Raw genomic sequence first — 49,023 nt, forward strand, 5'->3', positions numbered from 1 at the left:
GAGCCACTTGGCTATCGGTGTAGGGTAAGGCTCTAAAAGTGGCTCAGTTTTCCTGCTAGACCCCTTAACGGGCATGTTGCGTTTTTGAGCAAGGCGGAGAAAAGCAGCCAGCGCAAGGGCTTTTAGAAAATATGTAGGCTCATACCCCGTAGGGGTATGAGCCTACATATTTTTTCACCGGCCTTTTATCGGTTCCAGGCTACGCAACGCTGTGATCTGGCTGCCCCTGGCAGTGCATATTTATTCATTCGTGAATAATTGTGGCCCATCTCGTACCTCATCGGCACAATACAAGCCGCCGAATCTAAGTGAAAGCAATCACTTCTTTATTTATCTTGTTGTCATTGCTTGTCATTGTGTTTTATGACATAGTATTGGCATACGCGCTTTTAACTCCGAAAGGCTTTATCAATGAAGCGTCTGTCTCGCAGCCTCATTGCCCTAGCAGCAATTGCTCTGTGTGCCTCATGTGGTTCTAATAACGCCGCCACAGACACCTCTGGCGATCAGGATGCGTCTGCGCCTGTCCAACAGGTTCAGAACGAGGGCATCAACAATACAGATCCACGTGTTGCATACACTCAAATCGTGGCTGACCTCATTGATAAAAACTACGATGAGGTTGGGAAAGTCATGCTTTCTGAAAACCCACCACTTCACATGCCAGATGATTACAAGCTTACTAAATGCGAATCGGGCTGCTCAGAGATTGCTGAAAAGGTTCTCGACTTCCACCGTGACGAATGTCTGAACGACAAATATATTGACCCTAATACTGTTGATGTCCAGAGGTTTACGGACAACGACGAGGTGCACGAAGATCCTAATGGTCGAGTCGCACTTGTTGGTCAAAACCCCTGTAAATTGAAAATGGTTCAAGAAGATGGACGTTGGTACGTCCAGCGTCCATAGGAGAAACAATGAAACGTTTAGCAACCACTGCTGTTGCTCTAGCAACAATTGCCCTATGTGCATCGTGCGGGGGTGGCGTAAGCCAGAGTAGCCCAGAAAATCTTTACAAAGATGTGGCTCAGGCTCGACACGACGGAGATTTTTCTAAAATCGCTTCCGTGACCATGATGAATGCCAGTTCCCTTGACGACGAGGGAGGCTCAAAGGTTGAAACGTGCAGCAGCGGGTGTGAGGACATCATTAAAAAGATCATCTCCGATGACTGCGCTCAAACCATGAACGATGCCAAAAACATCGCCTTTGAACCGAACGGCGAAAGTGACAAAACCGGATACGTTTCAGGTGACGATCAGTGCGATCTGCTCGTAACCCAGTATGACGGTAAATGGTGGATCGTTAACCAGTTCAACTGAAAAAATATCCGCTAGGTTCCAAATCACCTAGCGGATATTTTTAGTCAAACCACTGTTCCTCATTGGGGAGGGGCAGGTCTGCTAAATATGCGGGAGTTTCTGGAACAATGTCTGGATCAGGCATATAAGACTCTACCGGTGGTTCCATCTGGTTGATGACTTGCTGGGCCTGAGAGTTTTCGTATGACTGACGGTAATTGTTCAAGATGTTGCGAGCCAAAGCGTCGTCTGGCTCAGTCGAAACCGGCTCAACATCGAAACCGCCAATGTCGTAGTCAACCGGTTCCTCCATTGGAGGCAGATAATCGACGCTCGCGGCATTCTCCGGCATTACAGAGTCAATATCTTCGACATTTTCAGGCACGGAATCAAAGACTGTTGGCAGCGCACCTGTCTCGATTTCAGCGCCATCTGGATGAACATCAGCCGGGAAATCTGGTTCACTTGCGACAAGATCAGAAACCGGAGGAGCGAAGTCAGACATTGGGCCAAACTTTCTTGTTGCTTCCTCAATACTTATGCCGCCAACCGGAACTGGATTGATTCTCGGCCCGGTTTGTACCGGCTTGTTGGCTTCAATGATGCTCTTCTTCTGCCTCTCCCATGCTTTATCGCTCTTGAAAGCCATATCGCCCAGTTGCTTTGCAGCAGACAATGGTCGAGCAGCCTGTTTGCCCACATACATGCCTGTACGAGCAGTTAGTGTGGTTGCCCCAAGACCGATCTTGGCTCCAAGCGCTGCGGTCTTACCAGTGATTGCCACCGCGCGTCCTGCTGGCGTGGCCATTGCTGATGCAACCTTCGCACCAGCATAGGCTTTAGCAGACTGGACTTTAGCGGCTCCCGCTACCCCTGCTGCACCGATACGGCCAGCAGCACTTGCGCCAGCTGCACTGACGCGGCCAGCGGCACTAGCCACGCCTTGACCAACTCGGCTTGCCGCCACTGCTCCTGCACCGGCAGCAGCCATTGCGCCGACCTTGTGTGCAGCAGCAGAGTTTCTTGCCTTATTCAGACCGCCAATAGCCCGATCAATCTCAGGCACGGCGCGAACCTTGCCGTAGACCTCACGTGCTTTCAGACCAGCACCGCTTGCTGCTTGACCAACCTTGCTACCAGCAACAGCCTTCACCGCGCGCTGTTTGAGAACACCGAACTTGCCCACTTCTTCTTCAGATTCACTGCCAATATCATCGACAGAATTGTTATCTGCAAAACCAGTGTTTTGTAGTTCTTCTGTTGCTGAGCGTGGCTTTTCTCCACCGATACGGCCACCACCAGGAGCCGTACTAGGTGTAGAGTTTTGAGCCTTTTCGATGCCTTCCTTCAGGTCGCTTCGGCGGCTACGCAAATTGTCTAAAGCGTTAACTGCACCAGCACCTGCTGCGCCAATCAACCCGCCACGCAGTGCCGCCCCACCCCAGGACTTCATACCGCTGGGGGAGAAAGGACTTGGTGCACCAAGTGTCTTGAAAATCTTGTGAAGCATGTAGACAGCGATCAGCGGTCCGACAGATGTAAACAGCAGTGAGCCGATTTCACCAGGGCCGAATGTGGCCACACCGAGTTTAGAAATTAGCATGGTCACGCTCATGACAAACGACAAGATCATGCCTGCACCAGAGGCTAAAAATGATGCGCCAACAATCTGTATGCTCACTTTTTTAATAGGCTCAATATGGCTGCCTGGTGCTAGGGCTTTCATTCCTGCAACGAACAGTGACAAGATGCAGAACACCAGAATCAGTTTTGTACCTGCCTGGATTGCTGCCAGCAGGACAAAAACAGCCATGATGATCAGCGAGCCAATGGCAAAAAAGATGGTTGTTGCCATCGATGAAGAATTGCCCTTGCCATGCAGGGAAGTCACATAGTTGTAGGCGGCTGGATACTGGCCAGCACGTTCTTTCACCTTGTCAGCGTCGTCTTTCCACTCAAGGGTTGAACTGCCAATCTCTCCGCCGGTCCACCATGCCTTACAGTCATCATCGGAGATGCCAATATCACTCCACTGCGTTGTTCGCGCCAAAGCGTTTTCTGGCCCGGTTGGCACACATGCAGCCCAACCAACCAACGCACGGTCAGTGGTCTGTGTGTCGTCCATTTTCATTGCGTTGGTAGGCTTCGTTGAACATTCGCTTCCGTCAGCCTTCTTTGTGCAACCAACGATGAAATCACTGCTGTATTCGCCGCCGGTTGATTGGCCTAAAAACTGTGCAAAGTAGTTTCGACTAACAGAGTTGCCCATTTCTCCTGCTTCTGGATAGAAGCAGAAGATTTTGTCTGCGTAGGGGTTGTCAGATCCAAACTGTTCAGTTACCCATGCTGGTAGCGCAGAGCCTTCCCACAGTTTTGAGAGGGTCAAAGGCATTGTTGCTGAAGTTTTGGTAGCGCCAAACGCTGTGGTGTATTTGCCATGTAAAAACTCAATGTAGCCAGTATGGGCTTCATCGCCGCTACACATGACTTCAGTATCGAACAATGCTTTCCCATCATAAACATTAACGTAGCCTGAACTGTTGGGATCTCCGCCAGCGGTTGTGAGCATGGTTGTAGTGAATGAAGCTGAAGCGTCAACAACCGCATTTGTTTTTGTCACCCACCACCACGGAGAAAAACGGCCAGGTGTGGTATCTGTCGATGCCCCCGCACCGCTAATCATGAGCATGATGAAGGCCAGTACGACGATCCTGGAAAAAACACTTTTCACCACTGCTGCGGCCAACATGCCTCTGCGCATATCAAGTAAGGCAGAGATGATTGTCCATGCCATCAAAATGGCGATCAGACCTGAGCTTGAAAAAATCTCGCCCAGCGAGCCGACGAAAGAATCAATGGGATGTCCCATTGAGTCCATGGGGCAAAAACGGCCAGAAGCAAATAGTGCAGATGAGCCAATGCGCCACATGGAGTTGCCAAACCCCATGATGTTCGACTGGACGCTGTTGCGAGAAACTTTTTCGCTCACGTCAGATGTGGATTTAGCATCAAGACGAGAGTGGAACGAATCGACAGAATCTCCCCAGCGGTTAATAGGGAGAAGATTCGATGTTGAAGCGGCTGTTGAACCAATACACGGATTAGTCGATGTGGACAGAGCAGGATCTGGCGCACCAGGATCATCGTAAGGGTCAACTTCGTCCATTGGCAAAAACATCACTTGCGCTGCCTGGGCATGGTTAATGTTAGCCGAGGCAGGAGCGATCATCAGCCCTAAAAGACCTACGGAAATGATGATTCCAAGAACGATTTTTTCAAGCCGCTTCAGCATATTCTCATCGCTTAACAATCGGTGTGCACGAGGGCACGAGACGAACAAAACTCGTTGGATTCATGTCGAGTTTGACGTTAGAGCACAAAAACTGTTCGTTACGGCTTCGCGTTTTGAGTGCCATCTTTTTCCATGGGGCTTCAACGTCATCAACCATGAGAAAAATGGCTAAAGGCGGGCAAACAATCGTGAACAGCAAAGACATTGGGCCGAGAATGACAAGGGTAAGAGCAGTAAGAAAAATGCCCGTCAAACCGCCATACATAATCGGTCGAATCCAGGTTGCGGGAATCTGGGTGTAGCCGATCATGGTGGTACGTGCCTTATCTGCGCGAACCCCTGTCATCTCAGTGAGGTCGTACATCGCCATATCAGAGCGATTCGACCCCGTGGATGATGATGTTGATAGCACCACCCAGAATTTTGAGCAGAATCGGGATAATGCCCTTTGGCGCGACACAGATACCGCCAATGAGCAGGGGCCAGAAGAATGTCTTGGCATCTTGGCCATTGACGCTTCCGCCGCGACGCTTTTGGAACAACCATGTGACTAAAGTGGCAAGCAAAATTACAATGCCAACATAAGAAATAGCGGTCCACAAGCCTTGGGCGTTGATCGCGCCTTCAATAGCGTCGAGCAACTTGTTAAAAGGTTCGACGAAATCAACCTTTTCACTTGCCATGGGTAGCATTGTTTTTCCTTTGCAGGTGTGAATGTGCCTTACACCCATGACACATGTGGACATGGGGGTACATAATCACCTGTGCGGATATATACCGGATCGTAGAGCACGCACAGTTTGAACTACATCACGGTCTGTTGCCATGGAAACATCAAAATTATTGATCTTATCTAAAACCTCATTCATCCCAAGGCGCGCAACGGGTTTACCAGCATTTTTTGCTATGAATTTGCCGTTACGCGCCCTGGGGTGAGCTGAGATGTCAAAGTTGGTCATGATGTCATCTGTGCGGATCTGCGCGCGCGAAGCACAGCAGCGTTGGTTGTTGCCGCCTCCAGGAACGAGGGTGGCAAGACAATCTCAATGGGTACGAAACGACCGTCAAGGTCCATGTAAAACCCAATCGTGCCACGCAACAGTGCACCAGTGTCAGGGTCTTTCAAGTGGCGCATAGAAGACCAGTTGGGTTGGGTTGCTGTGCCTTCACCGCGTGTGGCTTTAGCACGTAAACGAGCAAGACGATCCTCATTACACAAAGTCTTGTCAAACAGGCGTAAAGCCGCTTCTGCTTCAATCTCTGAGTCCACCGGCAAAATCACGCCGCGAGAAAAGTAGCCCTCAATACCGGCGTTAATCGCTTCAGTGACCTTCTGGTTATACATAATGATGTCTACGCCAAACTCACGGCACAAACGACCAGCACGATCCAACTCGTCTGGACCTGCCATCATGAATGTCCATGCCTCATCGAGCTGCAATGTTCCGCCACGCTCTTGCAGAGCGAAAATGCAGGAGTTCACAACGCTACGCACCAGTGTCAAGGCAATACGGTTTGAAAGTGTTTCATTGCCTTTAACTACCGTGACTTCAGAGGGCAGGTCGAGCGGAGTGCGACCAACCTGTATATGAGTCCAGCCACGGAAGTTTGACAGTGTTGGTCCGTCATTGCTGAAACCGACGAAGGAGCGGAACTGGGGAGATGAGTTGGCCGCTTTAATAATCGGATCAACAAGTTCTGGTGTGGCGTAGCCGTTTTGTCGCGCCCACATGAGAGCACCGCCAGTAGAACGGAACCCGGCCATGGCTCCGGCGTAAAGCGCACTACCCAAATCAACTTCGTGCATGCCACGAGCCGCCTGAGTACCCCAGGGGTTAATGTTCAAAATGTTGGTGGCACATTGATGCACTGCTGCCTCAATAGATTGAGAGTAACGTAACGGATCAAAGATCCCCTCAGCACTCATCAAATCTGACAGGTCAATGAGTCGACCGCCAGTTGCGTTGACAATGTTTTCAGCACTAGACATTGGCTTTGGGCCGAAAGAAATTACGTCTAATCCGGCACGTGAAATCAACTGACTTACGCGATAAAGCAGCATGGTGTTGGATGTTGGCAAACATCCGTCGATTAGGTAAGTGTGGCTATCGTTGTCCACACTCAAGCAGCGTCCGGCAACAGTTGGAGCATGTGAAATATCGACGATGTGAATCCACTTGTCGGTGCGATCCACTCTGACTTGGTAAACATGGCCGTCATAAACCGGCTTATAAACCTTGTAGCCAAGAGTTTGTGCCAGTTGCACATACGATTGCGCGGTTTGCTTGTAAGCAGTGCGCAACACATCGCCACCATTTTCTTGTGCAATGGCATCGTAGACAGACTGCCGGATAGAGATGTTGGCACGCATGATTGAAGTAGCCACAGAGATACCGTTACCACCAAACCCGCATGTGTTGACGCAGCGTTTACCCAACCCTCGTTGAGCAATCATGCGCCCGTAACTGTGCGGGTCTTCAAGCACAAGGTGGTTGTCAACATCTAAAGGATCGGCCACACGGATAGCCCACTTGCGCTCGATTAGCGCTTCAATGTGTGAAGTGGTCAAACGCTGGTTAATACCAATAACACCGTTGTATCGCTCAATGAGTCGAGTTTCGAGGGCTTTAACGCTTTGATCGTCAACAAGGTTGAGTTCAATGTCAGCCATCGTCAAGCCGGTTGCTTGGCTGGCTTGCTCCAATGTCGTAATGGAACCGTCAGTGATTCCGTCATGAAGAATCTTTGCTGTATCAAGAAGAGGTTGGCGATCAAAAACACCACTTTCACGTGACTGGTGATCGCTAACGAGCCACTGATGATCGACGCATGAAACCTGCTTAAAACCTGTGTCAAAAAGCATGGTTCGCATCGACAGTTTTTCGTCAATATCAGACAGGCTTGTGACGCGGGTGGGCTTGCCGTCCATACCAAGTAGAGTCGTCCCAGGCTTGACTAGGCGTAAAGGAATCTTGCCGTGTGGTGTTTCCAGCAGCGTATTTAGTGGAAGTTTTTTACCAGATCCGGTTGCACCCACTACTGCGGTAAACGGCGCGGTGTCATCGTCACCAGCACGAGACGGTGTGAAACCTGCGGCCTGGCGGTCATTTTCTGTGAACCCAAGAATCACCGGACTAGATGGACCATCACCGACAATAGAAACATCTGCAATCCCAGAACATGACACCATTTGCATAGGCCAGTCTTTAACGTGCGGGTTTTCTAGCACATTGGAGCACAACTGAGTTTCTTCAAGCATGAAGTCTTGTCGGCCCACACGGGGAACCATTGATAGACCGATTTCTTTACCAATGGTTGTCGGATCAAGCCACTGTCCATCCATAGCAACAGTGACGCGTGTCTGGGTCAAGGTTGGGGGACCACCGACGGCGTAAGCATTTTCTGCTGCTGCCAGATTGGCTGCGGCCTGTTCAGCCTCAGCCTTATCCATTTTGCCTTTCGCTTGAGATTCACGAATGTCACCTTCGTACTGGCGGCGGTGACGACGCATTTCACTGCGTGTGACATCTGGCGGCTCGACACTTCCACGAATACTGATTGCCGCTGCACCACCGCGATGCAATCGTGAAGCCCAGGCAGCAAGATCGTCTGCGTTTTTTACTTGCCATCCCAGATTTGTGTCATCAAGACAGGCCAGGGTGTAGACACGATGGCCGGGCAGATCTTGCCCCCATGTGGTGCATTCGGTCTGGCGCTGCATGGCACGCTGAGCGATTTGTGCAGAAGAGAAAGAGGTAAAAATGTGCAGGTGATCGCCATGAGGGAGGTTGATAGTGTCAGGCCATTGACCTTGATTCCACCAACCCATAGCGGTTTTGATTTCGTCCACTGTCGGGATTTTCAGTCCTGAACGCTTCATGGCTTGGCCGACGTTGTATCGGTCTTTGGTGAAGTCGTCCATGGTGGTTCCACCTTCAACAAGCATCTCTGCGATGTCGTAGATGGCTTGTTTGAACGTGTCACGCCTTGCCGTAGGAATCAGTGGTACGCCAAAAAGAACTGTTCGCTTCGAAGTTGATAGCGAGCCAAACTCCGCATTGTATGAAGAAGCAGAGGGGGTAATAGCTGGATCTGCGTGAAAATGATCGTCTGTCACTGTGGAAAGAATGTGGAACTGACGGTAGTTGTTTTTCAACAAGGTTCGACGGCGAATTCTCCCACCCACCATGCGTGAAAGTTCCAAAAAAATGTTGTCCATAGCAACGGCACAGTTGAGACGGTCTTCGTCTGTTCGAGCATCTGTTACTGGCCCCATGGGGATTGAGCGATACAGCATGACACCGCCCGATGTGGACACCAAAAGACCAGGATCGTCACGGTCTGGCTGAGAGTAGACGAATGTGGGACGTGGCGTAACGTCTGCCATTAGTTGCGTCCTCCTGGTGTTGCACTTGCAGTTGGGTTCACAGTTGGCTCAGGTTCGGGAGCCGGAACATCGGAGACAGCGTTTTCAAAAGGCTGCAATGTCGGTCCACTTCCTGTTGGCCCCCAGGCAACGACGCGAGCAGAGCCAGTGTTTGCACTGTCAATAAGAAGGTCATAGCCCGAAACGGATGATTCTTTGACACCTGCACGATTCATTGCCAGATCCACATGCACCATGACAACGCTTTCATCTGGGTCTGCACCCTTATCTACAGCGCGCGTGGCAACCAAAGTGATGTTTTCTGTGTAGTCACCAATACCGGTAAGAGGGAAGTAGAGGTGATTTGAGTCTGGATCGCCAACGACGGTAGTCAATTCATCGACATTTCCCGAGGTGAACGCTTTAGACCATGCTGACACTGCACGTTTAATCGGTTCATTTGCCCCCAGAGATTTTGTGCCAGCCCAGTTCTCATCTGACCAGTCTTTCTGGCTTGGCTTGACGGGCATGAGCGTGGGGTTGCCAATGACATCAACACCGAACGCCGGGTCGTAATTGATATTCACACTCACCATGTAGGTTGAAACCTGGGAGGCTACGATCACATGTGCGTTGTAGGTGGTGTATGTGGGCAACTTGTTGTTGTTGACATCAGGCAGTGGCACAACGTCGGCTGAATCGAAACCTAGAACATGAGGGTCCGACAGTGGACAGCCAGGGTCGTTTACCCATCTGTCAACAGTGTCAAGTGCTGCGGCTCTCACTTGTACGGGTGGACCGTCTGTTTGAACAACGCTCGAAGAATTGTCACTTGTTACGTCAGATAAGACGTAGAGCATTGAGAAAGCGAGCACGGGGAAAGAGCAAAGGCAAGCAATGATGATCCACCGGTAACGAGCTGCCCTACGCCCACGAGCAGATAGGGCAACAGCATTGTCAGTCGGAGATGCTTGTGGCTGGTTCCACCAGTTGTTGTGCTCATTCTTTTTGCGACTTTTTCTCATCATCGGCGTTGTCCTAGAAGCGTCAAAATTGTTGTGCCTTCCTGCGGTGCTTTCGTTAGATTGTTTGCCCAACACATCACCAAAGGATTTCCACTACCCATGGCCGCATCGATGCACTCTTGACACCACGTAGTTCCAGGCAGCGCAGGGTTTTTGCACACGGCAAAACACTTCTTGCATTTGTCTGGTGTGTGAATGTTTTCGTGGTGTTTTTCGCGCAAACGATAGAGCGTGCATTTATCGGCCATGGGTAGTGACTCCTTGTTGTTTTTTACTCAGACAGTGCTTCGCGCATTACCTTGATGGACTCTGCGTTTTCTGTGATGGCGTTTGCGATCTGGCGTGCAGCCTCGACCGGGGAGGAACCCATCTTTTCGTTAATGAAACCGGCTTTGCTCATGGTGTCGAACAGAGACTTCATACGAGCCTTGCCGTTGGTTTCAACGCGGAGTGCAAGAACATGAAGGGCACGGTCAGCTTCGTCTTGATCAAAGATTATGAACATGTCACTCAGGTCGTTCTTCTTGTTTGAAGTGAGAACTTCGATAGTCAACGACTCAGTGTTGTCTGTTCCAAAGAGGGAACTGAATGCGTTTCGAGCCGCGCTGTCCATATTTTCGATGAACGAGTGGACGTACAGAACTTCAGTAACAACTTCGGCAGAAATCTTCTTACTGGAAGAACGTCTGGTTGTGGCAGTGCGCTTGCGACGTTTCGGCTTTGGCTTTTCCTCAACAACAGGTTCATCCACCACAGTTTCAGGCTGCATCTCGGTGTAGATGTTGTTGTTGGACATCCAGGTGTCAGTCATTGGCGTAAACCTTTCGTAGAAAATCGCCTATGCCCTACAAACATGTGGACAAAGAAGCGACTGGAAACCCAGTCGCTTCTTTGTCGCTTGCATGTCTTAGTCAGCAGGGCCAAGATCCACAAAGTCCGACAGCACTCGAACCTTATTGCCGTTGGGCATCTCTTCCATGTCCACGTAAAGCAGCAGCTTGTGATTGATCAAAGATTCACCAGGGCGGTTGCCATTTGCATCCTTGGGGCCACCCAAAAGACGGCTAACGATCTGCTTGCCTTCGAAGGTGTAAGCCGGAGCGGTACGCACTGTTTCAATGCCGTTTTCATTTCGAGGTGAAGGCTTCGTCTTGAGAGTAACGATTCCGCGACGGGAAGATTCTTCCTTTTCCAGACCAACAAACACGCCAGAAAAACGCTTACATGTCTTATCTGACTCAACGCCAGCATTGAAGACTACTTCAGCATTGCGTCGCACGTACTTGTTTTCAAACAACAGTGCCATTTGTCCGGCATGGTAGCGAACAGCCCCAATATAGTCGCGCGGGTCGTCGAAATCTTCGGGGCTTCCGGCTTCCATCTTTCCTAGAGCGATAGCCAGATTCATACTCAACTCGTCCATGAAAAATCCTTTACGTCAAAATGTTGTGGACACTTCATATATGGTCGTGAATGCGGTTCACTTTTCGTGTTCGTCGATCAGATCGAAGGCGATAGAACTCATCGCTCCGATAGCGCGCAGAGCCTTGGCTTCCCACTGATCCATGTCTTCTTCATTGCCAACAGGAGGGGTGTGGGTTTCCAAAAATGTGCGCAACGCTCCGCTAGAACGCGTGATCGCACCAGAGTTGTATCCAACCTTGTGCCCCACGTTGTTTTGGGCACTGGTGGTAATGATTCGATATAGCCGCTTTGACAGGGCCTCAACGTTGGTGGGAGTCAGTTGCATCTCTTCGCACTTGCTTATCAACTCCCATGCCAGGGACACCACGCCAAAGGCGGTTCCTGCGCCATAGGATGCGATGTTGATTGAAGCGTTAGAGGTGTAAGCGTTGAACGGCTTGTCTTCTCCCCATTGCATTGTTTGTTCTTCTTCCTTAATAACTTCTGCTTGTAGCGGTAAAGATGTGCGGTTTGGTGCAGGATCGCTAAAAATGTGTGAGCCAACTTTGCGACCGTTTGCGCCAGGACAGATTTCTGATAGTGGACACCATCGGCACAAAATCGAGGGCTTGTATTCAAACAACTTGCCATCAACCATCTGGCGGTACTTAACCCACGTCTTTTGAAGCAGGCTTTGTGTATCTGCCATTGCTTGCTCAGACAGGTCGATGATGCGCTGCTGCTTTGTTGCCAGGTAAAGCAGCTTGGATTCAGTAATCTCACCAATACCTGCTGCTTTCGCTGCCATAACATAGACGCGTTGCTGGTGTCCATACTCATCACCAAATCGAGCCAGTTCGCTCTTGGTTGGCATGCGTGCGATCTTGCCGTTTTTGATGCCGCGCAACTTGTAGTCGCGCATGACTAAACCGTTCTCGCCTTGATCGAGACGGTCAATCACCCCATAGACAGGAACGCCAAAAACGTTGACCGGATCTGTGAACGTTCCGAGTTTCAGTTCGGTTGCCTTGGTAAGCACATCAGGGGCGTATTCATACTTCTTGTCGAACACACTCTGAATGGCAGGAACGTACATGGCAAAGTGCTCATCAAACTCTTTGCGAGTGTACTGAACGTCTGCACTGTCAAACGCCTTCTGCTTTTCTTCCTCGAAGAACACTAAGGCGTTTGCCACGTTGCGCTCGCTAGGCTCCAAAGAGTACAGGCGCTCCATGGTGGCGTGAATGACGTTTCCAGTTTCATTCGCTGCCATGGGGTCTTTAAGATACGGACCCAACTTGCCAGCAGCCCACGATGCAGGGCAACCATGATCTAAAGCGTTCATGGCCGAAGGTGAAAGATAATTCTTGTCGAGTTTGTAGGCTGTGCGCTCACCACTGCCAGGCACTAAACCTTGGCCGGTGAGCGTGGCATCAATAACTGTATCCATGCCTTATACATGGTCGTAACGCACGTCTAAAAATGACAAACTTCAAACGCTTCGCAACGGTGGGTAAAAGACGAATGAGGGTCAACAATCTCTGGCCCGTCAAAAGTGATCGCCTGTAGCGCGTCACTCACTTCTTGTTCAGCCAAATTCTTGACCAACACATCGAATTTTACGGAGTGCGCTCGCACCGTATATCCGCTGCCCATATCGTGTTCATCGGAGATAACGATGAAGACGTTTTCGACGTTTTCACGTTCTTTTCCTCCGTTGTAGGGCTTGAAGTTGGCGCGCAGCGCGACAGTTTTATGCGCGGGTCGCACGTTGTACTGATCAACAAAATCAGTAACGTCGCTGTTGGTGGAGTTAAAAATGTTGGCGCAAATAGTTAAAGGTGTCTGACACATAAATGATCTATGGTCGTAAAAATGTCAGCCTGGAATAGCAGCAAACAACAGCCAGAAAACGCAGTACATGGAGTAGATTGCCATGAGCGCAAACAGAACATGTTCACGTGTAGAACCGGCATTACCCAAAATGGCGAAGCCAACCTTCTTGTTTCCAAACAGCGGCCATGTCACAGGTGGCACATGATCGGTGGTGATGAAATCACCGAGACGGTGAATCCACATGCCAAAAAAGACTGCTGCTGGCATGAACCACATTGCTGTGGCAGGAAGCATGGCCCCAAAAATGAATCCAAAGAGGGCCAACGGATAAATAATTACGTACCTCTTCGATTTCACCCCAACAGCACGTGCAAGCATGGCCACGCACAGTGCGGTGACAATGCCGTTGCCTGGGCGGATCAGAACGCCACCAACTTCGGCGGTCCATGATGCTGCGAGAAACACTAAAGACGCGAAAATGGCAAAGCCTAATGGAACGTGAGTCAGTTTACGGTGGCCAAATGGAGCAACCAGTTTGTGTATCCAATTGGTTAACGGTGGGATCGAATTGGTTGCCAAAGACTTACTTGTGTCAATATCAGGCCACAATGCCATGACAGACAAAATCAGACACATCAAGAAAATGTAGGGCGCGCTCATATCGCCCAGATGTGCACCAAGTTTCAACTCACCGGCTGGCAGTGGACCAATGGCCGGGTGGGGCAAAACCACTGGTGAAAATGCTGCGAAACCGATTGCTGTACCACTCAAAGCGTGGCTGCGACCCATCATGATTGTTAAAGCTCCTCAGTAGGTGGCTGATATGCCAACTACTAGGGAGTTCTTGCCCTAGTAGGTCGTTAACGACCTTCTAAGGCAGGACTCAATGGCTAACAATTCTCTTCATCGAGCAAAGAAAAACAGGAACGACGAGTTCTACACCACCTACCAATGCATCGAAAACGAGGTGGAACACTACTACTCCTACAACCCCAATGTTTTTGCAGGCCATCGGTTACTTTTGCCGTGTGATGACTGGGAGAAAAGTCAGTTTGTTGCCTATTTTTCTGACAATTTTGAGCGTTTCAATCTTCAGTCGTTAACTGCCACATGTTTTGGTGAGCGCGGGAAAATGTTTGTTAAAACCGCGAACAAAACAACGTGTGATCTGCTCAAAGGCAATGGCAGTTTTCTTAGCCACGAAGTCACCGCGATTGCTCAACAGTGCGACATGATCGTGACGAACCCGCCTTTTTCCATGTTCAGAGAGTTCTTGCCATGGGTGGGTGAAAAGAAGTTTTTGCTCATGTCCAACATGAACACCATCGGCTACAAAGACGTAAACCCGCTCATTTTGCAAGGAAAAATCTGGATGGGGGCAACCAATGACAGCCAGGTTATTTTTGCCACCCCACTGTCAACAGAAGTGAAACCTTCACACGCCCGATATTGTCAGCGTCGAGGCTATCGCGCTCAGGACGGACTTCATTACACCGTTTTGGGAAATACATGCTGGCTAACAAACATGGAGTATGACCGCTACAGCCGGTTTGTTAAAACTCAACCAATGGCTGACATTTTGACAAACACTAGACACAAGAAAATCGTTGAACATGGCTTCCCACGTTATCTAAACTTCGACGGAATAGACGTACCCTTTAGCGACTCAATTCCCAGCGACTTTGACGGAATCATGGGCGTACCAATCTCGTTTCTGTTCAAACACAATCCTGAGCAGTTTGAGATCGTGGGCTTCAGATACGGCGATGACGGTAAAGATCTGACGACCGCCGCATACGCGCCTTATGTGCGTCTGCTGATCAGAAGGAAAAACTAGGGAAGATAATCGCTTCGTTTTCTTCGGTGGTTTTCCAACTGTTTTCAACAGTGTTGAACACTTCCACCAGTTGTTTGCGCGGCATTTTGCCGTATGTTTTCACCACTTCTTCAATCGCATACGACAGGGCAACGTCTTCGTTCATGCTGAGCACTTGTCCATCAAGATCGGGGAGAAAATCTCGGATCGTCTTGTTGATGAAAGGTGCTGCTGCACGGTTGACTGTCACAAGCACAGGGCCACGAGCGGAGGCAACGAAAAGTTCACTAATCAGATCGGTTGCGGTTTTTTCGTGGTATCGACACACAACCAAAAACATGAGTCGTTGCAGCTGCATCGGCTTGACATTTTGGCCTGCCAACATGAGGCGAAAAATGACGTTGTTGGCCAGGTGGATCGCATCACTCACTTGACACGCTCGATCTCCACCCATTCATCAGCGGTGGCGGTGAACTCAAAAATCCCTTTGCCTTCAAGCGTCAGTGTTGCTTCACCCTCTTTGTTTTCACCAGGAGTGGAGTTGGTCAGTTCACCTGTTGTGGTGGCAACAATCTCGACGTTAGATTTCCCTTTTGCCTTCACGGTGACAGTGCATTGTTCATCGCATTTGTAGGCGAGAGTCTTTTCGGCAAGAGCCGGAGATTCTTCAGAAGAAGGCTCAACAGTCGGCTGAACGGTTTCTTCAATTACAGGCTGGCTCGTTGGCTCGTCGTGTGGCCATGAGATGTTGCTCAAGAGGGCAACAGATCCAAACGTCAGCAATGGAATAGCACCGATAAGAATCAATCCAACGAAAATGAAAGCCAGGCGGTTTCGACGCAATTGGCTTTTCCGGCTACGAATCAGTGGATTGTTTTTCATCTGTTTTGCCATTCCTTTTGAATGAAGGCCCAAACCCCTGCCTCGTGTTGACGAGAGCACTATCAATCAACAAGGCAGGGGGTTGAGACGTTTTTTGAGATCAGAAAACTTCTTCACTCATGTTCTGGGGCTGCTTGGCAGTAGACTTCTTCTTCTTTGAAGCAGCAGGCTCATCAATCGCACCCGAAGCCACGGGATCAAAGTCGTCATTCGTTGCCTTGGGTCGCTTGGCAACCTGAACCTTCTGGAAGGCCAGATCAGGACCGATGTTGTAGACGTTGAGCTGAGTGAGAGTCTGGTTCACTTCCTCAGTGCTGCCATCGTCCTTGGCGAGATTGACCGCCTTGTTGTAGGTCTGCAAAGAGCCGGTGGCAATAACGCGATTGCCCTTCTTGAGAGTTTCGCAAACGTTCTTGGCAAGACCGATGGGGCCGTCCCAAACGATGGCGTTGTGGAAGTTGGCGCGAGCGTTCTCGTCCTTGCCAATGTTCTCGGCAATGGTGAACAGGGCGTAGCCCTTGCCACCGCTGGACTGCTTGTAAACGGGGTCGGCGGTCAGGTTGCCGATGATTGTTGCGTTAGACATTGTGGTTGTCCTCCTTGTTGACAGTGGCAGTGTTTCTGCCCCTCACCGACATATATGGTCGGAAAGTTTTTGATCACGAACACTTTGTGCGCAATCACCCATCTACTAGGAGGACAAATCATCGACTGCTTGTTTTTGCCCAAGAATTTGCTTACCCCCACCAGAACAACGTCTGACGGGGGTGATGCTCCCACCCACAGTGAGATTGCTAGAGGTTATTGGCTCTCAGGTATAGACCAGGGCCTACAGAACTGAAATCCAACGGTGTCACCAGGAAACCAACAATCAGCCAGCCCAACCGGTCAAGTGCGTCAGCGCTTCCATGACACCTTCATCAAGTTCTGGGCGAGTAATGCCGACCGGCATATCAACAGCAATAACGCTGCGAGCAGACAGTGACAGCATTTTTACCTCATCGCCTGTGTCACGAAGTTTGAGCATTCCGGTGGCCACCACCAACTGACCTTCCAAGAGATCCGCTGCGCTGTCACAAACCTCATTCCAGCAAGCAACCTCAAGACGGTTTTCACCATCCACAAGATCAATAGTGCGAAGCCGCCAAGTTTCACCGCGCTTGTCTGAAGTAGAGTCGATCTGTCCATAGACGCTGACAAAATCACCATTGCCGTAGGCATCAATGTCGGATAGGAACACGACATCTGAGTTTTCAACGTATTGGTGGCCTTGAGTAGTCAAAGTGTTGTCGGTAGACATGCCAAGAACCTGACGTTGAACAATGTCTTTGAGTTGTGGCTGGTATTCCACCTGGGGGATAACCACGTCATAGCCTTTAGCCAATGAGCGAATAGCCAGCACCAGACCGGCACGTGGACCAAAATCGTCGAGTGCGCCAGATTTTGCCAGAGCCTCTAATGCGGCAGAGTTGAGTGTCTGACCAGCATTTTTGGTGCGCGAAACAAGATCACTAATGCTGGTGTAACCGTCTTCTGGACGCGCGGCAATAATGGCTGCGGCTGCATTGCCTACCGACTTCACTTCACCAAGACCGATCACAATCTCATGGTCACTGATTGTTTGTGTGGTCAATGCAGCAGTGTTGACGTTTGGTGCGCTGATAGTGATGCCATGATCGGCAATCCAGGCCAGTGCACCGCTTCGACGGTCTTCGCCGCTTGTTTTGTCAGTAACAGCCAGTGTGGCTGCACCAAAGGCGGCAGGGTAGTGGGCTTTGAGCCATGCCGTTGTGAACGTTGTACGCCCATACGCCACGGCGTGAGAGTTGTGGCTGACCATGTTGTTAGCAAAGAACGTATGTGCGCTACCGGCTTCCATCTCCACGTCAAACACTCGCTCCATGCCAACGTGCTCAACATTGCTGACCAGAATGTTTTCAATACCAAACCCGCCGTAAAACAAGACGCGGCTCTCACCTGGAATCAAATTGCAGGCCCAGACGAAAGTTTCACTGTCATCCATCCAGCGGTGGTTTGCTGTGCAAGTGACGCTTGTTCCGTTGGCTAAAGACACGCGGATCACTGGCGCAAAGCCGTTGTCATGAATGCACACAATGTGTTGGTATTCGATTTTTCCACTGCGCTTGTCGTAAGCAGGAATCATCATGGTGGGTAGTTCACGACGTAGACGGCGGCAGTGAGAGCAGATTTTGACTCTTGTCTGACGCTTGCCACACGCACGGCACATTTCTTCGCCGTGGTCTGTATCGCCGTAGAGTGCGTCGTATAGTTGCCCAATTGGCCTTTGGCCATGGATGCCCAGGTTGATCAGCGTATCTGCGCCCAGACACTTGTTGAACAGATACGAACCACACGACTCAATAGAACCCCATAGCCGTTTTGCCGTCTCGGTACTGAACACTGTCTTCGGATTACCTGAGTCGTCAACATCTTTTGGCGCGCCAACAACAAACTCTTTACCCAGTTCGTCGATAACGTCCTTCTTCTTTTTACTCATGGCTTTACGCAGAGCATTAGTTTTTGACGCAGTGAAGCCGCCGACAATGCCACCAAGCCTCATGACCTGCTCCTGGTAAACGATCAGGCCATAGGTGTCAGACAAAACTGTTTCTAGGGCAGCAATCTCTTTTTCATCTTGTGTCCAGTTGGAGTACACAACGGGGGAGCGGTCGTTTCGACGATCTGCATAGTCCGTGTGCTGGCCAGCCCCCATAGGTCCTGGACGATAGAGAGCGCCAAGAGCCGTAATGTCGTTTTCGTTGCGCGGGGCTAGTCTGGCGCACAATTCTTTGATTCCACCAGAAGATAACTGGAAGACACTGGTGGTGTCTGCTGCCATAAGCAGATCCCACACAGAATCGTCTACTGGCACGTCTTTGCCGCGCGGGATGTCTTGCGGGTCTATCCCTACCATGTCACAAGCCACGCGGATCTGATCTAAGGTACGTAAACCCAGAAGGTCGAGTTTGACTAGACCCATCGCTTCACATGCTCCGCCGTCCCAGCATGTCACCCAGTCTGATGTTTGTTCATCAATGCGCATGGGCACAAGGTCAATCAGGCTTTCATTGGAAACAATCACTCCACACGCATGGATAGAAACATTGGAGGCGGTTCCCTCAAAAGATTTCGCCAAGGTGATGAATTGTTCGACATCAATCTTTTGCGGAGCGGTAGCCAAGAACGTGCGGAACTGTTGGCCCACATCTTGAGTCATTAGTGTCTCAATGTCAGGAATAGTGTCACCTACGCCCGGAATTTTCGAGGTCAACGTGTTAACCCAACTGGGCGAGATCATCAACTGAGTCGCAGCATTTTTCAGACTAGCTTTTGTCTTTGAATAGCCCACGGTCCCCAGTCGTGCCACATATTCTTCACCCAGAATCTCGACTTCGTGACGGTAGACTTCTTCGCGCCTACCACGTTCAAAGTCGGTGTCAACGTCAGGCATACCTGCACGTTCAGGGTCTAAAAACCGTTCAAACAGCGTGTCAGACTCAATAGGGTCAACGTCAGTGATACCCATGCAATACAGCATTACCGATCCTGCTGCACTACCACGCCCAGGGCCTACGAGAATCTTCTGCCTTTTAGCCCAGTCGATCATCTCGCCCACTAAGAGTCCATAGCCAACCATGTCCAGTCGGCGGAAAACACTCAGTTCCAGGTTCAGTTTTTCTCGCACCTTTGCAGGCAACGGATCTCCATAGCGCTCAATTGCTCCACGGCGTACCCAGTCAACAACCCAATCCAGTTCGTTTGAGTATTGCTCAGGAATGGGAGGGTGGGGGATACGCATAGCGAAATCTGGCATGACATCGGCATCAATTTTCTGCTCAACCAGATAGGTGTTAGATACCGCTTCTTGCCAGAATGGTTCGCTGCGAAGCTGGCGCATTTGTTGCTCACTCATCAAGTGATAGCCGCAACCGTTGAACGTCCAGCGATTCGGGTTCGATAGCGTGGTTTTACGCTGTTTTGCAAGCCACGCTTCGTGCGCCAGTGCTTGATTTTCTTCAACGTAGTGACAGTCGCAGGTGGCAACAGTTTTTACGCCGTTCTTGTCTGCGAGTTCAGCCACGGCTGGAAGTACCGCGCTTTCCTGCTCAATGCCGTGTTCCATGATTTCTACGAACACGTTGTCAGCCCCATAGATACCAATGAGGCGATCAAGATTGGACTGGGCTTCGGTGGTGTTGCCACGGACCATGGGGCCAAGAATCGGACCTGCCAAGCATCCAGTCAGGCAAATAATGCCTTCGCTATATTGCTCCATGAGTTCATAGTCGAAACGTGGTTTGCCACCCCAGACGGTTCGCCAGGACTCATTGTGCATACGCACTAAATTGCGCCAGCCTTGTTTGTTTGAAGCAAGAAGCGTGATGTGTTCATATCGCTTGATCTTCTCGCCTTCATCACCAATTCCGCTGGCTTCTTTGGCGTTGTGTTCAAAGCGCGAACCAATAGCCAGATAGGCTTCAATGCCCAAGATTGGCTTGAGTCCGTGCTTTTTGCAGGCGGCAATCATGTCTGGAACGCCACCAAGAGAGCCATGGTCAGTGATTGACATGGCTGACAGTCCCAGTTCTTTAGCCCTTGCTGCGTAATGTTCGGCGTGCCCGATTCCGTCCAGCAGTGAAGCGTCAGTGTGGATGTGTAATGGTGTAAAAGACATGTGTTTTTCTCCTTAAAATTGTTAAAAACATTTGGCGTTGCCAAGATCAAGGCTCTTTTTTGCCCTGCTGACCGCCACATAAAGCAACATGAGTTCTTCTTCGCTCATCTCATCAATGGGCGTTCTAAAGTCTTTGCCGAGCAGAACATGATCGAACTCTTTCCCTTTTGCGCGGTGCGCTGTAGAAAAGATGACCTCCGCCTGTTCTGGTGGGCACTGGTTCGCAATCAGTTTGCTGATGGCATGTTCTCCGTATCGGCGTGCGATGCGGTATGCAGTACAGATCCGCTCGTTATCGGTTTCTACGATTTTTTCCAGGTCTTCATAGGACTTGATATGCCGCATGAGAACGGATTTAGGCCGCTTACCCGCGCGCAAACGAAACACGTCCATAATCGAACTGGTTGTTTCGCCGTTTTTGTCCACAATATGAAAACTGCGATATGAGCGTGAGCACTCTAGGGCTTCGCTAACAACTTGCTCATTTGTTCGGCACAGCACTGCTCCGCGATCAATGTTCCCGTGATTTGTTATTGACGACTGACTAGCGCAGCCACTTAGGCGCATATCACCAAGACGGGACAAAACGGTGTTTGCTACCGATGCGATCTCTGGACCAAAACGCCATGAGTAGGTCAGGTCCAGACAGGCACAGTCGTCATTGAACATGGATACGGTTCCGCGCCATGCGTAAATGGTCTGATACTTGTCTCCCACACTGATTTTTGGGCAGTCTTGCCGCTCAAAAAAGGTGGCGATAGCTCGATCAGCGTCCTGTGCTTCGTCGAGCATGAGGTAGTCATAGCCAAGGTCCATCCCGGTGCGCACAAAAGACACCAGGTAGTCATCATGCGTGTATGGGAAGACTCCTTTGGGGTTGTCTAAATCTTCATTCCAGGCATCGGCTACGTAAAGTAGACGGTCTAAATGTTCTTCTAAGCCGTGTTCGCACAGAACTTGCCTAGTGGAGCCGACCCCCAGGCGGCGCATTTTCACACCGTCATGAATCAGGCGCATCAAATCGCTGGTGTAGAAGACTCCATGTTCAGTTTCAATGGTTTTTAAACCCATGTGCTTAGCGACCCGCTGGTAGGGCACAAAAGTTTTCACCCGTTGACGGAAAGGCTCGGCAGTGTGTTTCCACGCCAAAGCGTGAGCAGTTTTCACGTCGATGTTTTTCCCTAGAGTGCCGTCACCGGCAAAATCGCTACGTGCACTTTGAGCCAAGTCGGATGAGTAGGTGATGTACAGGCCGCGAAGATGGGGCTGACTTTTCACGCAAGCGCGCAGCACAGTGGTTTTCCCCGTGCCTGCACCAGCGTTGACGCTTTGCAGGTCTGAGCAAGCAAAAGCATCAACAACGGCGCGCTGTTGGTCAGTCAAAGTCGGCATACTGTACTTATGGTCGTAAAAACCAAAGTCAGTGAAGGAAAAAGTCTTTAATGTCTTGCTGACTTAAAACCGGCGGTTTCGCCGCGCGCACGTAGATGATGTCACTTATTTGCATCGACGAAAGCGCGCCATAGCGTGAAACAACATGGTCGATGATCGCCAAATCTTCCGGAGCAAGATTACTTTTGCTTCCACGATCCACCTCTCGCACGGAAATCACGTCATGAGCCGTTGCCCAGTCATTGATGTCACGACTGACAGGGCCATTACGCCATTTTTCTAGTGGCTCATCGAACATGGGGCGTTCAAGTCTGCTAATGCTGTACGCCTGACACAAAAACAGCAGGCGATTAAGTTTTGCCACCGGAACGCCAAACTCGAAGCGGTGAGCAATCTCGTCAGCAACGTCAAAAACACTGCTCATTGGTTTGCCTCCAAATTCGCCCAGGTCTGCATCAAAAACGCTCGTGCACTTTGAACGTCAGATCCGATCGCTTGCCCAGGGCTTGCTAGAGCTTCTTGCAAAGTTGAGATAAAAAAAGTGGCGTTTGCTGCTGCATCGCTTCGTCGTTGATCGATTGTTTCTTTACTGAGTTTAGTGCAGTGCGCCGAAACAGATTCCGTCTCGGCATCCCAAAACGTCGAACAGATGCGATCAATCAAATTACTACTAGCACTTGGCAGAACAATCTCGACTGCTCGGCGGTGTCGGCGGCGCAATGTTTCATTGGGGCGTTGACGCAAAGAAAGCGTGGCAAGATAATGCAAGTGCAAGACAATTTCGGGAATGGCGAGAAGTTTTTGCCGTTCATAGGGAGTTGTGGAGTCAAACACCGCTAACAAGTCTTCGTCGATGCCAATGAAGGCTTCATCAAACGGATAACCGTCGATTCGACACATGAACGCCTTGAGGGCGGTTTTTACCAGTTGAGAGTCTTCTTCAACCTTCTGATATAAACGCAGGCAAAGAATCGGATCGTCAGGCTTAATGAAGGTTGGCAGGCCGTAGTGAACGCTCAAAATCTTGTCAGTGGACAGTAGTCGTCCAATTCCGCGTTTTCTTGCCAGTTGGCTCATCGACTCTTTAATATCTTCATCGCTCAGATCCAGGTGGTCGAAGTCTTGGACTGGCTCAGCGATTTCGATGTATAAATCGTCTAATGCCACCGGGTTCTTTTTGTCAGTCTTGGGATAAGCGTCGGTCCTGCTCGCCCATGCGTATTGACGTAAAGCACCACAGAATGAAGCACCTTGCCCTAAACGCTGCCTGTCGAATTTTCCTCTGCCTATGGCGCGCAGAAGAATGACGGCAACATTTTGCTCAATATCGTCTGCGCTCCAATTGCGTGATTGATTCTTCAACATGATTCTTCCGGCAATGTCGTGAGCAATTCCCGTCTGAGGAAGAATCTTTTTCTGTTGATCGATGAAATCGTCTTGGCTCACGAATGGATCATTTGCCAACTGACGCAAATATGAGTCGATCCGATTCTTCACTTCAACTGGCTTTTGCCCGAAAATTACATTGGTGTTATTCATGCTTTGTTCCATAGTCGGAGAACGTCGCTTTTAGTGCGAAAATCAGTTTTTTGGGGCGAAAAGGTTGCCTAAGATGTCAACTGACTCCAAGTTGTCGTGATAAATCTCTTGGAGTTGCTTTATGACCTCTTGAACAACTGCGTTATTCGTTGGCTCTTTTTGCAGTTGTTCAATAAGCGGCCATGGTTGTAACTGGCCATTAACGAGCTGAATGCACTGCGCTTCTTGCGCGGCGGTGGCAACCATTTCTGGACTGGGGTCGGCAACTAGGATTTGCCCGATTTCCCATGCGGCTACGCAGCGTGAAGATGAATAGAGATAGGGCAGCAGTTCTTGTGCTGCATCGATAATTTCTTCGTCTTTAATCCAGGGGGCACAGAGGTCTTCGATCTTGGTGTTTGTAGCCCCGTCGAACCATGCTTCAAGTTCTGGCAGTTCAATGTTGTTAAGTGCCAGAACGTCAATCCACTTGCCAGAAATCGGGTCATACCAGTCGTTGTTTGCCGCTTCCAACAGAATTCGTGTGACCCACAGATCTTGATTTTCTGTATGAATATCGCCGTCAACGATCAGGTCATAGGGAGCCGCTAGTTCGGGGTTCAGCCAAAGCAAAGGATGCCCAGCGATAGTTTTGTCGCTAGGCAAAATTCGGTGGATCTGATTGGAGTTAAATAAGGGGACTGCGCTACCAGCCCAAATGGGACTAACGACCTGGGAAAAATTCAGTCCACTGGCACGACAAAAAGCCGTATGACGTTCGCCAGATTGAAGAACACTAAAAGGCAGGTCTGCTGTCATTTTGGTGACAAGCGGAGCGAGCAAAGTAGTGTTTTCTGACTCCAAAACACAGATTGTGTAGTCCACGGTTGTTTCCTTTATTCGGCGGTTTTTCTCCTACCGCCGCAAACATGTGGACATAAGAAAAGGGGTGGACTATGCCACCCCTTTTTCTTTTCATTCGAGATATGACAAGTGCTTGTGCCAGATTCTCAGATCAGCGCAAATTCGAGCCAGTTCGTCAGTGCCGTCAAACGAACTCAGGTATTCCTGATAGAAATCGCCGCTGTGAATCTTCAGCCGCTTATTCCATTCTTCTCGTGTAAGCCACTGTGAACTTAATTCATCATTGAACATCTCAACGTATTCATCGACCGTTTGAGGGTCCACGAATTTGCTAAGCGTCCTCTCGGCCTGATCGATGGTGTTGCAATTGAGTTCAAATGAAAACACGTTGCTCAATGTGTTTGTCACTGTATTGATGTCTGTCATGTGCGTGCTCCCTTCCATGTCTATTAATGGTCGGGCCTTCGCAAACTAACGACGCTTTTTACGCAGTTCGCAATCGAAGTCAAAATCGACAACAAACTCATTAGACACCTGCGCCGGACTTTGCGTTGTAGGAACTGAAAGCTCAGTGTGCTCTATTACCGGTGGTTCAACATTGTTGAAATCGTCATTGTCGATCACCAGTTCGGGTGCAGCCATGGGTTTAAACTGAACAGGCTCGCTACTTTTAGGCATTGGCAGGTTCAACTCGGTATCTTCTGCTGGCGCAATGTCTTCATTGAAAAAGTCATCATCCTCAAAGTCCAACGGCTCATTGAAAATGTCATCGTCAAGTTCGATGGCATCCAACGTCACTTCTTCAACCTCGGAGTAAACAGAAGCAACATTCTTAGGCAGGAACATGGAGTAATCCCAGTCATCGACAATATCCACACCGTTCATTACCAACTCTTCAACGTAGGTGTCTTGATCGGCATACCACGTCTGCATTTCAACAGCAGATGCAGACATCGACTCCCAGATGCCACGTCCCTTGGGATAAACAGACAAGTTGGGGGCCAATTCCGGCTGCTTTAGACCACTCATCATTTCGCCGTGAGTGGTCTTGCCCAGCAAGAGGCGCCCCAGGTTGGCTTTCAAATCTCCACCGGGAATCTTGGCGATAGTGTCGGCTTTCAAAACCTGTGTACCCAGCATGAGGTGGACCCCAGCGCTACGCGCTTCACGAGCAATACGGGCAGTTGATGAACCAATTGAAGCGCGGTTGGCGTTAGTTTTCTCCACCAATTCACGCTCTGCCAGAACCTCTGGATCAGAAGTTTTGGTTCGATCCACCGGCTCGGTCAACATCAAGGATGTGAACTCGTCGATAATGATCAACACGTGGTTGGGACGAATCTCAGGAGGTAATTCGTCAATGTTGGCAGCACCATACTGAGAGTTAAGGTTTTTGCGCTCTTTGACAATGGAGTAAATCAGTTTCATCATGGCATCGGCATGTTCGACAGTACCGATAATTCCGCGAAGCCATGGGGCAAACTTCGTAAAGTCTGCGCCACCTTTAGACGGGTCAATCACCACAATGTCCCAACCTGCAACCAGTGGTGCGAACATGCCTGCCTGCAAGGTGACGGTTTTACCAGTACCCGTACCGCCCAGAACGATGACGTGCGGTGTGTCTCCAAAATTCCAGGTGACAGGTTTGCCGTCAACGCCGGTTCCCCATGGAGAAAGAAGTTTGTCTCCGCGCCCAGAATCGAAGAATGGCTGCATCACTTCTTTGCATTTATCGAAGTCGAAACTGGCGCGTTCCGGCACAGGATTGTTCACACTCAGCATGAGTCGGACACGGTTGGGGCTAGGCTGTTTAATCATTTGAATGAAGCCGTTACCCGTTGCACCAGCAATCTTGGCGCGCACAGCGCTTACGTCACTATCAGTAATGCCTGGTGGAAGATCAAAGTCGTAGATGGTAACTGCGTCGTTGCCTTCCAACGGTTTCATATTAATCATTTTGGGCACTAGACCTGCCGGTGTTGTCACCTTGGCATCAACAAAAGCTTGTTCGAAATCCAGTTCAGCAATTAGACGCTTATAGCGGTCTTTCACATTGGCCTGTGAAGGTAGTGCGCCGACATAAATAATGGCGAGAGCATCTTCTTGGCTGATGCGAATCCAGTCAGCGCGCATGAGAGCAGCCAGGCGATCTGACTTTGCGCGCAGATCTCCCATGGAGACACCACCATATAAACGTAAGCGAATCTTCCAAATGGCGGGAGTGCCTTCAGCCATAGAGAGAGCGTCAATAACTTGTGGCGCGCCACGGTCTTTGAAAATGCTTCTGAAAGCACGATCCACAATGCCAGCCAGGGCCAGTGTCGCACCATTACGCTTATCAACAACACTCATGCCGCCGATCTTTTTTGACTCGACAATGGCACTGGGCGTTGTTGGCACAGTGTCTTCAGAGTAGGCAACAACAAAAAACTTGTCACTACGTTCACCCGGTTCTGCACGGCCCTCATGTGGAGGGACAGCAAAAATATGAAGAAACGGTGCTCTTGGCATGGTGGTTGATAGGCGTTGCCCAAGCGGAAGAAAGTCGGCTTCTACATTCATGCCTTGGGGGATCGCAAAAGGAATGCGGGTGATCTCGGTATTTGTTCGTCCAACATACTGAGTGTCGATGAATCCCAACTGAGCGGCTGGGGGAGTGGCCCCCATTTTTAACACCTCGCCAAAATGAGCCTTCCATTCGGCTTCCAGACGAAGCACATCAATTTGCTCAACGATTGAATCATCGATCCAGTCAGCATTGTCGAAGTCACCGACAACAATGCGATGGTCAATGACGAGCACTTCGCCAAACTGGCCGAAGGCAATGGTGCTTTGCTCAATCTCTCCTAAGCCAGCGTTCAAATCAATTGCCCACACAGCAGGCCCCGCTTGGGTGAGTTTTTCTACTCCACTTACGCCGGTTCGCAATGGCGCATGGAATTCTTCTTGAGCCAGAGCCATTTGTCGCTCACAAATGAACTCCACCATGTGTTCATCAACGTCTTCTTCAGTGATGTCAACGTCAAAGTTTGATGGACACACGGCAACGCGAAACTGGTTCGGATTGATCGTGCCTTTTTGTGGTTGGTTACTTCCATCCATGTTGGGGACAGGCAGAACATAAACCTTGCTGCCACCGCCCACTGCGTAGCCGATCTTTTCGGCTTGCTTGTAGTCCAAGTATTCGTGTGAAAACCGCTGAGTCTGACACTGGAATGTGTCAATAACAATGTCATCTAACGTCTCGTGGTTTATCAACACCGGAGCTGGATCTTCTTTTGGAACACCCAGCCAACGACTGCGCCACACTGATCGTGCTTGTTCGCGGTCTTTCCATGGCTGCAACGCTTCTTTGCGCGAGGCAATCCAGACAACGCTAGAGAAAACAATGAGACACACGCCGACGGCTAAAAACAATGGCTTATCAACATAGTGTGCAGGTGAGAAAAGGTATGCCGGTCCACCGCACAGTGCGCCAGTGAGCAAAGCGATGGCAGCAAATTTCGGTTTATTTTTGACCGCCCAGACCAAACTTGTTCCTGGGCATGGTTCATCGAGCGAAGCGGTTGAACGCCAAATCGCAGCGAGAGAGGACACCAGGAGAAAGGCACTTAAACCGTTAGCTACTGCCGAATATGCAAAAACATCACCGATGCCATAGCGGTCAACAAATAATAGTGACGCGGCGATCAAGCCTAATCCGACTGCTGCACTGAGAGCCACCGTTGGCTTATAGCCGATAGGTAGAACCACCTGTGACAACTTTTTTTGCCGCTGAAACTGCAACAGTTTTTTGCGTTCATCGTCGTTTGCTGCTTCACCATTTTTACCTGTGAGCAATGGTGGCTGAGCCAACATGCCGCAGATCATTATTCCGATCAGTGGTGAAAGAAACGCTGGTTGATTTTTGTACGCCAAAAAACCAAAACCAATCATGGACAGCACAAAAGTTGCCGCGATGATTGGAGTGGAGTCACCGGCTTGTTGTTGCTTTTTCGCTGCCATAACTTGCCCAGACCTTAATTCTTGCTACGGTGATGTAATTGCTTTTCTTACCTACGGTGCGACTGACACGGGGTTTCAGTGCGGAAGGTTTGATCACTTTGATTCCGCCTGGATAGCGCATGAACAACGTGTGGCACTTGCCGCGAGAATTTGATGGCCACACCACTACCGCGCTACCTCTCACCGGAATCTCTTTCGTGCGCATTGATTCGATACTGCGACTTAACGAATGAGACTCACCGGCTTTGAATCGTTCGATTTTTCCTGAACAAATACGGAAACATTTGGAGCCAATGGAAAAGTACCAACCGGGTTTCCACTTTTTTGTGTCAATCACAAAGACACCTTTAGAGCCAACCACGATGTGATCGATGTCTGCCTTGCCGCTTGCAATCGGCACAGAATGAAGAATGTCGTTTTCGCGCTCTACTGAAAGATCGTCAATGATCGCTGCGGTGTCGCGTTCTGCACTTGCACCAATGCTCCGGGCAAGTTGGCCGTGACCTTCAAATGAATCCAGGTTGCTTCCTGGTCTGCCGTAGATGCTCATGAGAACAACTGCCAAATGAAGTAGCCAACACTACACAGTGCAATAACCAGAGCAAGTAAAGCGATGAAAATTGACCCATCGTTAGAGTCAAGAAACTTGTCCATTTGCTCGCGTTGAGACTCATCTTCTTGAAAGATTTTCATATCGCCCTACTAGGGCGATTGATACCTACTCAGTTCGTTCCTAGTGCTCCAACAATCTGGCCACGTTTGCCAGAATGGATCATTTGATTGAATCGTCCAGAGCACATCCACAAGGTCAATAGACCCGTCTTGTTGTTGTGGCAGTCTGCGAGGCGAACAATGACGCGATCTTCATAGAAGTCGCAGATCATTTTCGTTGAATGAACAAGAGAGTATTCACCAGGAATAAAACGAACCGGGTAAAACCTCTTGCGAAACTCTAAGACTCCACGGACACCAATACCGTCTTTAGTATCGAAGCCGATGTAGCCCAATTCTCGGGCAAGACAGACAACGAAACTGACTCTGTGTTTATCTGTGCAAAAAATTGTGCGCTGAATTTTGTCATCCATGCACACCTACTAGGTACAACGGCGAATCACTGGAACCTTGAGCGCATCAGACAATGACACTGGACCAAAATTCGATTGTTCAGCCAACTTAATGTTGAACTGATCCAACAACTTGTTCAGTGGATTGGTGAAACTACCGCGTTGCCACCAGGGCAGGCCACAAAGCAGATTCAATGACTCATGATCAATACGGCTTTGGCCGCGCATTGGGTGGTTAAGCAGGCTCACTTTTTTATCATCGATCAGTGCTGGCAGAGAGAAAAAGTCGTCACTAACCTCTTTGTGAGCGTCAAACCAGTCTTCCCAACTAACAACTGCCATTCGGTTTTTTGTTGGGTTCGATAGTGGACCGGGATAGGTGGCACAGGCTTTACGCATGGCAAACCTGACCTGAGACTCCATTGATGTCTTGTTGGAGTCAATGGGTGGTGCACAAACGAAAAGAACCATGAACTTTTCTTGCGGGTTGTTGGCAAGAATCTGCGCCCAAGAAGAAAGTTTGTATGGTGTAGTTGATTTAGAAAACGATGCTGTCATTTCGATAGCAATGCGGCCACCATCGGAGCGAATCAGTGTGGCATCTGCTCTCTTAGTCTGCGTTGTCGGCCTACCAATAAAATCTTCAACTGTTGAAAGATTCTCGCCGACCGCTCGCATGTTTAACCATGTGGCACAACGCAACGCCAACTCTGTTGTCAGCACATTATGTCTTGCGGTTGCTGACGGTTTAGCCCATGGCCTATCTGCTGTCATTGACAGATAAACCGGCCAACTTACTTGCCCCACATGTTTCATGGCTGAGTTTTTTAGCCCAGGACAAATCAGCGTTCTGCGTGACCATGACCACGGACCCACAGGAGCAGGGTTGCCCACGTCAAGAACGCCGCATCGGTAGAGTGCACGCGTATCTCTGAGAACGGTTTTTTCATCCAGACTGGTGATCGCACAAACCTGCTCAACAGTTAAAGACCCCCACATGAGAGCGCAAGCAACAATACTGGCTCGTCGGTGCAAAGATCGGACATTGGAAAGAGCCTGCACGTGCGGTGTTGGAGTCATGTTGGCTGGCATTTTTGCCACCCCATGTTTGATCGCTTGCTCCATGGCAGGAGCGTTAAGCCATGACGTTGTGGAGTGTGAACGCCACAGGCCCTCGTAGAAAAAATCACTGCGCTGTTCTGGCCCCATTACCCCCTCGGGGGTTGGCAACATCTCAAAATCAATCATTGAACCATCTCGACAAATTCGCTTGGGTTGGTGCATGAATCAATCGTCTTTGCGGTGAACGCAGGCAGCACGCTGCCATGACTCATTGTTGATACGGCGCAGGTGAACTGTTCCAACGTGGCAATGTCTGCGCCACTCCATTGAGAGCCGTCACGTGCCATTTTTCGAGCCACTTCATTTGCTGTTGATTCTTCATCTTGACGGAATGAAACGAACGTCTGGTAACTCATAAATGAGGTCAGAACATCTGCACCAATTTGTGAAAGTTGGTCTGGGTACTGCGTGGCAAAAATTGGTTCAACACCGTAAGAGCGTCCGTCGTCTTTCCACCACTTTGCTGCTGCTGGCGCGTAACCGGCAAAGTATTTGAACTCATCACACATCACTGTGACGCGCCGGTTTTGTTGCTGCCAACCAAAACAGTTGCGTTCGATATTGGACTGCAACGTTAAGCCGATCATTGCGGTGATCCATTCAGTCATTTTCCCGTATGGCTGAAAACGTCCGTCGATTGTTGGACCTGTTCCAATGATCAGTTTGTGGTGGCTGTTGATCACATCGCCCCACGTGTACGTTGCATTTTCTGGCGCAATGAAGTGAGCCATGTCTTTGAGCTGGTCAAGCTTGTTGCGTCCGGCTTCAACCAGTGATCGACGTGAAGATGTTGTGGTTGCTGGCCCCCAAATAATTGACAGCAAGTTGTAGCCTTGTGCGGCTAAAGAGTTTTCGTTTGGGTCTTCTTGGGCGCGCTTGGCAAGTAGTGCATAGAGCGTTGATCCTGTTTCATCTCCAAAGCGTCCAACCAAAGCCAACGCTCTCCAAAACCATGTCCATGCTGGCAAGACAACTGCACCAGTGTCTAGGCGCATAGTGTTGTATTCGGCGTAGTCTTCATCGGTGAAACATAGGGCTGCACCAATGACGCTAGAGAGCACTTCACGGCTTCGTCCCATGATTGCTCCGTCACCGAAAGTTGATGCCAAAATGTCGGTGATGTATTCGCCGCGCTGGATCGGGTTGTCACCTTGGCGGTAGAAAATGTCGAGCCACTGGCCAGACGGGTTAGCGATTTCGATAACGCCCAACGGTATTGGCTCAGACCGTTTTTCGTTGACTGCGTTAACAATGTTTCGATACTGAATCAGCCCATCGGGTTTCGTTTCAACACCAATAATTGTGCGCCGCTGTTCTTGAGATACAAGCCAAGCAAAAATCGACTTAATCAACACTGACTTGCCTGTACCGGCTGCGCCAACTGCGGCCACACCGCCCCACAGATGAGACGAGTCAAGGCGAACAATTTTGCCCTCATCGTTAGTGAATACTGGTGGGCCACTGACCTCATAAAGAGTTGGTGGTACGCGGCGTTCTTTCGTTGTGGTTAGACCCGATGTTGCACCGGACTGTGGGGCGAACATTCCACAAATCACTGGCGCACTCATGGGGACAGATGTTTTGGTAAACGGCCACACTAAGCGATCAGAGTTTTTAGAAAAATTGAACCGCGCATGGTTGCTGGGTACAACCATTTTCCCAGCAACATACGTATCAACGATTCTGTGTGAACGATGATCAAACAATGCCAGTAATGCCAGTGCTGCGACGGCGCATACGATGCCACCGATGAACTGCTTGCTCAGGTATGTAAAGTCTGGTGAACGGTATGCAAAAAATGCCGTAGTCAGACCTGCGAGAATGAACAGTGAACCGAACAATGTGATGATTTTTTGTAGGCCAACTTTTGCGGTGGTCGCACGAATCGCTGTGTCAAAACCTGGTAGGGGAGTGAACACTTTAGAAATGAGTTCTCTACTACGGCTGGGGTTTTTTGCGCATGCCATTGCACTGAGCATGAGTGGTGTTGCCGCTTTGAGTGAATGGTGCTCAGTTGAACCTGGCATGTTGTCAGCATATTTGCGCCAAATGCGGATATTGCTGCGCTTCATTGGTGTTAAAAAGACGATGATTTCTTCGCCTTCGTTAAGGGTTCTGCTCAGCATTTCTGATGCCATGGCCGGATCAACACCAGCTAATGTTGAGCGGCCAACAATTCCATCACCATCTACGCTCAGTAATGAAGTGACCCCAGCAATTTTGCCAGGAATATCGCATGGCTTTGCACGCGCACCAAGTGCTTCGGCTAAAGAAATCGCCATTGCTTCATCATTTTTGTCGCTGAGCAAATAGTTTTCGATTTCTCCGCCAACTTTGCGCACTAAAAGTGCTGCGTTAGCGTGGCGCAAATAGGTGGCGAATTGTTCACACGCTGCGGAATACGTGCCATATTCTTTCATGGCTGTTGTGCGTGAAAGTCGCCAGGCATAATGAGGGTTAAAGGTCTTCATACCCCGCATACATGTGGACACGAAAATGTTCTAGGGACGAAAAAACTTGTCGCTGAGCAAACGCTGTAATTTCAAGGGCCTGACCCGCCCCCGCCCCCGCCCTGCCACCGGAAAATGCAAGAAGAAAACGCGAAAAATAGAAGGAATGAAGATTAAAGAAACGCGCTGCGCGCGTTTTGCGCGGCTTGGGTGGGTGGTTGTGTTGTGTGGGGCGTGTTTTGTTGGGTGTTTTTGTGGTTTTTCGTGGTGTTTTGGCTTGGTGTTTTGTCGTGGCGGTTTAGTCTGGTTGTGTTGTGTGATGTTTTTTATTTTTTTTAACCAGCAGAGATTTATTGGTGTGAAGTGAATGATGTTTTTTCAGATGTTAGACCAGCCCAGATGATTGATTGGTGAAGTAAGTGGTGCTCTTTCAGTTTGAGATTGTGACCAGCAAAGATTTATTGGGGATGAAGTTGGGCGGTGCTTCTACAGATGGATTATTGATAGAAAGAAAAATTAGTAAAAGAAAACGCGAAACGATAATGCAAGGTGACAACGCTGGAAGTAAAACGCGAGCGAGCGCGACAGCGCGAAGCGAGCGTGCATATCCCGCAAACAATTTTTGCCAGCGGCGCGGCGGCGGCGTGCGCCAGCAACGCCAGAGCGTGCGCAAGCGTGTGCCTAGCGGTCTGAGCGCAAGCAGCCTAACGGTCTGCACGAGTCAGAAAAGTTCCGACCATAGATACAGTGTCTTCAATGAGAGGTTGGTGGTTGTATTTTTTGAGCAAGTTATATGTAGTCATGCACTCATGCCCTTGGCCTAGCGGTCAGGGGCATGAGTGTTTTACGACCATGTATGAGACATGGACAATCTTGTTTTATGTGTTGAGCAGTTGCAGATCGGTGACTGGGTTTTTGTTGACAATGCCGTGAATGCCAAAGTGCTTGGCGTCAGCAGTAATGGTGTGGATGTGAGCGGTGTTGGTTTTGTACCAGGTGAAAGTTTTCCTGTGGCGTTTTTGTCGTTGCCCAGGGACGTTGCTTTCTTTTCTGAAATCGATTTCGTCGTTACGGATGTCCACGACAAGATCGCGATTTGTGCACCTGAGTTTAATAACGGTGCTCCCGGTGTATGGATGCCAGCAAGCGTGCTGAGTATGAGTGAAGTTTTTGACCAGGACCACGACCATGTATAGGCCATGGAACCACTTCGTTTAGCACGAGAGTTTGTTGAGGTAGGCGATTACGTCTACGTCAACAACTATGTGTGTGATCGCGTCGTCGATGTCAGACATGACCATATTGTGTGCGCCGACAGTGGCAGACATGATAGCGAGTTTTTTGACGTTGCCTTTCTGTCTTTGCCGCGTACAAAAACCCCAGTTGGTGACAACTACTGCGTCAGTTCACAGTTGGATGACAGTTTTGCTCTGGCCAGTGGCGAGCACGTGCTTTGCCGTGGTGGTGGCGTGTGGTTTCCGACGAAGATTTTTAAGCCGTTTACTGTCACGGAGGATTCATGTTTGATGAAAAGTTTCTAGCCCAGGGTGCGGTCTTCTACGCAAAGAAGCATGGGGACTATGGGGACGTTAATTCTCAATGGGTGTTCAACAATGCGAAGTGGCATGTGGAAGAGTTTTTGAGAAACGAACACTACCGTCAAGAGTTTCTTTTCTCGATCAACAACCTGTCAGACGTGGAAGATTTGGCGCAAATCTTTCATGCACAATGGCTGCGCGACTACCGTTACTACCTTGCCGATGAGCATGGATATTTTGAGTTGGACACCGAGTTAGAAAAACGAGTAGCTGAGCATGTGTGTGACAACATGCAGTTGAACAAGCGCATGACGCTTTCCTGTCAGACGCTTGGCATAAGCATGGATGAGTTGAAGCAGGCTATCAATTCCAATCCGATTTTTGATTACCACGAGATCAGCGACACCACGTTAGAGGTGTTTGAAGATGAGGTATAGGACCGTTCAGCGTAAGGCGTTTGAGTTCATCATGTCTCACAGTGATTCCAATGGGGTGTGTGAGTTTGAGATGGATGATTTTCAGGCGGGACGGTTTTCTAAAGTGGGCATGTATCTGGTTGTTCAGCGTCTTGCTCGTCTTGAACTTGCTGACACTGAGCCAACCACTTTTGCTGGCTACCGTTTGCAGTTGAGTGAGCAGTTGATGGGGCTGAAAGATCTGCTCGCCTAACGTGGTTTTACGACCATGTATAAGGCATGAGCACACAGTCAGATTTTTCAGTCAACTTTTTCTTAGCTACCGCAGTCGATGGAGTGTTCTTTCATTCACGACTGACTGGTGACACCGCGCCGACAAAGAATGATGATCGCGCCGTCATTGATGAGTGGAGCGAAAAGCATTTCACCGGCCATGTCAGGTGCATGTCCAATGACAATGAGTACGTTCGCTCATTTATTCAGTACATCATTCATGAGGCGCATGGCCCCTGGTTTAAGAAACTGGCTGACGAGTTGTGGACCCGCTTGAATGAAGAGTAAAAATATGGCCCCGGATAACCGGGGCCATATTTTATTGCTTGCTTGGGTTGATACCCCAGGCCATTGCGAAGGCGGTGACAATATCGACTCCACATTGTTTGGCGAGTTCTTCGATCCGGCTTGCTGAGATGTTCATTTACCGCACATTCACTAGGCCGGTAAGAAGGTTGTTGACCATCATGTATTCAAGCAGTGGAATATCGCAGTTAATGTCGCGCGGCGCAATAATTGCGTAACGGTCGTTGACCATGATGTGTTGACCCTTGCTTGCTCGTGTCTCATTCCACCCGTCTGCTGCACCGTCGATAAGTAACGGCTGATAGACGCTCGTAGTCAACGTCGTGTCAACCTTCTTAATTTGTCCGGCGCTGCGGGTCAATGTGGTCAGGCCGATCACTGAAAGACTTTGGCCGCGAAGCTTGTGAGCGAAAAGCGCACGTACCGGACCATTGTCTTGCCGTGACTCAACCAGGTATGGCCGTAATCCGTCTGTGTAGATCATGGAATCTCTTTTCTTTAGATGTTTTCTCTTGCTGCTGTTATTTATGGTCGTAAACGCTGCTCAGCGCCTAGTAGGTGAGCGTGAATGATTTAAGTCTTGTTTCAGCGATTGTTAGAGCCACCGGCAATAAAGATGCTCGCCCACGTCCAGGGCAAGGCGAAATGAGTATGGCGATTGCCACAGCCATTGCTCAACGCTGTGATGCGGCGTTTAATGCTCCGGTTGGTACAGGCAAGGCATTGGCTTATCTTGTTCCTGCTGTGCGTAAAGGTGTGGCTGGTGGAAGAGTGTTAATCAGCGTGTCTTCGAAAACTTTGCAGTCACAGGTGGCCTTCAAAGATGCGCCAGCAGCCATTGGTGATAGCGGCGTAAAGGTGGCCGTTCTTAAAGGTCGGTCATCGTATGCGTGCCTGGCGAAAGAAAATAGGGTCAACGGCAAAGCTAAAGCGTGGTTGTACGAAACCGAAGACGGGGATCTTTCTGGTGCTGATCCGATAATTGCTCGCGCTTTAGTACCAGACTTGTCTGCATGCGAGAAGTGTCCGTTATTTGAAGATTGTTTCGCCACTGTTGCCAGAAAGATTGCCGGCCAAAGCCAGATCGTTGTCACCAACCATGCCCTGCTTGCTTACCAGGCAACACACAACACCCCTGCCGTTTTTGGGTCCAATCATGTTGGTGTTTTTGACGCGGTTGTTTTAGATGAAGCTCATTCGTTTCCGTCATGGATTCGTTCAATTGGCAAGCGCACTTTCACTCGTGAGCGGATCATGAAAATTGCTGCGTCTCATGGCGTAATTCCGCCGCGTTTTGATTACGGTGAAAAGTATGTTGCTCGCCTTGCTGCGTGGGCTGATGACTTGGGGAATGAAAGCGAACTGGTTCAAGACTGTGCGATGTACCTTGAACCGCCGACCGGGTGGGCAACATTTGATGAGGAAGATGGATCGTGTGTTGCTCCGGTTAATACTGAATATGTGGCGCGAAACTTGTGGAACACCCAAATGGTTCGCCCATCCGTTATTGCACTGAGTGGAACCATGCCCAGTGTCTATGGCATGGGGATGAAAAATAAAGAGGTTGTCCACGTTGATAACCCGTTTAAGAAAGCATACGAAGAATCGTTGCTGTTTATTGACAGCGGTGATGATGCTGACCAACTGGCCGGTGCTAACGGTCGCATGGATGTGAGCCGTCATGTCAACTGGGCGTTGAGCAAGATTGTTGATCTCGTTCAGGCCAATACCGCGCGTGGTCAAGGAAGCTTGGTGCTTAGTGCTACCTCAAACGGTGCACGCGCTTATGCTCAGGCACTCAAAGAGGCGGGGCTGACCGTCTACACACAGTGGGATAGCAACTACGCAGAATTGTGGAGAAGCAACACCGATAGTGTGTTGTGTGGAACTGTTTCGCTCATGACCGGTCTGGACGCTAAAGGCCAGACGAACTCTTTGGTTGTTATTGACCGTATTCCGCGTGCTAGGCCGAACCCTCATGATGATGCGCGGGTAAAAGCGTTGGTTGATGCCGGTGAAAACTCTTTTGCCGCCAGAGCAAAAATCTATGACGTTGATGCAACCGTTTTGCTTGCTCAAGCAAGTGGAAGATTGATTCGCAGTGAGAGTGACCGTGGCATGGTTGCCATTTTTGATCCGAGGCTGCTTCCTGGTCGCTGGGCTTATGGGAATTTGACCAGATCTATTCATGCATCGTCTCTTAGCGAGTTCACTCAGCGGTCAACCGTTTTTGATGAAGCGTTAGATTTTTTGAGCACCTGAGTTTTTGCTCACCCACCTAGTAGGTGGGCATGAATAACACTCTCGGAATTGCGTGTGCACCTGCGTTACAGAGCCGTCTTCAAGACGGGGGAGTAAACGTAGTCGGTGGTAGTGATCCTCGCCAATGCGCATCGGCAATTAAGCAACTTCTTTCCACAGACAATGATGTTCCGGTTCTGCTTGTTCTGAGCGATCCGTCTCACGAAAAACTCCTTCACGCATGGTCTAGTGCCATTGCTTCTCGCTGCCGCTTGTTTGGTCTTGGGGAGTCTTGGCCTGCTCAAGTAGAACCAATTGCCACACCAATCGCGCTCGACGATCTGTGTTCCACGCTTGGACTAAAAGGAACGTTCCCAGGTGTCTATGTCGATGACCGTGGGAATGTTCAGTCTGATACGTCTTTGGGTTTTAGTGCTGGCCCAGAAGAAGTGATGCTGCCTAATGGTGATGCGGTACAGCAAGAAGTAGACATTCTGGCTTCTCTTGGTTTCAACATGCCACCGGTTGCACCCAGCGCAAATACCAGTTTCAACATGCCACCGGTTGCACCCAGCGCACCGATGGCCAGCACCGGTTTTAACATGCCACCGGTTGCACCCAGCGCAAATACCAGTTTCAACATGCCACCGGTTGCACCCAGCGCAAATACCGGTTTCAACATGCCACCGGTTGCACCCAGCGCACCAATGGCAAACACCGGATTCAACATGCCACCGGTTGCTCCTAGCGCACCAATGGCCAGCACCGGCTACAACCAGCCACAGGCTACGCAAACAGTGGTGTCTTCTCATGAACAGAAGGCATACGCCAATACACCAAAGTGGATGGGGGGAAGCAAAAACTCTGGCGTGGCCGGAGCAGATCACTCCAACGTCATCTTTGTTATCTCCCCGCGCGGTGGAACTGGAAAAACTCTCACCGCCATCTCTCTTGCTCAGACAATGAGCAATCTTGGCAAACGTTCACTTCTTGTTGACGCACACGTTGGCCAACCCGGATTAACACATCACCTTGATGCGATTGACTGCCCAACAGTCAACGACATTCATTCTGGAGCAACCGTCAACGACATTGTGGTGTCACCGCAAGATCTATCTGCAAAGGTTGGATTCGCCTCCGTTCTGGCTCCACCCAGAGAAGCTGTTATTCACGACAAAATCTTCTCTGACTACATGCGTGTTCTTGACACATTCACTCCGGTTTCAGATCTTGTTGTCGTTGATACCCCGCCTATCTGGGATAAAGAACGTTCTGGAATCGTTAACGAACTCATCGCCCCGTCTCTCAACAAGGGGGCATGGGCGCTCGTTGTTCTCGATGGCTCAATCGAGTCAACGGCAATGTTCAACCAGATTTCTGCCTGGCTCCAACGTTTAGCGCCACGTCACGTGCTTGGACTGCTGAACAAGATGCCAACCATTGCCATGCCAAATCAGGCTCAGGCAGATGCTTTGTTCGCTCCGGCAAATTGTGTGTCTGTTTTGCCCTATGACGAAACTGTAGTCACCGAGTTTGCAGGCAAGACTCTTTCTCACAATCTTCTTGAACTCGCCGCGAATCAGATCCTTGACGCAACAGGACTGAACGTATGAGCAGACATCCGTTTCTGGCTCAGATTGTTCCCCTGATCGAAAAAATCATTTGGGGAAAAGATGTCATCGACGGTGAAACTGCTTGGGCCTATCCAGTCTTCCATTGGATAGAGGGCGATGAATCGTGGGGGAAAAAGGCCAAAACAACAGACGGCTTTTACTCAATGCCTCTACGCATTGTTTACAACAAGCCAAGCGTGTCTTGCGAAAATTCTCGGCGTTTAGCACACGCAATCGGTCCAGGTCATGACATTGATCTGCTCGTTGTGCCCACCCTTCGTAACACCGCAGAACTACGCCAAGAAGCATACGAAGCGCAATGGGAACTGTTCTCTTTAGTCCAGGACGCATGCCTACGTAGTGTTCAACGAACCGTTGCGGTCAGGGCTGCTGAATTATTTGAGTCCTCCAACACAGATCAGTTGTTTGACTCTCTTGCCATTCAGTCTATTTGCGACTCTCTCATGCTTGACCCTGGCGGAGCATTCGAGCGAATGATCCCACGTATCTGCCAAGAGAACGCATTCAACAAATGTGACCCGAGCAAATGGATCACCACGTTCATCAATTACGAAGCTCGTATGAAAGTGTCTCGCGCACTCGATGATGACGTGAAAATCGGGCCAAAAATTCGCCGTCTCAACGCAACCAAAAACTACAAAAACATCCAGGAACTCGTCACCGATTTCAACCAGAAAAACCCTTCACGGATCACCACTGAATCTAATGCTGCGCGTTGTTTGAGCATCGGAGCCATTGGGCGATCCATGCGTATCCATGACGAGGATCTTTTCAGCCCATCTGCCGAAGAGTGTTTTTTGGGCTGGTGACAATGCGCCGCGAAATTGAACAAGCGCAGTTACTTGAGGCGCTCGATCAGGGGATGTTCGGGCTAGATGACCTGTTCCCATTGGCTGAACACAACGAAGCAGCCGGTGAACTCAGTCTGAGCGATGTGCTTGCCACACTCGGGTTTACTCACGCACAGATCGACGAAATCTGTAGCAGATACCGCCATTACACCAATCACCTTGCCGACCCCCATTTGTCTCGAATCGTCGAGAAAAAGGCCGGTGGCAAACGTAAAGCGGCACTCATCGCAGCAATCAACCATCGTCCAGAAAGCCCATCTCACTTTCCGTGGAGGTGGGAAGAGTGAACAAGGTTGAAAAACTGCGAAAAGCCATCGTAGACGGAAACGTTGACGAACTCATTCATTCTTGGCTTCCCGAAATCTATGGAATCGCACAAGGGGAAGGTAATCGCCTCCAACGTCACCTTTCTAATGAAGACCGTCGAGACATTCAAGCAATGGCTTTGGAGGTTTTGACGATCATGATCAACGAAGAAGCTGATGGGCGAGCGCGACTCGTTTACAACTTTGACGCTCATCTGAAAATGAGACTGCGAAACCGCGTACAAAGTTGGGCAGATTCAGAGTCTGGTTTTGCTCCCGCCGCAAAAATGTCGTCTTTGTTGCGCCGCCGAAGAATCATTCGATCACACATGAGAGCGAATGGAACTACGGCGAAAGAAAGTGTTGATTGGCTCAACCAACACGGAAACAAATCTAATGGCCTGTATCGGCTCAGTGACTTAGAGCCAATGAACAGCGTCTCCATGGATACTGATGAGTTCAGGCTCACTCACGATGAAATCGTCGAGGTTTCCATGCAGCCGACCGCAGGATACTTGTTGGCTCCATGCGAATCTGCAATGTTTGTTGAAGAAGTTTGTCAACGCCTTGAAGGCAATTGCCGCATGGTTGCCCGAGCATGGTTAACGACAGCATGGCAATGCGATGAGCCTGAGACAGCACAGAGTTTGTCCGAAGATTTGCACATTCCCGTTTCTGAGGTGAAGAAACATATCGAATCAGCCAGGAAACAAGCGAAGGCGTTGTTGTGCTCGTAGGGGGACTAGATCTTTCATTGCGCTCTAGCGGTGTGGCGGTAGTGGGGAAAAACAACGAGATTGTTCTTTCAACAACCGTGAAGTCACAAGGGAAAATTAGTGACTCTTGGCAGTCAAGAATCGAGCGGGTATCAACGCTGGCACTAAACATTGGTGAACTTGTCAACCAATGCGATCTGGTGGTTATCGAGGGGCCTTCGTATGGACATAGCGGCGAACGAGGGTTTTATGACCGCGCTATGCTCATGGGAATTATCTGCTCACAATTATCCTCTTTCGCCGTTGTTGAGCCAAAAGTTGCAAAGTCTTTCGTCTGTAATGACGGATCTGCCACCAAACTGATGATGATGCGCGGCATTAACAGATTCCTTGGCACGGAAATTAAAAACAACGATATTGCTGACGCACTAGCGCTGGCACTCGTTGGTAATGCTCACCTTGGCCAATTTGAGTGTGGGCTACGTCGTCAGAGAATTGTTGACCGCGTGATTTGGCCAAACTAACTCACGTTTTCACCCCTAGTAGGTAGCGAACGTTCACTTTCAACCGTTAGGGGTTTTACCCATGTCTATGAAGCCTGTTGTGGCATCTGGGGCGGTGCTTGCCTCCCTTTTTGCGGCTGGTGCAATTCCAGCCCAGGCCACTACATCTTTCGCTCCCACTTCGATTGTTCGCACTGAGGTTTCTGCACATGAAGCCGAACCCGAAGCTCAGCCATCACCCACTGCCAGCGAAAGTGCGGTTGATGAATCTCCTTCAGATGAAGAATCTGATTCGCCTGCTCAGCCACCTGCACCTGCTAAAGAAGAGACTTCCGATGAAGCAGAAAAACCTGGCGCAGCAGAAGGCAAAGATGAGAAGCCTAGTACAACCAAAGAGCCGACTGGTGCAGCAGACAATGAAGAAAAAGAGTCTGCTGACGCTGAGCAATCCAAGACTTTCACTTTCGATCAGGCGGCAAACGGATCTGACTCCGCATTGTTCGACTGGTTTGACGGAATTGTGAAAGCACGTCATGAGGCAGGGCTTGAAACAGTCTCATACTCAACCGATGCTCAAAAGGAACTTGTTGGGGTTGTCTCGACACGAGATTCTTTAGAAAAGCTTCTGCAAGACAAGACCAACCTGATCAACACTCAGTCACCCGCTGCTATTTCTCTGACTACTCACGAAGAGGATGGCCAAAAATGGGTGGATGTCTCTGTTTACAGCGTTGAAAAGGCTGAAAAGAAATACCTTCTGGACGGAACGAACGTCACAAAGCCTGTTACGCCAGAGCCAGACCCCGTTGATCCTGAACCTGGCCCGGTTTCGCCCGAGCCACCTGCACCTGAGCCTGGACCTGTTGCTCCTGGCCCAGTTGTGCCTGAGTCTGGACCTGTTGCGCCTGGCCCAGTTGTGCCTGCGCCTGGCCCGGTTTCGCCCGAGCCACCTGCACCTGAGCCTGGACCTGTTGCGCCTGGCCCGGTTTCGCCCGAGCCACCTGCACCTGAGCCTGGTCCAGTTGCACCTGGACCTGTTGCACCTGGCCCGGTCGTTCCTGCACCTGGCCCGGTCGTTCCTGCACCTGAATCAAGCGGTGAAGTTGTTGCTGGCCCAGTCGAAACCAAGCCTGTTCCAACTAAGCCCGTTTTGAAAGATCCGGTGGTGTCGATCTCGCCAGAACAAGCGCGAACAGTAATCCCACAATCCGTTTCTCCAAAGACAGTGGTGAAACTGGTTGACGGAAAGGTTTTGGAAACTCGTACCTGGAAGACTCCACAAGGTCAAACTGTAACTCAAGTTTCCACACGCCAAGAAGATCGCGTAGAAAACCAATCTGCTCCAAGTCAGCAAAACAAGCAAACGATCACAGGGAAGCAACAAGTTTCTCCAACCCACACACCAACCAAGACTGCTTCAGCAACCTCGACAGCAAAGCCAACGACTACACCTACACCGAAGGTTGTCAGCGTCTCTGTCGATGGAGAGCAGGAAGATGAAAAGTCTGCTTTCTCGGCAAGCAAATTATTTGTTGGACTGGGCGGGGGAGCGGTACTGGCTGCTCTAGGAGGAATGTTCTTCTTTATTGCACGTCGTCGAAACAACTCCGACGATCAATAAGGCATGAAAACTTCTCCTGCCGTCGCAGTGCTGGCCTTGCTATGTTCATTTTTCATGGCGGGGCCAGCACTTGCTGACGATCTCATTGAAGAAATCCAGAATTTGCCCTCAGATTCTCAGCCGATCAGTGACTGGGAGACGCAGCATGCCGACAATTCTGATGTTTCATACCCCAATGCATTCGATAGTGATCATGGCCGAACCGGCTGGTTTGGAAAAAGTTGGTTCGACATTGACGGCAATGGGTGCGACACAAGAAACGATGTTCTGGCGCGCGATTTAAAAGACATCTCTTACAAAGACAAGAAAAATTGTGTAGTTAAAAGCGGTGTTTTAGATAGTGATTTCTACACCGGAAAGCGCATCGACTTTAAGCGCGGTAAAGAGTCTTCTCAGGCCGTACAAATCGACCACATTATTCCTCTGAACTACGCCTACGCTCACGGGGCATGGAATTGGGACGCTGATACTCGTCTTGCTTTTGCAAATGACCCTGAGAATGTCATCGCCGTCGATGGACCGGCAAACCAGGCAAAAAGTGACTCCGGCCCAGCGACTTCACCGACAGGCCGATCCGAATCTTTCAACGCCACAAGTGGACGCGGATGGTGGCCAGAAAAAAATCAGTGCGAATATGCCGAAAAATTCGCACACGTAGCTATTAAGTATCAATTAGGTCTACCTGACGAAGATCGGAATGACCTTATTGACCATTTAAGTGCCTGTGAAACAAAAGTACATGAATCGGATAGCTCTCCGACCATGAAAAAAGATGTGAATGCTGCACATGAAAAAACGACCGTAAAAGTTTTAGCGGTTTTTGTTTTTTCCGCAGCAGTTGTTTTTACCCGCACTCGAAAAAGGATCTCACGATGAACCTTCCACCTCTCCGATCTATGGGGCTTGCACTGGCAGTTGTTGGTGCAGCCACGATGATTCCTGGCTCCGCAATGGCTGCGGATCTTGTGGATGATTCACTTCAGCCCAATGTGTCATCTCAAGTTGAATCAGCTTTACAGGAAGTCAATGAGGAAACTCCTGATGCTCAAGCCGAACCGGAATCTGAGACAGTAAGCGAAACACCCACCGAACCCACTACTGAAGAAGAAGCACCCGCTGCTGACACCGAAACTGCTGGTGAGTCTGAAGCCGCCGCTGAGGAAGAAGCACCCGCTGCTGACACCGAAACTGCTGGTGAGTCTGAAGCCGCCGCTGAGGAAGAAGCACCCGCTGCTGACACCGAAACTGCTGGTGAGTCTGAAGCCGCCGCTGAGGAAGAGCCTGGTGGCAAGATCGTTGACGGCTACTACACTGAACACACCGACCGTGGTGAAATCAAGATACGTGTGGATGGGGCCAAAGGTGTCGAAAACGGAACAGGATACCGTGGCGATGAAAACTCTATTGCCCCCTCTCGTGCTCGCTATGCAGCCGATGACGAATCCACCATTGCAAAACTCGCTGAGGTTGATCACTCCAAGACTGCCGACGATTTAAAGAAGGTTGAAGCATGGAGTCCACTCAGTCCCGATCATTATCTTGCGCATGATTCGTTTGCGACTGGGGATGTTCAGTCCGTTGACAAGGCAGAAAACTCTGACAAGATTGCCAAGGCAGTCTCCAAGATGCCTGACTTCTTTGTGAACGACTTCTGGCGTGGCCGTCTCTACACTGGCATCAATGGTGGCGGTAAGACGTTGGAGGGTGGTAACACCGGCTCTGGTCTGGATAACATCCCGATCTTTGTTGTTGATTCGTCCAACCCTCATCAGAACTTTGAAACATTTGATACTGGCGATGGGCGTGTTACCACATTTAAGAAACTCTATGACATGACCAGCGGAAAGATCCCTCTTCCTTCATGGGCTAACTCATCTGAAGGTGGAGATCATTCTTTCGCAGTGTATGACTGGGGCACCGGTATCTGGCGCAGTTATTTCCACGTGTTGAAAGGCGAAGACGGTGTGTGGCACTATGCCTCCGCTGGCTATTACTATGCCGATCCTGAAGGTAAAGGCGTTGGTTCTCGTAATGAATCAATGGGTCTTATTCATGGTGGCTCTTCCGTTATTGGCGTATCCAACGAACTGACACAGATTGGTCTGGAAGAGATTAAGAAGGGCGAGATTAACCATACGGTTTCTGTCACCTTCCCTTCTTATAAGAATGGCTCGGTTTCATATCCGGCTAAACAGTCAGACGGGAAGATTGGCTCTGGATGGGTGTCCATCCAGATGGACAAGTTCGCCAAGAAGACTTACAACAAAGACCCCGAAAAGGCTCAGGCCATCTCCAAGGCCATTCGTGAAGGTGTCTTGCCAGAAATTGACACCATTGATGTCGAAAAGTTTGCAGCAGATAAGGGCTTCAGTCCAGAAATCACTGAACACCTGAAGAAGACTGTTGACACCTATCGTTTTTCACCCAGCGCAGGCCAGATGTTCCGTCTCCCGGCTGATATGGATATTGATGCTTGGTCAAAGGAAAATCACGCAAGCCCACTGCTGACAATGATCATGAAGGCTGTTCAGAAACATGGCGGTATCGTTTCCGACCAGAACTTCTGGGCCATGGCCTTCAACATGGAATCACCTCTGGGCCGTCCTGAAGCTGCCGATGGAAAGAACGCTTACAAGCTCGATCCTGAACTGAACCGTCTGGCAAGCGGGGATGTCAACAACTTCCCGTGGCATCTAACAGAATGGATGCCAATGCACTATGCACAAAAGACAGGGACACCTGTCATCAATGATGATACTGTCGATGATTCGACAACCGAGCCTGTTGTGCCTGGTCCCGTAACGCCTGAGCCTGAGCCTGGTCCGGTAACGCCCGAGCCTGAGCCTGAGCCTGGTCCGGTAACGCCTGAGCCTGCACCTGGTCCGGTAACGCCTGAGCCTGAGCCTGGTCCGGTAACGCCCGAGCCTGAGCCTGCTCCTGAGCCTGGTCCCGTAACGCCTGAGCCTGCACCTGGTCCGGTAACGCCTGAGCCTGAGCCTGGTCCGGTAACGCCTGAGCCTGAGCCTGGTCCGGTAACGCCCGAGCCTGAGCCTGCACCTGGTCCGGTAACGCCTGAGCCTGCACCTGGTCCGGTAACGCCCGAGCCTGAGCCTGCTCCTGGTCCGGTAACGCCTGAGCCTGAGCCTGGTCCCGTAACGCCTGAGCCTGAGCCTGGTCCGGTAACGCCTGAGCCTGAGCCTGGTCCGGTAACGCCTGAGCCTGAGCCTGGTCCGGTAACGCCTGAGCCTGAGCCTGGTCCGGTAACGCCTGAGCCTGCACCTGAGCCTGGTCCGGTAACGCCTGAGCCTGCACCTGGTCCGGTAACGCCTGAGCCTGAGCCTGGTCCGGTAACGCCTGAGCCTGCACCTGAGCCTGGTCCGGTAACGCCTGAGCCGAAGTTTGAATCAAAGGTTGAGACTAAGACAGATGCCACTCAGACAATTGATCTGAAAAAGGTTCCTGTCGTTGAACTGGTGATTTCCGAAGGACGTATCAACCAGACACCGAAGGCTGATGCACCTCAGACTCACAAGGTCACTATCAAGAGTGACAGCATTGTGTCTTTGCGAACCTTCACCAACGAAGAAGGCCAGCAAGTAACTCAGGTGACTACCGCTGCACCGACAACCACCATTGAGACTCCTGCACCTGTTCAGTCTGAACAATCTTCTGAGCCAGGCGAGGCTACACAGACTCCTTCAGCGCAGAGCACTGAAAACGCTACTGACTCTGCTGACAAGGCTCCTGCCAAGAGTGAATCCCGTAGTGGCTGGATAATGGGAGGTATGCTTTCAGCTATCGCAGCTGCGGTGGGTGGATTGATCTTCGCTAACAAGAAGAAGCAGTAACCCCTACACGGATAAAAACAACTGAGACAGCCTGGGTTAACGCCCAGGCTGTCTCATTGTTACCACACCTAGTAGGTGGTCATGAATGAGATCTACACAAGCAAAGAGGCGGCAAAACTGCTGAAAGTCAGTGAAGGTACGCTGCGAAACTGGCGTTACGACGGTGTTGGTCCAGCATTTTTCAAGTGCGGTCGTGCCGTGCGATACCGCCAAGAAGATTTGGAAGAATGGATTGAGAAAAACACGAATTACGCCGTGTAAGGGACATTCACTTTTCCCTTCTAAACACAACAGAAGGATGTAAAAAGCGCTCTCAGGTACGATGTGCTTCGTCATTCTTCGTCATCTCACGCTGGGCAGGTTTCCGCATGGCAAATCAACCTTTAGACATAGGGACATGGGGGAGCGTGAGCGTAAGAGAGATTCCTAGCGGATTTCAGGCAGCAACGCGCTTTCGAGATTTTGATGGCAAAAAACGTTTAGTGAAAGCCAACGGGAAAACCAAAGGCGAAGCCAGACGACGACTAGCAAGCAAACTCACCAAACGCAAAAAACCAACCAATAACACCCTAAATGACTCTTCATTCATCCAAGATTTGATTGACAAATGGATTGAATATCAGCGTGATCTAGCCCAAATTAAGCCACAAACCTTGACCGGCTATGAAGATGTAGCAAAAAGAATCATCTACCCAGCGCTCGGATCGTGGCGCATTGGCGAGGTAACAACACCAGTTGTTCAACAACTATTAATTGACACCATCCCTGGTCAACGTCGAACTGTTCGTACTGTTTTGAACCAGTCTTTCGGATATGCCAGACTCAATGGAGCAACGCTCAATGATCCTGTTGGCGATACAAAGATCCCTCGTACCCAGCGTTCAGAACCAGAAGCCCTGACTATTGACCAGGTAGTTAAACTGCGCAAGGCTGTGCGCCAATGGGGGAGTGACCGCACGTTTGGTCCTGGTGTCACTAGCATTCTTCGTGTGGCCGTCGATCTTATGCTCGGCACTGGTATGAGAATTGGTGAGGTCTGTTCACTGCGTTGGGAAGATGTTTCTTTCGCACAAAGCACCATTCATGTTCAGTCCACCCTTGTTGACGGCAAACGTCAAGAATCGACTAAAACGCAGTCGTCAGATCGTGTGTTATATATGCCCGATTTCGTTATTCAGGCTTTAGTTGAACACGGCGTTAAACAATCAGGGCCAGTTCTTGCCACAAGACGTGGAACATACACCTCTCAGGCCAACTTGCGCCGAAGTCTGCGTAGTGCGTGTGAAGACCTTGATTTCTCAGTCACCCCACACGCCCTGCGACGCACATTGGCCACCCACTTGTCTCGTACTGTGGGAACAAATGCCGCTGCTGCGCAACTGGGCCATAGTGATCCGTCTGTGACGGTCGCTCATTACATTAAGCCCGAACACATGGGGCCGGATGTACGAAAAGCAATCAGTAAAATGATTGAATGAAAAGGGAACACTTTGGTATCACTTTGAAAAGGACAATCAGTGTCAAACAATGACAAAAAACTCTAAAGTGTTCTCTGTTCCTCTCGCTTATCAACCTCACCATGTCAACGAAAAGTGCCGTTTTATCAGCGATAAAGTCGTTTGATTCAAAACCATATTCTCGCTACAAGGGGTCGTGGGTTCAAATCCCGCCAGCCCGACGATTTAATGGCTTACATCACACGATGTAAGCCATTTTTCGTTGCAATTTCAATAAC

47 protein-coding genes are annotated in these 49,023 nt (G+C 50.0%); 20 read left to right on the top strand and 27 right to left on the bottom strand.

Features of this window, described 5'->3' with window-relative positions; translation table 11 throughout:
* Window positions 1–411 precede the first annotated feature (411 nt).
* Together A9753_RS08615 and A9753_RS08620 are read left to right on the top strand one after the other, a co-directional pair.
* On the top strand, window positions 412–912 hold the full coding sequence (locus A9753_RS08615; RefSeq protein ID WP_067783432.1) for a hypothetical protein: 501 nt from the start codon (window positions 412–414) through the stop codon (window positions 910–912).
* Between the two features lie 8 nt (window positions 913–920).
* Window positions 921–1,325: a hypothetical protein gene (locus A9753_RS08620; RefSeq protein ID WP_067783436.1), complete on the top strand. Its 405-nt coding sequence runs from the start codon at window positions 921–923 to the stop codon at window positions 1,323–1,325.
* A gap of 40 nt (window positions 1,326–1,365) precedes the next feature.
* Here A9753_RS08620 and A9753_RS08625 read toward each other — a convergent pair whose 3' ends face one another.
* The 11 genes from A9753_RS08625 to A9753_RS08670 form a co-directional block, all read right to left on the bottom strand.
* On the bottom strand, window positions 1,366–4,596 hold the full coding sequence (locus tag A9753_RS08625; RefSeq protein WP_067783439.1) for a hypothetical protein: 3,231 nt from the start codon (window positions 4,594–4,596) through the stop codon (window positions 1,366–1,368).
* A 4-nt stretch (window positions 4,597–4,600) separates the two neighbouring features.
* Window positions 4,601–4,966: a hypothetical protein gene (locus tag A9753_RS08630; protein ID WP_067783442.1), complete on the bottom strand. Its 366-nt coding sequence runs from the start codon at window positions 4,964–4,966 to the stop codon at window positions 4,601–4,603.
* Window position 4,967: 1 nt separating this feature from the next.
* The gene (locus A9753_RS08635) at window positions 4,968–5,279 is read right to left on the bottom strand and encodes a hypothetical protein (RefSeq protein ID WP_141673377.1); all 312 of its coding nucleotides are present in this window, start codon (window positions 5,277–5,279) and stop codon (window positions 4,968–4,970) included.
* Between the two features lie 75 nt (window positions 5,280–5,354).
* Window positions 5,355–5,555 carry a hypothetical protein gene (locus A9753_RS09665; RefSeq protein ID WP_141673379.1) on the bottom strand — a complete coding sequence of 67 codons (201 nt, stop codon included), beginning with the start codon at window positions 5,553–5,555 and terminating at the stop codon, window positions 5,355–5,357.
* Window positions 5,552–8,983 (bottom strand): hypothetical protein, encoded by a 3,432-nt coding sequence (locus A9753_RS08640; protein ID WP_067783448.1) that lies wholly within the window; start codon window positions 8,981–8,983, stop codon window positions 5,552–5,554. Before A9753_RS08640 ends, A9753_RS09665 begins: the two co-directional genes overlap by 4 nt.
* Window positions 8,983–9,990 (bottom strand): hypothetical protein, encoded by a 1,008-nt coding sequence (locus A9753_RS08645; protein ID WP_067783451.1) that lies wholly within the window; start codon window positions 9,988–9,990, stop codon window positions 8,983–8,985. The genes A9753_RS08640 and A9753_RS08645 overlap by 1 nt, the downstream gene beginning before the upstream one ends.
* Window positions 9,991–10,258: 268 nt before the next feature.
* Complete coding sequence (locus tag A9753_RS08650) at window positions 10,259–10,798, bottom strand: hypothetical protein (protein ID WP_067783455.1); 540 nt, start codon at window positions 10,796–10,798, stop codon at window positions 10,259–10,261.
* A gap of 96 nt (window positions 10,799–10,894) precedes the next feature.
* Window positions 10,895–11,410, bottom strand: a complete 516-nt coding sequence (locus A9753_RS08655; RefSeq protein WP_067783458.1) for a hypothetical protein — start codon at window positions 11,408–11,410, stop codon at window positions 10,895–10,897.
* Window positions 11,411–11,467: 57 nt separating this feature from the next.
* Window positions 11,468–12,841, bottom strand: a complete 1,374-nt coding sequence (locus tag A9753_RS08660; RefSeq protein WP_067783461.1) for a PD-(D/E)XK nuclease family protein — start codon at window positions 12,839–12,841, stop codon at window positions 11,468–11,470.
* A 26-nt stretch (window positions 12,842–12,867) separates the two neighbouring features.
* On the bottom strand, window positions 12,868–13,245 hold the full coding sequence (locus A9753_RS08665; RefSeq protein WP_067783464.1) for a hypothetical protein: 378 nt from the start codon (window positions 13,243–13,245) through the stop codon (window positions 12,868–12,870).
* Between the two features lie 24 nt (window positions 13,246–13,269).
* On the bottom strand, window positions 13,270–14,019 hold the full coding sequence (locus A9753_RS08670) for a metal-dependent hydrolase (protein ID WP_067783467.1): 750 nt from the start codon (window positions 14,017–14,019) through the stop codon (window positions 13,270–13,272).
* A 94-nt stretch (window positions 14,020–14,113) separates the two neighbouring features.
* Here A9753_RS08670 and A9753_RS08675 point away from each other — a divergent pair, with 94 nt between their 5' ends.
* Window positions 14,114–15,064, top strand: a complete 951-nt coding sequence (locus A9753_RS08675) for an adenine-specific methyltransferase EcoRI family protein (protein WP_067783470.1) — start codon at window positions 14,114–14,116, stop codon at window positions 15,062–15,064.
* On the opposite strand, the gene A9753_RS08680 is transcribed toward A9753_RS08675, so the two are convergent.
* The 15 genes from A9753_RS08680 to A9753_RS08745 form a co-directional block, all read right to left on the bottom strand.
* Window positions 15,048–15,473, bottom strand: coding sequence for a hypothetical protein (locus tag A9753_RS08680; RefSeq protein ID WP_067783472.1), 426 nt, complete (start codon window positions 15,471–15,473; stop codon window positions 15,048–15,050). The two genes, A9753_RS08675 and A9753_RS08680, sit on opposite strands and share 17 nt — an antisense overlap.
* On the bottom strand, window positions 15,470–15,925 hold the full coding sequence (locus tag A9753_RS08685; RefSeq protein WP_067783475.1) for a hypothetical protein: 456 nt from the start codon (window positions 15,923–15,925) through the stop codon (window positions 15,470–15,472). Before A9753_RS08685 ends, A9753_RS08680 begins: the two co-directional genes overlap by 4 nt.
* Window positions 15,926–16,025: 100 nt before the next feature.
* Complete coding sequence (locus tag A9753_RS08690) at window positions 16,026–16,511, bottom strand: single-stranded DNA-binding protein (protein ID WP_067783478.1); 486 nt, start codon at window positions 16,509–16,511, stop codon at window positions 16,026–16,028.
* Between the two features lie 285 nt (window positions 16,512–16,796).
* Window positions 16,797–20,621, bottom strand: a complete 3,825-nt coding sequence (gene dnaE, locus A9753_RS08695; RefSeq protein ID WP_067783483.1) for a DNA polymerase III subunit alpha — start codon at window positions 20,619–20,621, stop codon at window positions 16,797–16,799.
* A gap of 21 nt (window positions 20,622–20,642) precedes the next feature.
* Window positions 20,643–22,013: a UvrD-helicase domain-containing protein gene (locus tag A9753_RS08700; protein ID WP_067783486.1), complete on the bottom strand. Its 1,371-nt coding sequence runs from the start codon at window positions 22,011–22,013 to the stop codon at window positions 20,643–20,645.
* Window positions 22,014–22,041: 28 nt separating this feature from the next.
* Window positions 22,042–22,437 (bottom strand): Panacea domain-containing protein, encoded by a 396-nt coding sequence (locus tag A9753_RS08705; RefSeq protein ID WP_067783489.1) that lies wholly within the window; start codon window positions 22,435–22,437, stop codon window positions 22,042–22,044.
* A complete protein-coding gene (locus tag A9753_RS08710; RefSeq protein WP_067783492.1) occupies window positions 22,434–23,552 on the bottom strand; it encodes a hypothetical protein in 1,119 nt (372 codons plus the stop codon). The genes A9753_RS08705 and A9753_RS08710 overlap by 4 nt, the downstream gene beginning before the upstream one ends.
* 42 nt (window positions 23,553–23,594) lie before the next feature.
* The gene (locus A9753_RS08715; protein ID WP_067783495.1) at window positions 23,595–24,416 is read right to left on the bottom strand and encodes a hypothetical protein; all 822 of its coding nucleotides are present in this window, start codon (window positions 24,414–24,416) and stop codon (window positions 23,595–23,597) included.
* A 90-nt stretch (window positions 24,417–24,506) separates the two neighbouring features.
* Window positions 24,507–24,821, bottom strand: a complete 315-nt coding sequence (locus tag A9753_RS08720) for a hypothetical protein (protein WP_067783498.1) — start codon at window positions 24,819–24,821, stop codon at window positions 24,507–24,509.
* A gap of 45 nt (window positions 24,822–24,866) precedes the next feature.
* Entirely contained in the window at window positions 24,867–28,400 is a 3,534-nt protein-coding gene (locus A9753_RS08725) for an FtsK/SpoIIIE domain-containing protein (protein ID WP_067783501.1), read from the bottom strand.
* Window positions 28,369–28,950 carry a nuclease-related domain-containing protein gene (locus A9753_RS08730; protein WP_067783504.1) on the bottom strand — a complete coding sequence of 194 codons (582 nt, stop codon included), beginning with the start codon at window positions 28,948–28,950 and terminating at the stop codon, window positions 28,369–28,371. Before A9753_RS08730 ends, A9753_RS08725 begins: the two co-directional genes overlap by 32 nt.
* Window positions 28,947–29,093 carry a hypothetical protein gene (locus A9753_RS09860; RefSeq protein WP_176702778.1) on the bottom strand — a complete coding sequence of 49 codons (147 nt, stop codon included), beginning with the start codon at window positions 29,091–29,093 and terminating at the stop codon, window positions 28,947–28,949. The genes A9753_RS08730 and A9753_RS09860 overlap by 4 nt, the downstream gene beginning before the upstream one ends.
* A 29-nt stretch (window positions 29,094–29,122) precedes the next feature.
* Window positions 29,123–29,485 (bottom strand): hypothetical protein, encoded by a 363-nt coding sequence (locus A9753_RS08735; RefSeq protein ID WP_067783507.1) that lies wholly within the window; start codon window positions 29,483–29,485, stop codon window positions 29,123–29,125.
* 9 nt (window positions 29,486–29,494) lie between these two features.
* Complete coding sequence (locus A9753_RS08740; RefSeq protein ID WP_067783510.1) at window positions 29,495–30,712, bottom strand: hypothetical protein; 1,218 nt, start codon at window positions 30,710–30,712, stop codon at window positions 29,495–29,497.
* Window positions 30,709–33,057 carry a type IV secretory system conjugative DNA transfer family protein gene (locus A9753_RS08745; protein ID WP_067783513.1) on the bottom strand — a complete coding sequence of 783 codons (2,349 nt, stop codon included), beginning with the start codon at window positions 33,055–33,057 and terminating at the stop codon, window positions 30,709–30,711. Before A9753_RS08745 ends, A9753_RS08740 begins: the two co-directional genes overlap by 4 nt.
* A gap of 398 nt (window positions 33,058–33,455) precedes the next feature.
* Between A9753_RS08745 and A9753_RS08750 the strand changes: the two genes are divergently transcribed.
* From A9753_RS08750 to A9753_RS08770, 6 genes are all read left to right on the top strand, one after another.
* Window positions 33,456–33,860, top strand: coding sequence for a hypothetical protein (locus A9753_RS08750; RefSeq protein WP_067783517.1), 405 nt, complete (start codon window positions 33,456–33,458; stop codon window positions 33,858–33,860).
* Window positions 33,861–33,899: 39 nt separating this feature from the next.
* Complete coding sequence (locus A9753_RS08755; protein ID WP_067783520.1) at window positions 33,900–34,232, top strand: hypothetical protein; 333 nt, start codon at window positions 33,900–33,902, stop codon at window positions 34,230–34,232.
* A 3-nt stretch (window positions 34,233–34,235) separates the two neighbouring features.
* Window positions 34,236–34,577 (top strand): hypothetical protein, encoded by a 342-nt coding sequence (locus tag A9753_RS09670; protein ID WP_141673380.1) that lies wholly within the window; start codon window positions 34,236–34,238, stop codon window positions 34,575–34,577.
* The gene (locus tag A9753_RS08760; protein WP_067783522.1) at window positions 34,556–35,011 is read left to right on the top strand and encodes a hypothetical protein; all 456 of its coding nucleotides are present in this window, start codon (window positions 34,556–34,558) and stop codon (window positions 35,009–35,011) included. Before A9753_RS09670 ends, A9753_RS08760 begins: the two co-directional genes overlap by 22 nt.
* Window positions 35,012–35,081: 70 nt before the next feature.
* Window positions 35,082–35,243, top strand: a complete 162-nt coding sequence (locus tag A9753_RS09865; protein ID WP_176702779.1) for a hypothetical protein — start codon at window positions 35,082–35,084, stop codon at window positions 35,241–35,243.
* 26 nt (window positions 35,244–35,269) lie between these two features.
* Window positions 35,270–35,551, top strand: a complete 282-nt coding sequence (locus A9753_RS08770; protein ID WP_067783528.1) for a hypothetical protein — start codon at window positions 35,270–35,272, stop codon at window positions 35,549–35,551.
* Window positions 35,552–35,687: 136 nt separating this feature from the next.
* On the opposite strand, the gene A9753_RS08775 is transcribed toward A9753_RS08770, so the two are convergent.
* Complete coding sequence (locus A9753_RS08775) at window positions 35,688–36,053, bottom strand: hypothetical protein (RefSeq protein WP_067783531.1); 366 nt, start codon at window positions 36,051–36,053, stop codon at window positions 35,688–35,690.
* 80 nt (window positions 36,054–36,133) lie between these two features.
* Here A9753_RS08775 and A9753_RS08780 point away from each other — a divergent pair, with 80 nt between their 5' ends.
* The 11 genes from A9753_RS08780 to A9753_RS08830 all read left to right on the top strand — a co-directional run bounded on the left by A9753_RS08780 (window position 36,134) and on the right by A9753_RS08830 (window position 48,766).
* Window positions 36,134–37,831, top strand: coding sequence for an ATP-dependent DNA helicase (locus A9753_RS08780; protein ID WP_141673382.1), 1,698 nt, complete (start codon window positions 36,134–36,136; stop codon window positions 37,829–37,831).
* Window positions 37,832–37,860: 29 nt separating this feature from the next.
* Window positions 37,861–39,423: a tyrosine-protein kinase family protein gene (locus tag A9753_RS08785; protein WP_067783537.1), complete on the top strand. Its 1,563-nt coding sequence runs from the start codon at window positions 37,861–37,863 to the stop codon at window positions 39,421–39,423.
* Window positions 39,420–40,253, top strand: coding sequence for a hypothetical protein (locus tag A9753_RS08790; RefSeq protein ID WP_067783539.1), 834 nt, complete (start codon window positions 39,420–39,422; stop codon window positions 40,251–40,253). The genes A9753_RS08785 and A9753_RS08790 overlap by 4 nt, the downstream gene beginning before the upstream one ends.
* Window positions 40,250–40,582 (top strand): hypothetical protein, encoded by a 333-nt coding sequence (locus A9753_RS08795; RefSeq protein WP_141673384.1) that lies wholly within the window; start codon window positions 40,250–40,252, stop codon window positions 40,580–40,582. Before A9753_RS08790 ends, A9753_RS08795 begins: the two co-directional genes overlap by 4 nt.
* Window positions 40,579–41,337 carry a hypothetical protein gene (locus A9753_RS08800; protein WP_067783545.1) on the top strand — a complete coding sequence of 253 codons (759 nt, stop codon included), beginning with the start codon at window positions 40,579–40,581 and terminating at the stop codon, window positions 41,335–41,337. The genes A9753_RS08795 and A9753_RS08800 overlap by 4 nt, the downstream gene beginning before the upstream one ends.
* Window positions 41,328–41,840 (top strand): RuvC family protein, encoded by a 513-nt coding sequence (locus tag A9753_RS09675; protein WP_141673386.1) that lies wholly within the window; start codon window positions 41,328–41,330, stop codon window positions 41,838–41,840. The genes A9753_RS08800 and A9753_RS09675 overlap by 10 nt, the downstream gene beginning before the upstream one ends.
* A gap of 61 nt (window positions 41,841–41,901) precedes the next feature.
* Window positions 41,902–43,440, top strand: a complete 1,539-nt coding sequence (locus A9753_RS08810) for a hypothetical protein (RefSeq protein ID WP_067783551.1) — start codon at window positions 41,902–41,904, stop codon at window positions 43,438–43,440.
* Window positions 43,441–43,443: 3 nt separating this feature from the next.
* Complete coding sequence (locus A9753_RS08815; RefSeq protein ID WP_067783554.1) at window positions 43,444–44,316, top strand: HNH endonuclease family protein; 873 nt, start codon at window positions 43,444–43,446, stop codon at window positions 44,314–44,316.
* Complete coding sequence (locus A9753_RS09870; protein ID WP_067783556.1) at window positions 44,313–47,288, top strand: hypothetical protein; 2,976 nt, start codon at window positions 44,313–44,315, stop codon at window positions 47,286–47,288. The genes A9753_RS08815 and A9753_RS09870 overlap by 4 nt, the downstream gene beginning before the upstream one ends.
* Before the next feature lie 81 nt (window positions 47,289–47,369).
* On the top strand, window positions 47,370–47,549 hold the full coding sequence (locus A9753_RS08825; RefSeq protein WP_067783560.1) for a helix-turn-helix domain-containing protein: 180 nt from the start codon (window positions 47,370–47,372) through the stop codon (window positions 47,547–47,549).
* A gap of 107 nt (window positions 47,550–47,656) precedes the next feature.
* Complete coding sequence (locus A9753_RS08830) at window positions 47,657–48,766, top strand: tyrosine-type recombinase/integrase (RefSeq protein WP_083090451.1); 1,110 nt, start codon at window positions 47,657–47,659, stop codon at window positions 48,764–48,766.
* Window positions 48,767–49,023: the final 257 nt, after the last annotated feature.

The sequence above is a fragment of the Actinomyces vulturis genome (genome assembly GCF_001687305.1).
Taxonomy (GTDB): Bacteria; Actinomycetota; Actinomycetes; order Actinomycetales; family Actinomycetaceae; genus Actinomyces; species Actinomyces vulturis.

What these genes read in the sequence shown, in the direction of transcription:
- A9753_RS09860 (WP_176702778.1), bottom strand. Translation starts at nt 29,093, where the DNA reads ATGAAAATCTTTCAAGAAGATGAGTCTCAACGCGAGCAAATGGACAAG.
- A9753_RS08810 (WP_067783551.1), top strand. Translation starts at nt 41,902, where the DNA reads ATGTCTATGAAGCCTGTTGTGGCATCTGGGGCGGTGCTTGCCTCCCTT.
- A9753_RS08730 (WP_067783504.1), bottom strand. Translation starts at nt 28,950, where the DNA reads ATGAGCATCTACGGCAGACCAGGAAGCAACCTGGATTCATTTGAAGGT.
- A9753_RS08670 (WP_067783467.1), bottom strand. Translation starts at nt 14,019, where the DNA reads ATGATGGGTCGCAGCCACGCTTTGAGTGGTACAGCAATCGGTTTCGCA.
- A9753_RS08720 (WP_067783498.1), bottom strand. Translation starts at nt 24,821, where the DNA reads ATGACAGACATCAATACAGTGACAAACACATTGAGCAACGTGTTTTCA.
- A9753_RS08635 (WP_141673377.1), bottom strand. Translation starts at nt 5,279, where the DNA reads ATGGCAAGTGAAAAGGTTGATTTCGTCGAACCTTTTAACAAGTTGCTC.
- A9753_RS08650 (WP_067783455.1), bottom strand. Translation starts at nt 10,798, where the DNA reads ATGACTGACACCTGGATGTCCAACAACAACATCTACACCGAGATGCAG.
- dnaE (WP_067783483.1), bottom strand. Translation starts at nt 20,621, where the DNA reads ATGTCTTTTACACCATTACACATCCACACTGACGCTTCACTGCTGGAC.
- A9753_RS08675 (WP_067783470.1), top strand. Translation starts at nt 14,114, where the DNA reads ATGGCTAACAATTCTCTTCATCGAGCAAAGAAAAACAGGAACGACGAG.
- A9753_RS08775 (WP_067783531.1), bottom strand. Translation starts at nt 36,053, where the DNA reads ATGATCTACACAGACGGATTACGGCCATACCTGGTTGAGTCACGGCAA.
- A9753_RS08685 (WP_067783475.1), bottom strand. Translation starts at nt 15,925, where the DNA reads ATGAAAAACAATCCACTGATTCGTAGCCGGAAAAGCCAATTGCGTCGA.
- A9753_RS08700 (WP_067783486.1), bottom strand. Translation starts at nt 22,013, where the DNA reads ATGCCGACTTTGACTGACCAACAGCGCGCCGTTGTTGATGCTTTTGCT.
- A9753_RS08770 (WP_067783528.1), top strand. Translation starts at nt 35,270, where the DNA reads ATGAGCACACAGTCAGATTTTTCAGTCAACTTTTTCTTAGCTACCGCA.
- A9753_RS09870 (WP_067783556.1), top strand. Translation starts at nt 44,313, where the DNA reads ATGAACCTTCCACCTCTCCGATCTATGGGGCTTGCACTGGCAGTTGTT.
- A9753_RS08790 (WP_067783539.1), top strand. Translation starts at nt 39,420, where the DNA reads ATGAGCAGACATCCGTTTCTGGCTCAGATTGTTCCCCTGATCGAAAAA.
- A9753_RS08625 (WP_067783439.1), bottom strand. Translation starts at nt 4,596, where the DNA reads ATGCTGAAGCGGCTTGAAAAAATCGTTCTTGGAATCATCATTTCCGTA.
- A9753_RS08745 (WP_067783513.1), bottom strand. Translation starts at nt 33,057, where the DNA reads ATGAAGACCTTTAACCCTCATTATGCCTGGCGACTTTCACGCACAACA.
- A9753_RS08690 (WP_067783478.1), bottom strand. Translation starts at nt 16,511, where the DNA reads ATGTCTAACGCAACAATCATCGGCAACCTGACCGCCGACCCCGTTTAC.
- A9753_RS08740 (WP_067783510.1), bottom strand. Translation starts at nt 30,712, where the DNA reads ATGATTGATTTTGAGATGTTGCCAACCCCCGAGGGGGTAATGGGGCCA.
- A9753_RS08725 (WP_067783501.1), bottom strand. Translation starts at nt 28,400, where the DNA reads ATGGCAGCGAAAAAGCAACAACAAGCCGGTGACTCCACTCCAATCATC.
- A9753_RS08630 (WP_067783442.1), bottom strand. Translation starts at nt 4,966, where the DNA reads ATGGCGATGTACGACCTCACTGAGATGACAGGGGTTCGCGCAGATAAG.
- A9753_RS08755 (WP_067783520.1), top strand. Translation starts at nt 33,900, where the DNA reads ATGGACAATCTTGTTTTATGTGTTGAGCAGTTGCAGATCGGTGACTGG.
- A9753_RS08615 (WP_067783432.1), top strand. Translation starts at nt 412, where the DNA reads ATGAAGCGTCTGTCTCGCAGCCTCATTGCCCTAGCAGCAATTGCTCTG.
- A9753_RS08655 (WP_067783458.1), bottom strand. Translation starts at nt 11,410, where the DNA reads ATGGACGAGTTGAGTATGAATCTGGCTATCGCTCTAGGAAAGATGGAA.
- A9753_RS08665 (WP_067783464.1), bottom strand. Translation starts at nt 13,245, where the DNA reads ATGTGTCAGACACCTTTAACTATTTGCGCCAACATTTTTAACTCCACC.
- A9753_RS08620 (WP_067783436.1), top strand. Translation starts at nt 921, where the DNA reads ATGAAACGTTTAGCAACCACTGCTGTTGCTCTAGCAACAATTGCCCTA.
- A9753_RS08825 (WP_067783560.1), top strand. Translation starts at nt 47,370, where the DNA reads ATGAATGAGATCTACACAAGCAAAGAGGCGGCAAAACTGCTGAAAGTC.
- A9753_RS08645 (WP_067783451.1), bottom strand. Translation starts at nt 9,990, where the DNA reads ATGATGAGAAAAAGTCGCAAAAAGAATGAGCACAACAACTGGTGGAAC.
- A9753_RS08660 (WP_067783461.1), bottom strand. Translation starts at nt 12,841, where the DNA reads ATGGATACAGTTATTGATGCCACGCTCACCGGCCAAGGTTTAGTGCCT.
- A9753_RS09865 (WP_176702779.1), top strand. Translation starts at nt 35,082, where the DNA reads ATGGATGATTTTCAGGCGGGACGGTTTTCTAAAGTGGGCATGTATCTG.
- A9753_RS08760 (WP_067783522.1), top strand. Translation starts at nt 34,556, where the DNA reads ATGTTTGATGAAAAGTTTCTAGCCCAGGGTGCGGTCTTCTACGCAAAG.
- A9753_RS08710 (WP_067783492.1), bottom strand. Translation starts at nt 23,552, where the DNA reads ATGAATAACACCAATGTAATTTTCGGGCAAAAGCCAGTTGAAGTGAAG.
- A9753_RS09665 (WP_141673379.1), bottom strand. Translation starts at nt 5,555, where the DNA reads ATGACCAACTTTGACATCTCAGCTCACCCCAGGGCGCGTAACGGCAAA.
- A9753_RS08785 (WP_067783537.1), top strand. Translation starts at nt 37,861, where the DNA reads ATGAATAACACTCTCGGAATTGCGTGTGCACCTGCGTTACAGAGCCGT.
- A9753_RS08735 (WP_067783507.1), bottom strand. Translation starts at nt 29,485, where the DNA reads ATGGATGACAAAATTCAGCGCACAATTTTTTGCACAGATAAACACAGA.
- A9753_RS08640 (WP_067783448.1), bottom strand. Translation starts at nt 8,983, where the DNA reads ATGGCAGACGTTACGCCACGTCCCACATTCGTCTACTCTCAGCCAGAC.
- A9753_RS08830 (WP_083090451.1), top strand. Translation starts at nt 47,657, where the DNA reads ATGGCAAATCAACCTTTAGACATAGGGACATGGGGGAGCGTGAGCGTA.
- A9753_RS08815 (WP_067783554.1), top strand. Translation starts at nt 43,444, where the DNA reads ATGAAAACTTCTCCTGCCGTCGCAGTGCTGGCCTTGCTATGTTCATTT.
- A9753_RS08705 (WP_067783489.1), bottom strand. Translation starts at nt 22,437, where the DNA reads ATGAGCAGTGTTTTTGACGTTGCTGACGAGATTGCTCACCGCTTCGAG.
- A9753_RS09670 (WP_141673380.1), top strand. Translation starts at nt 34,236, where the DNA reads ATGGAACCACTTCGTTTAGCACGAGAGTTTGTTGAGGTAGGCGATTAC.